This window comes from Streptomyces sp. ISL-11, from assembly GCF_018614525.1.
Taxonomy (GTDB): domain Bacteria; phylum Actinomycetota; class Actinomycetes; order Streptomycetales; family Streptomycetaceae; genus Streptomyces.
On the sequence record NZ_JAGGOL010000019.1, the window covers coordinates 1 to 47,132 of the forward strand.

The following is a 47,132-nucleotide window of genomic DNA, read 5'->3' on the forward strand; positions in this document are numbered from 1 at the left end:
GCGGCCACCGTGCGACGCCGGGCGGCGGTCACCGGGCCGGCCGTCGCGGGCGCCCCGTGAAGCGGGCCCTGGGCGCGGCCGCCGTACTGGCCGTCGTCGCGGGCGGCGTGGTCGGCGGCCTCCACTTCCTCGACGACTCCCAGGACCAGGAGGACCGGTCCGTCAAGGCCGGCGAGGAACTGCCCAGCCGGGTCAAGGCACTGGACGCCGGCCGCTCACCGCTCCCGTCGAACTCCTCCCCGTCGGCCTCCGCGAGTGCCTCCGCCGGCGCCTCGGCGAAACCGAGCGGCTCCGCGTCGGCCTCCTCCTCCGCGTCCCCCGAGGCGAGCCGCAGCAGCGACTCCCCGGCCCCCGAGACGAGCGCCACGACCGCCCGCCCCGCGTCCAAGGCACCCAAGGCCCCCGTCCGCGGCGGCTCCGGCGGCGGCTCGCTGGGCCAGCAGGTCACCTCCCTGGTCAACGCCGAACGCGCCAAGGCCGGCTGCTCCCCGGTGACCGAGAACAGCACCCTGGACAGCGCGGCCCAGGGCCACTCCGACGACATGGCCGCCCGCGGCTTCTTCAACCACACCAACCCCGACGGCGCCGGCCCCGGCGAACGCATCACCGCCGCCGGCTACCGCTGGAGCACCTACGGCGAGAACATCGCCTACGGCCAGCAGGACGCGGCCGCCGTCATGGACTCCTGGATGCACAGCGACGGCCACCGCAAGAACATCCTCAACTGCTCCTTCAAGGAAATCGGCGTAGGCGTCAACCACGCCCCGGGCGGCCCCCGCTGGACCCAGGTCTTCGGGGCGCGCTGACGTCCTCAGTCCCGCTTGCGGGCCTTGAGGGTGGCTCGGAGGTATTCGCGGTTCATCGTGGCGATGGACTGGAGGGGTATGCCCTTCGGGCAGGCGACGGCGCATTCGCCGGTGTTCGTGCAGCCGCCGAAACCCTGGTCGTCCATCGTCGTCACCATGTCCAGCACCCGGGACTCCCGCTCGGGGGCGCCCTGCGGCAGGACGTTCAGATGGACGACCTTGGCCGAGGTGAAGAGCATCGCCGAGCCGTTGGGGCAGGCGGCCACGCACGCGCCGCAGCCGATGCACTCGGCGTGCTCGAAGGCCAGGTCGGCCACCGGCTTGGGCACGGGCGTCGCGTGGGCCTCGGGCGCGGCGCCGGTGGGGACGGAGACGTAGCCGCCCGCGCCGATGATCCGGTCGAAGGCCGAGCGGTCCACGACCAGGTCCTTGACCACCGGGAACGCCGCCGCCCGCCACGGCTCGACGTCGATCGTGTCGCCGTCGGAGAAGTGCCGCATGTGCAGCTGGCAGGCCGTGGTGCGCTCGGGGCCGTGCGCCCGGCCGTTGATGACCATGCCGCACGCGCCGCAGATGCCCTCGCGGCAGTCGTGGTCGAAGGCGACCGGCTGGTCGCCGCCGAGGATCAGCTCCTCGTTGAGGTGGTCGAGCATCTCCAGGAACGACATGTCGGGGGAGATGCCGCCGACCTCGTACGTGGTCATGGAACCCGCCGCGTCGGGTCCCGGCTGGCGCCAGATGTGCAGGGTGAGGTTCACGCGTAGCTCCGCTGGGTGGGGTGGACGTACTCGAAACGCAGGTCTTCCTCGTGGAGGACGGGCGGCGCGCCCGTCCCCGTGAACTCCCAGGCGGCCGCGTACGAGAACTCCTCGTCCTTGCGGGCCGCCTCGCCCTCCGGCGTCCGGCTCTCCTCCCGGAAGTGCCCGCCGCACGACTCCGTGCGGTGCAGCGCGTCCAGGCACATCAGCTCGGCGAGCTCCAGATGGTCGACGACGCGGTTCGCCTTCTCCAGCGACTGATTGAGCTCCTCGCCCGTACCCGGCACCTTGATCCGCCGCCAGAACTCCTCCCGCAGCGACGGGATCCGCTCCAGCGCCTTGCGCAGACCCGCGTCCGTACGGGACATGCCGCACTCGTCCCACAGCAGCTCGCCCAGCTCACGGTGGAAGGAGTCGGGGGTGCGGTCGCCGTCGTTGGCCAGCAGCCGGTCGAGCCGGCCGGTCACCTCCGTGACGGCCTCGGCCACCGCCGGGTGGGAGGGGGCGACGGGGTCGTGCGGGTGCCGGGCCAGATAGTCGTTGATGGTGGCGGGCAGGACGAAATAGCCGTCGGCCAGGCCCTGCATCAGGGCGGAGGCGCCGAGCCGGTTCGCGCCGTGGTCGGAGAAGTTGGCCTCGCCGATGGCGAAGAGGCCGGGGACGGTGGTCTGGAGGTCGTAGTCCACCCACAGGCCGCCCATGGTGTAGTGGATCGCCGGATAGATCCGCATCGGCACCTCGTACGGATTCTCGGCGGTGATCCGCTCGTACATCTCGAAGAGGTTGCCGTACTTCTCCTCGACCGCCTCGCGGCCCATCCGAGCGATGGCGTCGGCGAAGTCGAGGTAGACGCCCTGTCCGCCGGGGCCGACGCCGCGCCCCTCGTCGCAGACGTTCTTCGCGGCCCGGGAGGCGATGTCGCGCGGCACGAGGTTGCCGAACGCGGGGTAGACGCGCTCCAGGTAGTAATCGCGCTCGTCCTCCGGGATCGCGGCGGGCGGCCGGCTGTCCCCCCGCGCCTTCGGCACCCAGATCCGGCCGTCGTTGCGCAGCGATTCGCTCATCAGCGTCAGCTTCGACTGGTGGTCGCCGGAGCGCGGGATACAGGTGGGGTGGATCTGGGTGAAGCAGGGATTGGCGAAGTAGGCGCCGCGACGGTGGGCCCGCCAGATGGCGGTCGCGTTGGAGTTCTTGGCGTTCGTCGACAGGTAGAAGACGTTGCCGTAGCCGCCGGAGGCGAGGACCACGGCATCGGCGAAGTGGGTGCTGACCCGCCCGGTGATCAGATCCCGCGCCACGATGCCGCGCGCCCGCCCGTCGACGACGATCAGGTCGAGCATCTCGGTGCGCGCGTGCATGGCGACACGGCCGGCGGCGATCTGCCGGGTGAGTGCCTGGTACGCGCCCAGGAGCAGCTGCTGCCCCGTCTGCCCCCGGGCGTAGAAGGTCCGCGACACCTGCACACCGCCGAAGGAACGGGTGTCGAGCAGGCCGCCGTACTCACGGGCGAAGGGCACCCCTTGGGCCACGCACTGGTCGATGATCTCGACCGAGATCTGGGCGAGACGGTGGACGTTGGACTCGCGGGCGCGGAAGTCGCCGCCCTTGACGGTGTCGTAGAAGAGACGGTGGACGGAGTCACCGTCGTTGCGGTAGTTCTTCGCGGCGTTGATGCCACCCTGCGCGGCGATCGAATGGGCCCGGCGCGGTGAGTCCTGGTAGCAGAACTGCACGACCTGGTAGCCCTGTTCGGCCAGCGTCGCCCCGGCCGCGCCGCCGGCCAGCCCCGTGCCGACGACGATGACGGTCTGCTTGCGGCGGTTGGCGGGGTTGACCAGCTTCGCCTCGAAGCGCCGACGGTCCCACCGCTCGGCGATCGGGCCGTCGGGCGCCTTGGTATCGACGACGGGCGCCCCGACGACGTAGTGCTGGTACTCGGACGGGTGGTTCATCTCAGCTCACGACTCCACTCATGACGCCCACGGGCACGGCGATGAAACCGCAGGTCAGCAGCGCGGCCAGACCATTGGCCAGCACCTTGAACACCCGGTCGAGCCGGGGTGAGTTCGCCCCCAGGGTCCGCGCGGCACTCCAGAAGCCGTGCCGGATGTGCAGGCCGAGGGCGAGCATCGCGACGATGTAGAGGGCGGTGACGGGCGGCCGGTCGAAGGACGCGACCAGGTTCTCGTACGGACGTCCCTCCTCTGCGTGGGGATTCACGGTCAGGGTGGTCAGGTCGAGGATGTGCCAGACGATGAACAGCGCGAGGATCACCCCGCCCCACCGCATCGTCCGGGTGGCGTAGCCCGCCCGCCGCCTCTTGCGCTCGTACGACCTCGGGCGGGCGGCGCGGTCGCGTCGGCTGAGCTGGTACGCCGCCACGCCGTGCAGCACCACCGCGGCCGTCAGGCCGGTCCGCGCGATCCACAGGAACCACTCGTGGTGCAGGAACGGCTCCCCGATGGTGCGGATCCAGTGCCCGTAGTGATTGAACTCCCCGGCCCCGAAGAACACCTTCAGATTGCCCAGCATGTGGGCGACCAGGTACGCCAGCATGATCAGGCCGGTGGCCGCCATGACCGCCTTCTTGCCGACGGTCGACCGCCATACCGCGCCGATGAGGGACGGAGGCCGCCCCGAGGTCCGTGACCGCTCGGCGGTCCGCGACCGCCGGGAGTTCCCGGGCCGCTCGGTGGATCGGGGCTGTTCAGGGGACGGAGGCCGCTCCGTCCGGGTCGCCGGTGCCATGACACCTGACGCTAGGACCGGTCACCTCCATCCGTCCAAGACATGGTCGAGCTCGTTTCCATAGGCACTCCCTATCTATGATGCCGACGTGCAGTTTCAGCAGCTCCGCTACTTCGCGACCCTCGCCGAGGTCCGCCACTTCACCCGCGCGGCAGAGACCCTGCACGTCGCCCAGCCATCGCTCTCCCAGCAGATCCGCGCCCTCGAACGGGAATTGGGCGCCGAGCTCTTCCACCGCGCCCGGGGCAACATCACCCTCACCGACGCGGGTGAGGCCCTGCTGCCTCTCGCCCGCCAGATCCTCGCCGACACCGAGACCGCACGCCGTGAGGTCGAGGAAGTCGTCCAGCTGCGACGCGGCCGGGTCCGCCTGGGCGCCCCGCCGAGCCTGTGCGCCAGCCTGGTCCCCGATGTGCTGCGCACCTACCACGCGCGCTACCCGGGCATCGAACTCGTCGTCGACGAAGGCGGCTCCCAGGATCTCGTCCGCACCCTCGCCGGCGGCGGCCTCGACCTCGCCCTGATCATCACCCCCCTCGCCGTCGGCGCCCCCGCCTTGTCCACCACGGAACTCCTCCGCGAGGACCTGGTCGTCGTCACCTCACCCTCCGCACCCGCGCCCACCCGGCGCCGCGCCCTGCGCGTGGCCGAGCTGGCCGGCCTGCCGATGGTGATGTTCCGGCGCGGCTACGACCTCCGCGAGATCACCACCGCGGCCTGCCGTGCCGCGGGCTTCGAACCGGTCTTCACCGTCGAGGGCGGCGAGATGGACGCCGTCCTCGGCTTCGTCCGCGCCGGCCTCGGCCTGGCCGTCGTCCCCGGCATGGTCGCCGCCCAGTCGGGCCTGCGTGTCACCCCCTTCGAGGGCACCCAAATGCGGCGCACGATCGCGGTGGCCCACCGCAAGGACGTCGCGCCCCCGCGCGCGGCACGAGAGCTGAAAGACGTCCTGCTGGAGCACTTGGGCGTGATGGAGCATCCGGACGTGTGAAGCGCCCTGGGCCCCGTCCGTTCGGCCGACGTCGTCCGCTCGGCGGGCCTTGTCTGTTCGGCAGACCTCGTCCGCTCGGCGACCCCTGTCTGTTCGGTAGACCCGTCCGTTCTGCGGACCCCGTCTGCGGACCCGTCCGTTCTGCAGACCCCATACGCTCTGCGGTCGCCGTCCGTTCGGTGGGCTCCGTCCGCTCAGCCCTCCGTCAGGTCCGCGTTGACGATCGCCCGCAGTGCGGCGAGGTGGGCGCGGTACGCCGCCCGCCCCTGCTTCGTCAGCCGCAGCCACACCCGCTGGCGGGTGTCCCGCACGGCCCGCCGCTGCTCCACATAGCCGACGTCGCACAGGACCGTCACATGTTTGCTGAGCACGGAGGGGCTCACTCCCAGCGTCTCGCGGACCGTGGAGAACTCGATCTCCTCGACGGCATCGAGCGCGGCGCAGATCCTGAGGCGGTTCGGCGCGTGGATCGTCTCGTTGAAGCCGTCTTCGGGAGCGGTCACGGTGCGGGTATGCCCTTCTTGCGGCAGCGGCGGTCGATGACCAGGATGCTTCCTCCGACCAGCAGCGCCGCCGGAGCCCATATCCACGGCATGCCGGCGTGGTCCTCCAGATACGCGGCGGTGCAGTAGGACACCAGGCCCACGGCGGCGCAGACCAGCATGCCCCATCCCATGCGCGGGGCGACCCGGTGCCGGACGCTGCTGGAGCGCGACTGGACGATGATGAAGGTGATCAAGGCCGTATAGACGACGGCCGTGGCGATGAGATCCAGCGGGTCGGGCAGCAGGTTGGACAGGTACACCCCTGCCAGGAGGCCCGACAGCACGGCCGAGTGCCAGAAGCCGGGCGTGATCGATCCGATCGCCGCCCGGGTTTCCTGTGCCATCGCCAGGGAGCGTGCGGCGCTCTCCCGCGAGGGCATGAGCGGTCCGGACGACCGCGAGTGCGCGTCTGTTTCCATGACGGAAATTCAAGCACGGAGTTTCCGGAACGGCAACAGTAGATTTTCCGTTGTGGAAAACGTCGTGAGAAGTGCCCCGATCTCAGCCTTCGCTCCCCCTCTCGTCTGCGCGCTCAGACTCCCCCCGGCGCCGTCCGCCCCGTCACCGCCGTCAGATAGGCGTCCGCGCGATCGGCGTCCATGAACCAGCCCTGGAAGCCGGCCGGGTCGGCGTAGCCGTTGACGTACCGGTGGGCCACCTCCGGGTGTTCGGCCGCCGCGGCCACCACGCGCCCCACATGCTCGGGCGGCGGGCCCAGGAGCATATTGCTGAAGGCTGTCACGTGCCGGGCGTGCTCCCAGTAGGCGGCGAACGTCCGGCGCATCCACGTGCGGTCGAACGGCCGGTCGCCGTGGTGGAGGATCGCGCGGAGGTAGCCGTCCGCGCAGCGTGCCGCGCTGTTGGCGCCCTGCCCGGCCACCGGGTCGTTGAGGACGACCGCGTCCGCCATGCCGAGCACGTACGAAGCCGCCCCGACCTGTGCCACGGGATGCCGGACCGTGGGGGTGACGGCGCCGGTGAGCGCGGCGCCCGCGTCGGTCGGCTCCACGCCCGCGCACAGCTCGTACTCCCAGGGGAGGTGGCTGCGCAGTAGTTCCAGCGAGCGTTTGACCACCTCGTCCGGGCCCGGGTCGTCCTGCCAGCAGTCCAGCGGCCCGCCGGGCAGGGCCTCCCACATCAACATCCCGCACGGCCCGCCCACGGTGGTGCCCGCCATCGTGAAGAACTCACCGCAGTCCGCCACGGGGTTGATCCGTAGCTCCGGGCCGCCCGCGCCCGGTGGCTGCGCCATGCCGTGGACGTACGCCGCGGCCAGGATCCGCTGGGGACGGTCGTACGGGCTGTGCCGCTCGTCGTGCGCGAAGATCTCCGACAGCGGCCCGCGCCCGGTGGCGACGATGGTCAGATCGTGGTCGGCGGCGATCCGTTCCAGTCGCTCCGGCTCCACCGGCCCGTACTCCACGCGGCCGCCGCGCTCCTCCAGTAGTTCCAGCCAGCGTGCCGTCTTCACCCGCTGGTCCACGGACCGTGCCGGTTCGTCGAACATCGCCGTGAAGTGCGTGGCCGCCGTGCCGGGCGGGTTCGCGGCGGTCAGTCGCATTCCTCGCAGCCGCGGCGTCTCCTCCTCCCACAGGTGCAGGCCGGCCGCGCGTTCCAGAGCGAGCGCCGGCTCGAACATCATCTGTGTGGAGAGCACGCGTCCGGTCCGGATCACCTCGGGCCGGCGGGCCGCGTACAACGTGACCTCGTGGCCCGGGCCCTCCCCTGGCCGTCCGGCGCGGAGGCCCAGGGCCAGTTGCAGCCCCGCCTGCCCCGCGCCGACAATCGCGATCCTGCGCATCGCCGCCTCCGCCGGGCCCGGAGGTCGCCCGCCGCGCGGTCCGGATCCATGGTCCGAAAAGCCGGGCCCGCACCCGTTGTAGCGGCGTCCGGTGCGCGGTGTACAGATGGCATACGAATGCCGTACGGACGGGCGTGCGGAGTCGGCCGCCGCGCGGACGGGGCCGGTCGTACGGGCGCGCGGCGCGGTGCCGGACCAGGGGCCGGGGCCGGTTCAGCCGTGCGGTTCCCCGCCGTCCAGCAGTCCCGACCGGGCCGCGTTGACCCCCGCCTGGAAGCGGCTCGTCGCCTCCAGCTCCTCCGTGATCTCCGAGATGTGGCGGCGGCAGGTGCGCACCGACATCCCCAGCCGGCGCGCTATCACCTCGTCCTTGTACCCGTTCGCCATCAGCCGCACGATCGACCGGCGCAGGTCGTCGGCCGTGGCCGGAGCCCTCGCCGACTCCGGCACGAACGGCGTCGCGCCGTCCCACAGATGCTCGAAGACGGAGCAGACGAACGCCACCAGGGTCGGCTCCCGGACCACGGCCGCGCCCGGGGGCCGCCCCGGGCCCCGGTGGGCGGGGAGGAAGACCGTCTCCCGGTCGTACACGATCATCCGGTCGATGACCTCGTCCGCCGTACGGACCTCGACGCCCGCGGCCGTCACATCGCGCACGTACGCGCGCGTGGCGAGATCGCTGCGTGCGGGGTGCTGGTAGATCGTGCGGATGCGCACGCCCCGGGAGCGGATGGCGAGCGTCGACCGGCGGGCCGCGTCCAGGACGTCACCCGGACGCGCGCCGCCCGGCTGAACGGTGAACATCTCCTGCCGGCACCGCGAGCCGAGGTGGTCGAGCATCGACTGGATGGTGTCGACGTCGTCGATGACGTCGAACGCCTCCAGCCGATTGCGCAGCCGCCGTCCCTCGAAGTACGCGGGGTTCAGGGACAGCAACCGGCCCCGCACGTCGGTGACGGCCTGCTGGAGGTCACGGATCCGCTGCTCGGCCGACCCGACCAGGTCGGCGGCGGCCACGTCGGGCCCGACGGGAACGAGCACACCCGGCTCGCCGGGCATCGGCTGGAGCAGGCGCAGCCGGGTCAGGACCTGTCGGGCACGTTCGACCTCGGCCGGGGTGAGGGACAGCCGCTCGGCGATGTCTCCGGCGTCGAAGCGGCCCAGCTCCACCGCGTGCCCGTACGCCGCCGCGCTGAGGTCGTCCAGTTCGGCGAACTCGGCAGGGGCGTCAGGCAGCACGGTCACCATGATCTCCCGGCTGGACCGGGCCGGACACACTTTTGGCCTGATGTTTACCAGAGCTATGCGTCCGGAGAGCGGCCCGCAGGAGTTGATTTCGAGGATCGCACGACTTGACGTGGGCTGGGGCGGCCCGCTGCCCGGCCGTCGTACGCCAGTGGTGCCCATCGACCTCTTCGGGCGGATGCGCAACAGCCCAATATGAGCCACATTCACGTGCGCCGAGTACGGGTCGGGCGCGTTCGGTGCCCGGCCCCTACCGGACCGCAGCGCGCCGGGCGCACCGCGAGTCCCGGCGGCGACGCCTTGCGGCGGACCGGCGGGGAGCGGCGGACGGCCCCTTCCGGTATGGCAGGAAACCGGCGCTTCCCCCGCCCCCTGCTGGGCAGTCTTCTGGCCGGTCACGCTCCGCTGACGAGAGCGGAGCATCCGCCCGACAGGGTCGGTCGCAGGCCGAAGCCGATCCAGGGAGGCACACGATGACGACGCAACCCCAGCTGCCACGAGCGGCGGCCCAGGCGATGGCGCCCCAGCTCCAGCGCGCCGGGATGCTCGACCGGGTGGAGGAGCGGCTGCGCGGTCTCCTCAACGACGAACACCGGCGGTGGCGCACCGCCGACACCCGGGGCGCCGGTCTGATCGAGTCGCTGGCCGAACTCGTCGCGGTGGGCGTCGACCGCGTGCGTCCCGTCGTCCTGGTCACCGGCTATCTCGCGGCGGGCGGCGACCCCGAGGCATCCGAGGCCGTCGACGCCGCCGCCGCTCTCGAACTCCTCGACACCTGCACCCTCATCCGCGGTGACGTCCGGGACAACGCGGCCCTGCGCCGGGGCATCCCCACCCTGCACGTCAGCCGGGCCGCCGAGCACGAGCGCAACGGCTGGGCGGGCGACGCCCAGCACTTCGGCGACTCCACCGCCACTCTCGCCGGCGACCTCGCCCTCGGCCTCGCCGAGCGGCTCGCTGCGCGGCTGCCCACCGCCGCGTGGCAGATCTGGGATGAACTGCGCGTGGACCGGGTGATCGGCACGTACGCCCACGAGGCCATGGCCGCCGAGTATCTCGACGACCCCTGGCCCGGGCGGTGCATATCGGGCTGCGACCGGGGCTGTACGGCCGGCTGGTACGCGCTGCGGCACCCCTTACGGCTGGGCGCCGCCCTCGCCGACCGCCCCGACCTCGACACCCCCTACGACGCGTACGCCCGCTCCTTGCATGCCGCGTGGCGCCTGCGCGGCTTCCTCGACGGCGGGCCGGAGTACGACTGGGACGCGGAGCTGCTGCGGGAGATCCTCCTGGAGCGGGAGGAGCGCGGCATCGCCGAACGGCTCATCCGGGAGTTGGTGGACCGGGCCTCGCGCACGGCTGCGGGCTCGCGGCTGGCCGCGGGCTGGCGGGAGGAGCTGGAAGCGTTCGCGGTCCGCATGACGGCGGAGCGGGGATGACCGACGGGCTGCCGCGTGCGGGGCGCTCCCGTCGCTGTTCCCCGCGGTAAACGGCTGCATCTGCGCGCGGGCGTGGGGCGCATCGGGCGTCAGGGCCCCGTGCACAGCGTCCTGGTGGCCCTGCGGGGGAGCCGGCTCCCGCGGCAGGGCCGGGCCACGTCCGACCTCGCCGCGTAGGCCCGCGCCGGGGTCGCGCCCGCCGTGGACAAAGTCGCGTCCCCGGCCAGGATCCGCTGGTGGAGGTGTTGCAAGGGGCGGCCCGGCTCGATCGCCAGGTCCTCCACCAGGATGCGTCGTAGGCGGCTGAAGACCTCCAACGCCTCCGCCTGGCGCCCGGCGCGGAACAGCGCGAGCATGAGGTGCCCGTGGAACTCCTCCCGCAGGGGGTGTTCCGCCGTCACCGAGCGCAGCTCCGCGATCAGCTCCCGGTGCCGGCCCAGGTGCAGGTCCGCCCGTACGCGCTGTTCCAGCGCCGCGATCCGGGCCTCGCCCAGGCGTACCGCCGTCGCCTCCAGCAGGGGGCCGTGCGGGGTGTCCGACAGCAGGGGCCCGCGCCAGAGCGCGAGCGCTTGGCGCTGCGAGTGCGCGGCGGACGCGAAATCGCCCCGTTCCAGTGCTCGCCGGCCCTTCTCGTGCAGCTCCTCGAAGCGGCTCAGGTCCAGTTGGGCGGGGTCGAGGCGAAGCTCGTAGCCCGGCTACCGGGTGAGCAGAGCGTCACGCCCGTACGCCGGGGCGGCCGCGTGCAACAGTTTGCGCACCTGGGAGACGTAAACCTGCACCGTGGTCGTCGCGGTGCGCGGCGGATCGTTTCGCCACAGCTCCTCGATGAGGCTGTCGACGGACACCACCTCACCGGCCCGTACGAGCAGCGCGGCGAGCAGTGCCCGTGGCTTCGCGGCGCGCGGGGCGCAGGAGCCCGCTCCCTCGGCCTCCGGGGCATCTATCTCCAGGGGGCCCAGAATGCGGAACTTCATCGCGCGGCCGATCTGTCATCACGTCTGCTCGGGTGGGGCCGGACAGCCTTGTGACCCAGAGTGCGTGATCACGCCGCGGCAGGGCCAGCCGGGGACGGTGGCAGCAAGCTGCACGACACGAAGTGCCGGGCGGCCGGGGGAGGAAAGCCGCACGCCCCCGACACGGTGGTCGGGGGCGTGCCGTGCGACCTTGAACGGTCAGGCGGCTGCCCGCTGGGCCGCTGCCTGCTCAGCCGCGGCCTCGGCCCGGAAGAACCGCGCCTGGGCGATCTCGGGGTAGCGGATCGTGAACACCACCGGCACCACGAAGGTGACCGTCTTGATGACGATCGCCGCCACCAGTGCCTTGGGGTCCTGGTGGATCAGCACGGTCAGCGCGACCGCGGCCACCGCGAACGACAGCGCCCAGGCCGTGGTGATCGCTACGTTGATCTTGAAGAACAGCGGGGTCTTCCACACGCTCTCCGGCGCGGCGCGCCGCGCCATGCCGAGCGTGAACGGCCGGCGGACGGCCAGTGAGCCGAACGCGGTGAGCGCCAGCCAGGCGTCGACGAGGGCCGCGCCGTACGGCATGAGGGAGGAGTGAGGAGAGAGAAAGGAGAGGAGTGTGATGCCCGTGAAGAACACGGCGGCGCTCACCTCGATCACCATCTCGTCCCACTTCTTCCCGGACCGGCGGTCGATGACGACCAGGATGACGGCGACGAGAAGCCCGGCCAGCGCGCCGTTGCGCCAGTCGTCGTTCCTGGCGAGGACCGCGTAGGCGATCCAGGGAAGGAAGCTGACGAGGTAACGGATCATGGGGCGGCTCCTTTCAGACCGTTCATTGCGCCACACGTCCCTAAAGCCGCGCTAAAGCGGTCGGCCGCACCCCCGTCCGGCCCGCTGGAGGCACCGGTCCCACTCTTCGCTCTGCCCGGCGAAATGACCGGAATACACCATTGAATTAGTGAATCACCCGTCCGCTGCGTGTACGAAACCTTTGTGACTAACGGACGTTGAGCCTCACCCCGGCCGTCACCGGTCGGGCGCCCCCAGAACGACCGAGCAAAGGTGTCTCCGCATGTCACGAATCGCCAGAACAGCCGTCCTGACCCTCACCGTCGGCGCCGCGCTCGCGGGCCTGACCGGGAGCGCCGTGGCCGACGCCGGTGCCGCCGGGGTGGCCGCCGGTTCCCCCGGCATCGTCTCGGGCAACGTCATCCAGATCCCGATTCACATCCCGATCAACCTCTGCGGCAACTCCATCGACATCGTCGGCCTGCTCAACCCGGCATCGGGCAACACCTGCGTCAACACGTGATCTCCCGGTCCGCGGGCAGCCGCCCCGCGGACCGCGTGCGAGCAGCCGGCGGTACCGGGTGTCCTCCGTCCCGGACCGTCCCGTGTGGCGCCCCCGATTCCCTTCGCGGGCGCCATGCGTGCGCCCGAGCCCGGGGTTTTCCACAGCCTCGCCCGCTCGTTGTCCACAGGCGCGGCCGAATCGGCACAAGATCGGGAGCTTCCCGATAGCGTGACCGAATCGGCGAGTGGGGGAGGACACATGGATCCGTTCACGATGGCGGCGGTGCTGTCGGCCGTCGACACGGCGACCTCGGGGGCGTTGTCGGGCGCGGCGGGTGAGATGGGCCGACGGACCACGGAGGGACTGGCGGGCCTCGTGCGGCGAATGCGGCGCCGGGACGAGGATCCCGCCGACCCCGCACCGATGGGTCCGGACGGCCCCGGCCTCCCGCCCGCGGCGCCCACCGGCGCCGACGAACGCCGCGCCCTGGCGGAACTGCTCGTCGAACAGGCCCGCCGCGAGCCCGCCTTCGCCCGCGACCTGGCCGCCTGGCTGCGCGAGACCGATCTCCTGCGCGACACCGCCCTGCCGTCGGCGGCCGTCGTGGCCCCGCGACTCCTCCCGCCCGGCACGGCCGCCTTCACCGACCGGGAGCATGTACTGGCCTCTGTCACCGCGCTGTTGGACGGTACGGACGGCGCCGCCGCGCCCGCCGACGGGTACGGACACGCCGGTGCGCCCCGCGTCGTCGCCCTCGTGGGGCCGGGCGGCGTCGGCAAGACCGCCACGGCCGTGCACTGCGCCCATGCCCTCGCCGAGCGCTTCCCCGGCGGTCACCTCTACACCGACCTGCGCGGCGAGTCCGCCGCCACCGCCGTCACCCCCTCCGGGACGCTCGTACGCTTCCTGCACAGCCTCGGCGTACCGGCCGACCGGGTGCCCGCGGACGAGGAGGCGCAGGCCGGCCTCTACCGCGAGCGCACCGCCGGCCGACGGCTGCTCGTCTTACTCGACAACGCCCACAGCGCCTCCCAGATCACCCCCTTCCTCACCGCCGCGCCCGGATCACTGGTCATCGTCACCAGCCGGCACCGGCTGCCGGAGCTCGTGCGCGACCACGGCGCCCACCCGATCCCCCTCGGTCCCCTGTCCGAGGCCGACTCCGTGCGCCTGCTCTCCCGCATCGCCGGGCCGGAGCGATTCGCCGCGCAGCGCCCGCACGCGGAGGCGGTCGCGGCACGGTGCGGGGGCATCCCGCTGGCGCTGTGCGAGACGGGCGCGCGCGTGGCGGTACGGGAACATCTGAGCTGGGAGAGCCTGGAGCGGGAGTTCGCCGCCCTGGACGCCGGCCCCGTACACGGCTCCGGCCCCGATCCGGACCGCGGGCCGGCCACAGCCGGCGACGACGCCGTCCAGCGCACCACCGACCTCTCCTACCGCGACCTCACTCCCGAGGCGGCCCGCCTCTACCGGCTGCTCGGCCTGCGCCCCTGGCCGGACATCCCCGTGGGAGCGGCGGCAGCGACCGCCGACATCACCGACGCCGAGGCCCGCGCCCTCCTCGACGACCTCGCCGCCGTCCATCTGCTGGAGGAAGTCGGCGAAGAGCGCTACCACTTCCACGACTCCGTGCGCCGGCACGCCGAACGCCGCACCGACGCCGAGGACAGCCGCGAGGCCAGGACCGCCTCCGTACGCCGCGCGCTCACCTGGTATCTGCGGTTCGCCGCGGCCGCCGACGCGCGCGTCATCCCCGGCCGCTGGCATCTGGGCCCCGCCTACGCCGAACCGCCCGGCCCGGACGACCGCACGCCCGAGTCCGCCCGAGCGGCCCTGGCCGACCTGCGCCGCGAGCGGGAGAACCTCGCCGAAGCCGTACGCGCCGCGGAGGAGTACGGGTTCGACGAGCTGGCCTGGCAGTTGTGCGAGGCCCTGTGGGGACTGCACCTGCGCCTCGGCTTCCACGAACAGTGGGTCGCGACCCACCTGCGGGGTGTCGAGGCCGCGCGCCGCTGCGCCTCCGCCTTCGGCGACCGCCGGGCGGAAGGCCGGATGCGGACCCAGCTCGCCTTCGCCTACATGGGACTCGCGCGCCCGTCCGACGCCGAGGACGAACTGACCGCCGCCGCGGCGGCCGACCAACGCGCGGGTCACCGCCGCGGCCAGGCCACCGCTGTCGAGTCCCTCGGTCTGCTGTACCTGCGGCAATGGCGGTACGAGGACGCGGAGAACCGCTTCCGGCAGGCCCAGGGAGTCCTGCGCGGCATCGCCCCGGGCGAGGACGGCGCACAGGATGTACCGCGCGCCCTGGCACTCCTGGAACACCACATAGGGCGTGCGTTGCGCGGCCAGGGGCGCACGGCCGAGTCCGTACGCCACCTCCACCAGGCCCTCGCCCGCTTTCAGGAGCTGCCCCGGCGCGACGGTTACAACGAGGCCCGCGTACGGATGAGCCTCGGCGAGACCCACCTCGCCGCCGCCGACCCGGCCGCCGCCCGTACGGCCCTCGACGAGGCCCTGGCCGTCATGGAAGCGGAAGGAGCGGTCCTCCAGCAGGCGGACGCCGCCGAACTGCGGGCACGCTGTGCCGCCGACCTGGGGGACACGGCGGACGAGGTCCGCCACCTGCGCCTGGCGCGCGTCCTCTACGAGAAATCCGGCGACAGCGGGGCGATGGCCCGGCTGGACGCCCGCTTGGCGGATCTGGACGTCACATGAGTCACCCGAGCCGTTCCACGTTCACGTTCACGTGGTGCCGTACGTCCCCCGTCACGACGGTGATACCGGCGCCGGTCGCCTCCTCCAGCGACTTGCCGCCGCCGACCCAGGCGTGCAGGGCGGAGGCGTAGGCGGCCGGATCGCACAGGTCGGCCCGCCCGTCGCGGTCGGGTGCGGCGGCCAGCCGGACGAGCTCGCCGGCACGGGTACGGACGGTGCAGTGGTCCGGGCCCGTCACGTACGCGGCGAGCCCGCAGCCGGGGTGGCCCGCGAGGATCTCGGCGGTCCAGGCGGCGGGCGGGCCGACGCGCGGGTCGTCGGCGGCCGCGTACCGCACGATCACATCGGCGATCCGCAGCCGGTCGGCGTCCCGGGTGTCCTCGTGCACGGCGGTGTGCGCGTCCCAGCCGATGCCACCGTCCTCCGGTTCGTCCCGGGCATCGGCGTACCGCACCACGGCGATCTCGGGCGGTCCAGTACCGACCAGTCGCGTCAGGACGCGGACGGGCGCGGTGCGTTCGGCCGGTTCGTACGCCGGAAGGGGCAGTCGGTCGAGCAGGGCGGGCCGGTCCTCGGGTTCGGGCAGGCCGATGAGGTCGTAGAAGGCCCGTCGGAGGAGCGCCGCCGACCGGCCGGGGGAGGAGCTGACCTGGTCGGCGAGCGCGCGGTAGCGGTCGGGTTCGTGGGTGTCGACGGCCCGGTCGAGCTGCGCGCGCAGCCCCTCGTACGGCCGCAAGTGTGGTGCGACGCGGCCCAGCGCGGCGACCGGTGAATCCGGGTCGAGCGCACCGTCGGGGAAGGCACCGAGCAGGACGGGGATGCCGATGGCGGCGGCGTAGTAGGTCACGGATCCGTGGTCACCGAGCACACAGTCGGCGGCGATCAGCGCCTGCCGCCACCCTTCCAGTGGCGGTACGAGCAGCATGCCGGCCCGGCGGGCACGGTCCAGCCAGGACCGCACCTGTCCGGGGCCGTGCCCGTGCCAGATGTTGGGGTGCAGGACGGCGGCGGTCCGGTATTCGTCGGCGGGCAGCTCGGCCGCCAGCCGGGGCAGGAGGGACGGGAGCAGGTCCCCGCCCTCATCTTCGCCGGCGTCGCCGAGGAGTGCCCCCGGCGACCAGGTCGAATTGACGACGATCAGCCGCTGCCCCGCCGTGACCCCGAGGGCGCGCCGGTACCGTTCCCGGTACGGCAGCCCGTCGAGAATGCGGTCGAAGCACGGGTCCCCGGCGAGCACGGCGGTCTCTGCCGCCTCGGGACAGGCGAGACGCAGCCGGTCCAGCTGCTCGGGGTGCGAGAGTACGGTCGCGGAGGCGAGGGGACGCCCGTGGGACAACAGCCAGTCGGGCGAGAGCCCGAAGACGGGCGCATCTGGTCTCTGATCTCCGGTGTCCGGTGTCCGGTGTCCGGTGTCCGGTGTCCGGTGTCGCCAGTTTCTTATTGTAGCCAGCACCATGCGACAGAACGGCCAATTCGCCGTCGATCAACTCCAGTTGACCACCGTAACTGGCGGATATCGCGAGGTCGACGGGCGTGGCCGTGGCCTGCTCCCACGGCAGCACCGGCAGCTCTGCCGCCGCCATCAGCTCGGGCACGCCGGCGAGGAACGGTGACGACCCGGTGCAGGTGACGAGCATCTGCACGCGCGGATCGTCGTCGAACAACGGCAGCACATCCAGCAGCCGTGAAGCGGAGGTCACGTTGTGCACGACGAACAGAACCCGCCGGCAGCGCCCCCGAGTGACCCACCGCGAAGCGTCCCGCCCCACAGGCACCCGAACCCAAGCCCCGTCCATCACACCAACCCCCCAACTCCCGTCCGCCCCACTGAAACACATCCACCCCCCGAACGGCAGCGTCCGCTGATGGTTGCTGCTGGTCGCCGGACATCCGTCGGGCATGCATCGACCATGCATCGGGACGCATAGCGCGCGGACCGTGTGCGGTGCCTGGAGGTCGCCCTCACTCCTAGAGGTCGCCCTCGCGCCTCACCGTGTCCATCCGCGCGCTCGCCGAATCGGCCGCGGCGGTCGCCTGCACGAGGTCCTTCACCGACACCATGAGGAGGTCCCCGTTCGACTGCCGCGTGGCCTGTTCGCACGTCCGGCCGGCGCTCTCCAAGCGCGTGACGAACTTCTGCCAGTGCGACTGAGCCTGCGGGTCGGGCACCCGGAAGAATTCCTCGGCGTCCCGCGCGATCCGGCCGAAGGCGGTGCAGTAGGGGCGGACGCGGGACTCGTCGATTCTGCCGTTGCCCTTGACGAGGAGCTCGGTGAAGCTCTTGGAGGAATCCAGGAAACGGTTGATCAGCTCTCCTCCGCCGTAGGAGTGCCAGGCGAGCACCTGTACCCCGCGTGTCCGGGCGGAGGTGGGCGCGGTCATCGGCGGACGGTCGGGCGCGGACGCGGTCGGTCGTGTGCGCGCGATGACGCCCTGCCCTGGGGCCCCATGTGTATCGGGCAGCACTGCCGTCACTGTGACAACCACTGCCGCCGCGCACCACACGCTTGCCCAGAGGCGTTGGGCGGCCGGCCGATTCCCTTCCCTTCCGGCCGGACGCGCTGCGGTGCCGGGCGTCATCGCGGGCCGCCGTACGCGCCGGATCGCCGACACGCCCGCGGCCGCGACGACAGCGGTGGCCGCGGCGAGCAGGAGAGCAGGTCCCAAGAGGTAATGGAGGACCTCCCACGACGAGGCCGGACGCCAGTCGCAGGACCGGACGAGTACGTTCAGCGGCTGGACGCATCCGTCGAAGGAGGCGAGTACGAACATCCCGGCGAAGGCCACCGCCGCCGCGGACTCGGCCGCGACGAGCGCGATGAGCAGCCGGTAGCGGCGCGCCCGCACGCTCGCGAGGAGGGCGGCCACTGCCGCACCCACACTGAAGGCCGCCAGCACCCACCCGAAATAGTTCACTACATAGAGCCGTGTCAGCTGCCCGGCGGCCGGTTGCCGGGTGTGGAGGTGGGCCGCCGCGCCCGCGAAGGCCGCCCAGCCCGCCGCCCCACCGAGCACCGCGGCCAACAGCACTCTTCGCAGTGGCGGCAAGGCTTCCCGCGCCATCCCCGCGTCCTCGCTTCCCCGCAGGGCGTCGCGTGCCCAGGCGGGCGTGGCGGTGTCCGGCCGGACCAGCCAGGCCAGTAGCGGCACGACGCACAGGGCCGCGACGGCCGGAAGGGCGAGAGGCCGGTCGGCCAGGCGCTGCAGGTTCACCATGATCCCGGCGGGTGTGGAGCGGTACGGGGCCGGGACGGATGCCAGTCCCGACGCCTCGTACAGCGTGGCCGGATTGAAAGGCTGCCCCATCGCGAAGGAACTGCCACTGCCCTTCCACCACACGAACCACGATGACAACGCCAGGCACATGGTCACCAGCCCCAGCAGCATCGCCGGGTGGATCGTCCGCCCCCGCCACACCCGGACCCACAGGTGGGCGCACTGTGCGGTCCACCAGACGATCACCACCCCCGCGAGCACCGCCAGCGCGAGGAACTCGGGCCGGGCGGGCAGCCATCGGAAGACCGCGACGTCGTTCACGACCAGCTCGCCGGCAGCCATCCCGGCTCCCAGCCACAGCCCCGCGCGCACGCCCGAAGGCACACGGCGCGAGGTGAGCACGGCGTGGACCACCCCCCGCCACACGGCGACCCCGACCACTCCGGTGATCAATGCGGCCGAGGCCGACGCCCGTACGTAGTCCGCCCACCGGCCGTCCCACTGCTGCGTCGTTCCGGCCAGCTGGTAGTAGATCAGTGTGGCGGCGGATCCGGTCAGGAACAGCGGCAGCGCGCGCACGCCGAACAGCGCGACAGGATCGGCGAGGGAGTCCCGGCGCAGATCCCAGCGCGGGTGCGTGCGCCAGAGCTCGACGAACGCCGCGAGCGCCCGCCGCGCCACGCCCCGCGGCGGCCCCCCTGCCGGGACGACCCAGCCACGGGGATCCGCGCCCCAGCGCACCGCGGCGCGGTCCGCGTAGATCTCCCGGTTGCGCAGCACGTCCGAGCGGGCGAGGTATACCAGTACGACCATGAACAGCATGAGCGCGAAGAACCGCGTCAGGGCCGGAACCTCGGCGGGCCGGTACATCGGCGACAGCGTGACGGCACCCCTGATGCGGAACACCACACTGGGCACGAGCGCCACGGCCACGAACGCCCGCCAGGCGGCGACGGTGACGTAGGTGAGGGTGACGTCGCCGTTGCGAATGTGGGCCAGTTCGTGCAGGAGCACCGCCCGGAAGCCGTCCGGGTCCGTGTGCCGGCGGGCGAGCAGACCTCCGTGCAGGCACACCGTCGGGCGGCGATTGCTGCCGAACACCACCGCGCCGGTCGAGGCCGCCGCCGGATCGACGACGACCCGCGGCACACGGGCCAGTCCGGCCACCGCCGCGAACTCCTTCAGTACACGCAGGATCTCGCCGTCGTTGTCGACGGCCGCCAGCGGTACGACCCGGCCGCGCCGCGCCTTCCACACGGGCAGCGCCCAGAACAACGCGCCCGCCACGGCCAGCAGCAGGACGGGCCAGGCGAGGGTCACCCACCAGGGCAGCGACGGTTCGTAGCGGGCCGTACAGCCTTCGTACGCCTTGTCCTGGCCGACCGCGGTGATCAGGTTGTCCAGGAGGGAGCCCTGGAAGGGATCGCCGCCGGAGGCGAGCAGACAGCCGAAGTAGCCGAAGCCGGACCGGTGGGAGACGGCTCGGCTGACACCGCCCATCACATAGCCACAGCTCACCAGCATCAGGGCCACCAGCAGCACGAAGCGCAGCGTTGTGCCCGCGCCCATCGCCCGCTCGTCGACCCGTACCCGGGGGAGTGTCGTGGTCATCCCGCGCTAGCCCTGGGCCGGAGTGCCGCTTCCGGACGGGCCGGCGGAGCCGGGGGGTTCTTGCGACGACTGATCCTCCGGTGCGGACAGGGCCAACCTGGCCACCACCGCGTCGGCTATCACCGCCGCGCGTCCCTCACCCAGCCCACGCTGCACGGCCGACTCCACCACGCGCCGGCGTATCTCGGCGAGCTGCTCACGGGTCAGGGCGGGGACGGCAACCGGCGTGGCCGGCCGGCGCAGGACCTTGCGCAGTACGGACTTCATCCCGCCGGACGCTCCGGTCACGGCAGCCGCCGCGAACTGCCGCGCGGCCTCGTCCACCACCAGCCACACCACGGGGGCCACCATCGTGGCGACCTCGCCCAGCCCGAACCCGAGCGGCTCACGTCGCCCGCCCCGGCGTCCGAGCCGCCGCACGACCGTGGCGTCGTCGAACCGGGCCAGCGCCTCAACGAGCGGCAGTTCCTCGGGCGCGACCTCGGCCACGACCTCTCGGACCACGTCGCGCACCCTGGCCCCTCCCACCACCGTGCGCCCGTCCGAAGAAGCTGCTCCAGAGTCCATCGTGCCCTCCCGTGGCCCGTGTTCCGCAAGACGACGCTACTGCGGAAGATCTCCCTCCGCCGCAGCTTGCGAGAGCCCGCAACCCGGCCCTGGCCCACCTGCCGACGCCCTTCCGGCCGACCTGCCCCCGACCAGCAAAAACGCCCCTCCCGAAGGGGAGGGGCGTGCGATAAAAACGGAGCGCCCCCGGCAGGACTCGAACCTGCGGCCAAGCGCTTAGAAGGCGCCTGGCGCATGACCTCTCGTTGGTCGGCTGACCTGTGGGTTTCCGTACCACGGGTGTCCACGGGCGACGTTTTCGCCGTGTATTCACCGCCCGCAGCAGCGTCGGCGGTCAACAGGTCACTTCTTGCGCGACTTCCGTACCTTCTCCTTCGCTTCCTTCGCCTTGCGGTCGGCCGTTCCTATCTTCGACCAAGGGCCTTGATGTAGTCGGCAACGCGATGTCCCGACCATGGCGAGGTTTCCGCATCGCCCGCCGGCTCGTGTCCGTGCGCCACACTTCGACTGAGTCCGAGCCATGACTGATCCCCCCACCCTGCTCCACCCGCGGCCCGGGCCTGGCGACGCGGGTGAGTCCACTGTCCTCGCGCTAGCAGCCGGAGGGGAGGGCGCGCGTTCGGTGGAACGGAGGCACGGACGCGCACACGGCTACGCAGGACCCGTGCGGCTCAACGTTTCAGCAGGTCAAGGGCCTGTGGATGACTTGAGCTCTTCCGTCAGTCCACATATAGGTCGCAACGCGAAGGAGACGGACCACCTTGACATTCCGGGATGGACAGGGGGCTCTGCGTCGTTGGTAGAACCTGAGTACTTGGGCACCTCACTCCGGTATGGTCGCCCACCGAAGCGGCACCTCTACACGCGGCCGTGAGCGCCGCCGCGGGCTCTCCTCTCACCTGCAGAACGAGTGAGACACACTGCGCAGCGGCCTTGAACGCCATATGATGGAGCGTTACTTGTCATGGCGGGAGGCTTTCATGGACTACCACTACGAGTCTCTGCTCGACGAGCGCTTCCAGATGCTCTGCCAAGCGCTCCTGCTCCGTGAGTACTCCGGCGTTCAGTGCTACCCGGTGGGCATGCCCGACGGGGGTAGAGATGCAACGGCTCCGGACGCCAACGGAAAGGTTGTCTTTCAGGTCAAGTATGCGCGCAACCCCCACGGAATCGCCGACCCTTTAAAATGGGTCATCAACGCCATTAATGGCGAAGTCGAGAAAGTGAAAAAGCTTGCCGCTCGAGGAGCTACCTCTTTTGTATTGATGACGAACCTGTCAGGTACTTCACATCTGGACTCTGGGCGCATGGATAAAGTGCAGTCCCATCTGGATTCAGTGATGCCTGTCCCCGCATCGTGCTGGTGGAGAGATGACCTCGATCGACGTCTTGATGTGAGCTATGATCTGAAACTTAAATACCCCAGCCTGCTGTCCGGCACGGATATCATCAGGATTCTCTGGGAGGCGACGGGTACTGGGCAGGACCGGCAAAGGCGCTCTAATGCACTGGCTGCCTATTTCGCAGATCAAAGCGAGCGCGACTCGAAGGTTCGTTTCAAACAGGCTGACCTATCCCCTAGCCCTCTCTTTGATCTTTTTATTGATGTGCCGGCAACCCCGCGTAGAGGCCCTGAGAAGACCTCAAAGGGCAAGCTTGTTGACTACCGGAGTGCCGTCATATCGGCTCTCAAGTCTCGCAACAGCGGGGAAGAGTCCTTGTTCTTCGAGGATTCTATGTTCGAGGATGTAGCTGAACTTATCGAGCTGGGTGTCGAATCGGGTCTGACGCCGGGACGTTCAGTTGGTGCGGCTAGTCTGATACTGAGTCACGCATTCGGCCCTTCAGTCTCACGGATTGTACTTGAGGGAGCTCCAGGCCAGGGAAAGTCTACATTTGCTCAGTACATTGCCCAGGTCCACAGATCTCGCATTCTTCATTCCGAAGCAGCAACAAGCATCCCCGCACATGATGCTACAAGCCCCTTGATGATGCCCTTTAAGATGGAACTCCGGGACCTTGCCACATGGCTTAAGGGAATCGATCCCTGGGCGCCAGGAGAAATCACGGAGCACGGGCGCCCACGTTCCCTTGAAAGTGCCCTTGCTGCCCACGTTGAACGGTATTCAGGGGGAGTGAATTTCGACGTATCGGACTTGCTCTTTGTGATCCAGGGGGCTGCCGCATTGGTGATTCTCGACGCTCTGGATGAAGTTGCAGATTTGGATGATCGGCAGCGCGTGGTCGACGAGGTTACTGCCGCCGCCACGCGTCTCGAAACTCGTAACCCAGACCTGAAGCTCGTAATTACCAGTAGGCCCACTGCTGTTGCAGGCTCACCGACATTCGATAATTCCAAATTCTATTACCTGACGCTCGCTGCCATCCGCCCGCGTCTGGCGATGCAGTACACGGAGAAATGGGCCAAGGCCCGCAATTTGGATGATTCCGACCTGAGTATGCTGCTAAACACTTTAGAGCAGAAACTTAAAGCTCCACATATGGCAGAGCTAGCCAAGAATACGATGCAGCTCTCAATTCTTCTCAGCCTTACACACCTGAGGGGCTCAACGCTTCCGGACAAGCGGACAGAGCTATACGATGCCTACATTGAGGTGTTCCTGAATAGGGAAGCCGAGAAAGATAGGACAGTTCGCGAGAACCGTGAGCTGCTAATCAACATTCACCGGTACCTGGGCTATTATCTGCATGCTCGCGCTGAGGTAGACGGTGCTACCGGCCGACTGAGCACCGAGGAGCTACGCGGAGTCCTCACTGCTTTCTTGGAGCGCGAGACTGCGAGCAGTCCCACCATGCAGCGCAAGGTTGCGGAGCTTATCGACTCTCTTCTGACGGGAGTCGTTGAGCGGGTGGTGGCACTTGTCTCGCGAGTAGAGGGCACCTATGAGTTCGAAGTGCAGCCTCTGCGCGAGTATTTTGCAGCCAAGTACCTTTATGAAACTGCGCCCTACGCTCCTGCCACAAGGAGTCAAGCAGGTACGAAGCCGGACCGCTTTGATGGGATTGCGCCGAATCCCTATTGGATGAATGTAACGAGATTCTTTGCCGGGTGCTTCTCTAAGGGGGAGCTGCTTGATCTGGCAGACCGGACAGCTCGACTGATTGAAGATAGCGAGATCACGGAAGCGCCTTACCCAAGAACTCTAGCCCTCTGCTTGCTGCAAGATTGGGTATTTACCCAGTCCGCATCGTCCATGAAGAGGATCCTGGAGGCAGTATTTGACAGGAATGGAATCCGGTGGGCGTCCTCGAAGGAATTGAGTTCGCGGAGTGCTGGATACGGGGCTGGCGTATCTGTTGAGCTCTCGCCTTCTGCTGGATACGAGAATTTGGTCGATCGCCTTTGGCCAATGTTGACATCAAGCATCCCTGCTGAGTCCCTGTCGGCAGTCTGTCTAATTCTTCAACGTCAGCCCGAGAATTCCCTGCTCTCTGACCTTTGGTACAAGGAGGCCATAGAAAAGACCCCGCAAGACCTTGTTGGCTGGTGCGCTATCGGAAACTCGCTGGGAGTATTCAAGAATCTTGACTTCGGTCGCTTTAGGGGCATCCTTCAGACCATGGATGCTACTGGCGCCGAATGGGGGCTCGCTGCATATGTGCAAGGGGGCGGGGAAATAGCGAGGCTATCCCCCGTTGAGCGACACAATGTAATTAAGGCCATTCTGAATGGTGTAGGCGCCAGGAAGTTCACCGTTGTGGTCGCCGGGAATGAGAGTGCCGTTCTCCGGGTAACTGAGCCCACGGTGTATGCATACATGATGCGGAGTCCCGAGTATCTACTTCATCTACTTAACGGCATGTTGCAGGGCTCCGTTTCTGAGATGTCCGAAGATTACCAGCCTCTCGTGAAACATGCATCTGGCCTGACTAAAGATCGCAATCTGGACTTTGCCTTCTGGCGAAACTTTCTTGAAGAGATGCGAGCGGCCTTCGGGAAGACGTGGCGTGAATGCTCGCTGGCTAATCTCGCGGTATCAACGAAAGATCCTGCCGAGAGGGGAGTCGGTTCTCGGTCTCTGTTCGATGATAGCCGTCCGCTTTTGGACAGGTTGCGAAATGCTCGCCGCCGCCCGCGCCAAACGGCTTGGTGGGAGGCGCAATACGAACAGGCAAATGACCCAATTGATCGAGGGTTGTGGGTCCTCGCAGTGTTTTCCTGGGTGCATCCAGAATCTCTAGCCGACCTCAGCAGGACCTTCAATCGTGCGGTTCGGGATCTAGATGACGCCATATACGCTTCGGTTCTTGATTCTTGCTACACCTCTCGGACTTGCGGAAAATATTCGCGTGCTTCAATTTCCCTAGACGGAGCCTCTCTCGCGGACTTGAATTGGCGTACCTTGGCGCTGTTGTATGACCGTCTATCTCAACCAAGTCGCCGTTCAGTGCTGATGAGCTTCTTGCGATCCAGGTCGAGGGATGACCTTGCGGGCGCGGTGTTCATGGACCGCCTTGTGAGTGAATCGATCTCCGGTGAGTTCGATCTTGAGGAAAATCTTCGCTCTGTCTGCTCGACCGTTCGTCGCGGAATTACGGCGGGGGCAGACCTTGGTTATCGCGAAGGGAGCATGGAACGGCTGCGTGGCGTGCGTTCTCAGATCATCAAGAATTCATGGGAACTGCCGTCAGGCTTGGTTTCGGCAGCCCACTCTGTTTCCGATACGCGTCGCCGTTTTAATCCGGTCATGGAAATCGCGGAGCAAAATAATTGGTTTGATGAGTGAGATTAGACTCTGTGGAAGTCTGAAGTGTCGTCGGACGGCCCGCCGACGGCCCGAGAGCTCTTATCTGAAGCGGCCGTTAGCCGTAGTCACCGATTGCTCGCGGTGAGCCATTGCGCAACCCTCCGGATGGTGTCCTCATCGACGTCGTCAACGAGGCGCGCAACGGCGGAGTGATCCGCAGCCTCCAGTTTGGTGTGCCCCACGGCGGCGAGCGCGGCCATCAGCACCTGATGCCGGCGGTCCCTCAGCCGCTCTTCGCGAGCACTCCGCGGCGATTCTTCCGCCACGGGAGAAGCCTGTGACGCGGCCTTCCCCGGGGGTTCGCTGATGGACTGGAGATGCCGCCAAGTGCTGCCGTCTTCGGACGGGCCCCACACTTCGACCCGGGCTTTCTCGCCCCGGGAATGGAGGGTCTGAATCATCGCGGCCACTGCGTGATCCACGGGGCTCCGCGCGCTCGATTCCGCAGCGACCTTCCAACCGGATGCCGGCCGGTAGAACATCGCCACGAATCGCGGCTCTCCGGCGGGCGGGGCTGACATCCGTATGCCCGTTCCCATCAGGTCGCTCCTTCCGGCGTACGGCCTATGTGCTGAGCGTACCGCCGAATCTGATGGACCGTCAGGACCGTGTCCGCGCTGGTTACGGTGTTGCCGGCGCGGACGATCACCTACCTGGTCTCGTCCACCTAGAAGCGCCAGCCTTCGAGGCTCGCGAGCATCTGAGCCCTGGCCTCGACCACGGCCATGCGCGCTATGCGCTCGCCTTCGTGGACGTGGGCGGCCTGGCTGGTTACCTGGCCAGGCCACTTGCGGTAGAGGAGGCCGGTATCGGCCGTGAACCAACCGCGGCTCACCGCGCTCAGCGCCAGCAGCAATCCCGTGTCTTCGGACGCTGGCAAGGCCATCCAGCCACCGAGGGCCAAGAGCAGGTCCCGGCGGACGAACAACGTCGCGGGGTGCACCTGCGCACGGAAGTCGTGCGCCTTCCAGTGCTGGAGCACGGATCCCCGGTCGAGCACCCCCTCGGGCGGGTCTTGGTCGAACCCGACGGTAGAACCGTCGGGCAGGAGGTCCAGCACCCGAGACGTTGCCCAGCTGACTCCAGGATGGTCCGTCAAGGCCCCCAGGTCCCGAGCCAGCGCGCCCGGGGTGAGCATGTCGTCGGCGTCCAGCACCTTGACGTACCGGCCCTCAGCGCGAGACAGAGCCATCGTGCGCGCGACGCCGGCGCGCCCCTGGCGCCCCTGCCCGAAGCTGACGCGCGGATCATCGGGGACGTAGGGCGTGACAGCATCGGTTTCGCCGTCTTCCTGAATGATCCATTGCCAGTCCCACCCATCGGGCATCTGCTGCTCGACCAGCGATTTATATGCGGCCGGAAGGAATTCGGCACCCGGGGCGTGCACCGCTGTTATGACCGAGACGAGATTGGTCATGCTCACCACCTAGCCAGGGGAGTCGTGAAGACCAGTTCTGTACGGTCACCAGGCAACGTCACGTCGGCTACCTCCACCACTCGCCCACCGATGTCGATCGAAGTCTTCCGGAGAATCATCACCGCGACACCCGCCGTGAGGCCGAGTTCCTCCATCTCCTCCACCGTGGGCGGTCGGGCCGTGATGCGTTCCACCACGCGGTCCAGCTCGATACCGACGGTGTGCAGCTGGCTCTGCGTACCGCCCGGCCAAGGCTCATTCGCCTGGTTGAGCAGGTCTGGGTTGGGTGAGACGAGGTCGTACACGAGGTACGAGTGCACGAGGTTGAACGGCGCGTCTTCCTCGCTGTAACGCGTCCGGTAGGCCCGCTCCAGCAGCCGCGATCCCACGGGCAAGCTGAACGCTGCTGCAAGGTCCTCATTGGCTACGGTCTCGCGATATTCGGCATGAAAGACCAGGTCAGACACCGTGAGTCCAGTGTCATGTTCAGTGGCACCGGTCGCCTGCCGCTCTGCCAGGGAGCCGCGCACTCGGTCCTTCTCCCACTGATGCCGCTCGTTGGTTCGCTTCACCACTCGCCTCGGCTCGCGGACGATGTTCCCACGCCCGTGGCGCTTCTCGATCAGCCCTTCAGCCTGGAGCACGCCGAGAGCCTGCCGCACGGTCGGCAGGCTCACCCTGTACTGCTCGGCGAGTGCTGTCTCCGCAGGGAGGCGATCCCCCGGGCTGAGCCGACCTGCGCGGATGCGCTCTCGTAGCTCGTCCGCGATCTGCTCGTATCGCTTGGCCATGTGGTGCTCACCATCCCTGGTTCTTGGGCGGACACAGCATAAGTCCTCAAGAGGTGTTGACGACTGCCGCCCGGGCCCGGCATAGTCTCCTCAACTCCTAAGGAGGAGTTGAGGAGATGACCTCTTCATGAGCGTCTCGCTCTCTCCCTTTATGCCCGTCTGCACCGACGGAGCTGATCCGCACCTGCGCCCAGAGGCCCTCGTGAAACAGGGCCGAAGGAAGCGTCTGTTCGTTGAGACCTCAATAGAGTGCCTGACCCAGCCGCATGCACACGTGTGGTCGATGGGTGCGGGTCATCCATCCCTATCGGACAGGATGACCTGCCCGGATCTGCCCTTGGGGCAGTGACTGGCATCGCCGGATCTGCCCTCTCGGGGTGGTGACTGGCACTCACTGATTTCAGACCTCAGAACCTGTCACGGACCCATGAGCCCGTGCTGAGCACCAGTGCTCACGATCCCCGGCACCTTCACCGCGCCAATTGCGGAGAGGCGGTGTCGAGGGTCGTGGCCGCTCGTGTGAACGAGATGGCAGGCAATGACGACCATGCACGCCCGGGGCGGCCGCCTCTCACCACAAGACCGCGACCGCCCCGGCTTCTCCGCCCCTACGAACTCAAGGGACACTCATGCGTACGTACATCGGCGGCCATGAGGCCGTCACCGTCGATGACTTCCTCGAACTGGCGTTAGGGACGCCGCCCGAGCTGTGGCTGGGCGTCGAGGACGAGAGCGAGGAGGAGCGGTCCGCGCGTCTGGATGCGGCTCGTGACATCCTCGCCGACAACCCGCACCTGTACGACACGGTGATCCAGGTCGCCGCGTCGCTGATCGGTACCCGCGCCGTGGCCTCGCACCGTCTCGCACCGGTGAGCCGCTCCAGGGAGAACCGGGGCGGCCAGGTGGCGCCCGGGGCGGAGGCGGCATGAACACGCTGGCTTCCGTCTCGACGGCCGCCGCCCCGCTGCTGGCTGGATGGTCGGTCCATACCTTGCTGCTGCGCCGAAGGATCGCCCGGATCCGCCTGGACCCGCTGACCGGCTTGCCCGGTCGCGCGCAGTTCACCACCTCGGCTCGGCGCGATCTGCGCATCCCCGGCGCCGTGGTGGTGCTGGTGGACCTGGACGGTTTCAAGGCCGTCAACGACGCCCACGGACATGCTGCCGGCGACGCGGTCCTGACCGCGATCGGTGGCCGGTTGCAGACGTGGGCGGCTCTGCTGGGTGGCAGCGCCGGTCGGCTGGGTGGCGATGAGTTCGCTGCCACGGTCGTCATCCCTGATCCAGGCCGCCGGCCGTTCGAGCTGCGTGAGCTCGACAACGCGCTGTGTTCCCCGGTGCCCTTCCGGGGCGCTGAGCTCACCGTAGGCGCCTCCATCGGCGCGTTCGCCGTCGCCGGCCTTCCCGCCCCGGCCTTGGATCTCGCGCTGAGGCGTGCGGATGAGGCCATGTACGCGGCGAAGCGATCGGCCGGCGGCTGGCGCATCGCGGAGGGCCCTATCCCGGAGATGACGACCACCAACGGCCGGCGGACCGGCCGTCCCGGCACCACCGCCCCGGCAGGAGGCCGCCGATGACCGCACTGCGCCACCGCCTCTACCGCTGCCTCCACCCACGCCACTACCGCGCCGGGCAACTGGCCGAGCAGCAGTACCGGGACGTCGATGCGCACCTGGTGCGCGAGGACTACACCCAGCCCGCCTCCCTCGACGACCTGCACGCCGGGCCCGTCGACGGGGGCGTCGACGCCGCTCTGACGCCCGTCGACGGGCGTCGAGCGGGTCAGGCCGCAGCCTTCCGCAACGTCCGCCCGAGCGAGGGGGACCTCGTGAAGATTCGCCGCTGGAAGCCGGGCCGCGTGCCCGGTAGCGGGAGGCGGTCGACGGGCGTCGAGGGCCCGTCGACGCCCGTCGGCGTGACGATGCCGCCGCTGGTTGAGGTGGCGATCACCTCTCTCGCGGGCGGGCTGACGATGGTCCTGACGGCCATTGCCTTCTGGCTGTCGTACGAGCATTTGCAGGAGCTCGCCGCCCGTCACGGCATGGCCGACGCTGTTGCCCGGTCGTGGGCCTGGCCCGGCACCGTCGATCTTTTCATCGTCGTCGGCGAGCTGCTGATCCTGCGCGCCTCGCTCGCCCGGCGCGTCGACTTGTGGGCAATCGGGCTGGCCACAGCAGGTTCTGGCGGATCGATCGCGCTGAACGTGGCGGGGGTCGGCACGGACGCGACCACCCTGGACTACGTGGTGGCCGCCGTGCCACCGGTCGCCGCTCTGTTGGCGTTCGGCGCGCTGATGCGGCAGGTCCACGCCTACCTCGCCCACCGAGCTCAGACGCCCGTCACCGCCCGCTCGACGCCCGTCGAGAGCTCGTCGACGGGCGTCGAGGCACCGTTGACGCCCGTCGAGACGGCACCCGTACCCGTCACGGTGACCCTCGATCGGGCCTTGGCCCGCGACCGGTACCGGAGCCTGCCGAGGGCCCGACGGCGCCGGAACTCCCGGCGCCGTCAACGCCCGTCACCCCCGCGTCGACGCCCGTCGAAGCCTCGTCGACGCGCGTGCACCTGTGCCCGCCGGTGATCTACCGCAATCGTGCCGACCAGGTGATCCGCGCACTGTTCGGCACCGACTTCGTCCAGCCGAGTACCGCCCGCATGACCGAGGCCATGGCCGCGGCCGGGCTGGGCGGCTCGGAGTCGACCGCCCGCACCGCACGCGGCCGAGTCAAGGCCCGCGAGCCCTACCTGGCCAGCCTCCCCACCGCCATCGCCAGCTGACGCGCACCTCCCGCAAAGGAGCACCGCAGATGGAACCCCAAACCATAGGTGACCAAGGCCCGGTGATCGAGGCCCTGTACCGGCTGCTCAACACCTTCCCGCACCTGCCCGCCGCTGACTTGAGGGTCGGCACCGTCATCCTGCGCTCCCGCGTCGTGGAGGGCATCAGCATCACGCTGCACAGCTCGTTCTCGGACTTCGAGACCTGGCGGGAAGCGCTGGGCATCGACGTCAACACCGTCGAGTGGAAGCCCAAGCCGGACCGGTCATACGAAGTCCTTGAAGCCTGCGGTGCGTTCGCTGACGTCGCGGTCGACCTGGCCGGCTTCATCCCGCTGGAGCCCGAACCGGTACCGGCGACTGCTGTCGCCGCACTCTGATGTCGCCGGCGTTCGGCACGTGCTACGACCCGACCGGGGCGGCCCACGGAATCCCTACCTTCCCGTGGCGTCTGGCCCCGGACGGCCTGGCCACCCGCCGCCAACTGCGCGCCCGCGGCCTGCGCCCCGGCGGCCAGGCGGTCACCGCGCAAGTGATGCGCCGCAACTGCCGCCGCGGCGGGGTCCAGGTCGCCTACCTCTACCTGGTGGCAGGGGCGAAACCGGTCCGGCCTATGACTCCGGCCAAGTGCGCGGCGCTCGACCGGGCGATGACGGCCCGCCGCACCTGTCCCGCCTGCCAGAGGGATGCCGGCTATTGCATCCCCACCTCGCTCGGGATGTGCGTGACCTGCGCCTACCCGGAAGAACAGCGCGCCGCCTGATGACCCCAACCCGCGAGGAGACCCAGCGGTGGCCACCCAGACCGCACACGGACTGGCCGCCACGGCGGCCACGACCGCGTACCACTACGTCATCACCGTCCAGACGCCGCGGGGGCTGATGAACACCCGTGGCGCCGTCGTGGACGTCCAGCCGGGCGCCACCCGGGCGCAGTGCCTGGACTACGTGATGAAGCCGCTGTTCGAGGAGTTCGGCGAGCCGATCGTGATCCTGTTCTTCGCCCTGGAGCCCAACCAGCTCTGACCCGCGCCGCCTCCCCCTGTCCGCCGAGGAAAGGACGCACGTTGAAGTTCCGCCACCTTCGTCTCCCGGCCGCCGCCCTCGTCGGCGCGGCGGTCGCCTGGTCCATCGGAATCCGGCTGCGCGCCTACGACGTCCCCATGAGCATTAACTGGGCGTGCGCGCTGGCGCTCTTCGCCAACGTCACCCTGTCGGTCAACCACCTCGCCGAGGCCGCATCGACCACCACCCATCGCTGCCGCGTGCCCGGCTGCTCCTTCCGCGTGCGGCTGTGGGACGTCGACGCGGCAGAGAGTCGCCGCTGGCAGGAAGCCGCCGCCGCGCACCCCGGCCACGCCCTGACCCAGCGCACCTGAACCACGCCCGCACCAGCAACGGCGTCCCCGGCCTGCTCCATCAGGACCTGAACGGGGCGCCCTTACTGCGGTGCACGTCGGCCCGGCGCGGCCCCTGGCCTGGGCAGCTACAGGCCGCGCCGGTTCCCCACCCCAAGCACACGCGAGATGGAGGACTTCAGCATGACGGAATTCAGTATTGAGGCGGTGAGGGAGGTACCGGTCAACTCGCCGCCTGTCCCCGCTTCCTCCCGGCTGCCGGAGCAGGGCCCGGCGGCGCTGCCAGGTGTTCCGCTGGCCGTAGCGGGAGCCAACGCCGTAGGAGCGGTCACGGCCGGCGCCTTATCCGTCGGCGGACCGGTCGGGCTGGCCGCTGTCGGTGTGGTTGCCGGGGCGACGGCCGTAGGTGGCCTGGCCCGCCGGGCCGCCCGCCGCCGGACCTCAGCACGCACTCCCGGTATGGCGGGCAGGGCCCTTCGGTCTGCCGCGAGGCACCGTGGAGCGCTCGGGCACCGTGGCCGTAGTACGTCCGCGGTCCCGGCCGCACGGGGCGGCAATCGCGCCGGCCGCGCATCCCGCCCGGCGTTCGGTTCGGGACGCGCCGCTGGTCCCGCAGCTGCTCGCGCCACCCGTTCCTCCCGGGGCGGCGCGAAGGCGGGCAGGGTTGCGGCCAGGCATACCGCTACCTCCCCAGGTGCCCGGAGCGCGGGTTCGCTGTTGGGGCGTGGTGGTGGCGGGTGGTCTGCTGACCGGCACGGTAGGGGGGCCGCCGGGAAGCCGGTGAGCTTGTCGAAGCCCCCTGCGAGCGGGGGCGGTCGCCGGGGTCGGCTCGGAGGCGCTGGCCGTACCGCGAGCCGCGCGGCCAGCGGTGCCCGTCATGCCGCTGGGCGTGCCGGTCGCGCCGCCGCGGGGGCCGTCCGCTCCGGGCGGGCCCACTGGCAGGCAGGCGCCCCTGCCCGTACCGCGAAGGCCGCCGGGCGCTCTGCCGTCCGGGGGGCGAAAGGTGAGGCCAAAGCCCGTAAGCAAGCCGGAATCACTCCTCCGGGCGGTGCCGCGAAGGCTCCGGCGAGCACCCGAGCGCAGGGGCGGGCGTTGCGACGTTCGGCGTTGCGGCACGGGGCGCGGATGGCCGGTTCGGCGGCCATAGCCGGGGGTGTGGGACTGGTGTCCGCGCTGTGGAACATTCGACAGCCCGGTCGAGCCTCGCGTCACATGCGCACGGTGTGGGCCCGACTGGCGGGGCGTGCGCGCAAGGTGCGGGCCCGGCGTGATGCTGCGATCCGCGGCACGAACGGACCGGGCACCGTGCCGGTGCCGGGCGAGCGCACCAATGACCCCCGCCGCGTCCGCAAGGCCCCGCCCGTTCCGGCCGGGGCAGGACGTGCGACGCGGCGGGTGCATCTCGGCAAGACCATTCGTGAGGGAGACCGCCAGATGTCCGAGTCCGGTACCGCCTTCGTCCGCTTGTCGGATGCCGCCGAGGTGATGCTCCAGGCAGCGTCCACGTTCGACCCCGAGCACATGGCCGAGTTCCAACACCTGATCGATGACCTGCCGGAGGCCATGACCACCGTTCAGGAAACGCTGCGGGTCCTGGCCGAACTCGCCGACGAGAAACTGCCCGTGAACCCGGCGGTGACCGAGGAGATCGGTGAGGGCTACCGGGTGATGAACAGGGTTGTCACCGCCCTGGAAGAAGTAGGCACCGTCTACCGGCGGGTCCACGCCGACGACATCGAGCGCAACGAGAACCCCCGCAACGGCATCGACGGCGAACGCCGCTGGAACGTCGGCTGACCCTGCTGCCCGCAACCCCAACGCACGTCTCCGGCCCCCGCAACCTGCGGGGGCCGCTCCTTTTCAGGAAAGGACGCGATGAGCAGCAAGAACCGCACATCACGGGTGGACTGGAGCGCCGGGCACGGCGTCTTGTCCGGCACCCTCAACGGCACAGCCGCAACCTTCGTTACCACCTCGCTCGTGCACACCGCCGGGATGTCCGCCGCGTGGGCCCTGGCTGCTGGCGTGGCCGGGGCGCTGGGCACCACCGCAACGGCACTGCGCCAGCGGCTGACCTGGGCGACCCTCGGCTTCCGCGCTTCCTGCTGGGCGACCGCGGGAGCCTGGTCCTCCTGGGCGCTGACCTCCGGCGGACCGACCACGCTCCCGGCCCTCGGCTCGCTGGCCGTCGCCGGGGTGGCCGCCGGCACGATGGCCGTCGGGTTCGCCGCGCACGAGGAGAGCGAGCAGGCCCGCCGGGCGATGCTGCTGACATTCGGGGCCCGGCGGGCGCTGGCTGTCGAGTGGATCGAGCGGATCGCCCGGGTCTGCCGCGTCGAGGACGTGGATATCGTCGCGATCGAGAACTGGCCCTCCGGCATGGGCTACACCGTCGAGCTCAAGCTCCCCGAGGGCGGCACGACCCGCAAGGCGATCGCCGACCGGGCTGACGCGCTTGCCTCGGACCTGGATCTGCCCAACGGGTGCGGGATCAGCGTCCACGACGGCATGACCCGCCGCCTGGTCCTGATCAAGGTCACCACCAAGAGCCTGGCAGGAGCCGAAATGCCCTTCCCTGACGGGGAAATGGCTCAAGTGACGTCGGTCAACAACCCGGTTCCGGTCGCGCTGCTCTCCGATGGCGGGCGGGCGGAGCTGGACATGCGCCAGGCATCCACCGTCGTCGCCGGGCCGACCGGAACAGGCAAAACCAACTGGCTCCACCACCTCATCGCCCGCCTGAACCAGACCAACGACACCTTGGTGTGGGTCATCGACCTCAACGGTGGCAGCATCGGCCTGCCCTGGCTCCACGCCTGGCGCGAAGCCCAGCAAAGGCGCCAAGGCTCCCGCTGGGCCGGGGCCGACATCCCGGTGCCCGGGGTGGACTGGGTGGCCAGTACCCCGGCCGAGGCCACGAGGATGCTCAAAGCGGCGGTGCGGATCGCCAAGCAGCGCAAGGTCGCCTACCAGGCCCACATGCGCGAGGAGGACGACGACAAGCTTCCCGTCGGCCCGGACGTGCCGGAGATCGTCATCGTCGTGGACGAGGGCGCCGAAGTCGCCGCCACCCGCGAGGCAAAAGCGGTCCTCGCTGGCGTCTCGGAGGTCATCCGCATCGCCCGCGCGATGGCGATCCGGGCGGTCGTCTCGGTCCTGCGCGTCACGCAGGATGTGCTGCCCGATCCGATGGTCCGCAAGATGGCCTCCAACCGGGTCTGCACCGGCGCAACCGAGGACAGCGAACTCGGCCACTTCTACGGCTGGCGGGCCCTGTCGGCGGAGAACTCCTTCGACGGCCCCGGATCCGTCCTGGTCGGCGTCGAGGGCAAGCAGCCCAACACCGCCCGCCACTGGCGCATGACCCCCAGCCTTATCGAAGAAGTCTGCGCGACCACCGCACACCGCCGTCCCGCCCTGGACGCCCCCTCGCTCACCGCGGCCGGCAAGGACTACGAGGAGAGGTGGACGCTGGAGCGATGCGGCCACCTCTGGGCTCCCGAGCACGTCACCGCCGGAGCCCCCGACACCACCGGCACAGCGGCCGCGGGGAGCGGGGCCCGGCAGTGGAAGGCAACCGCTGATTGGGACACCCCCCGCTCCACCGATCACCTGCCCACCCCCGGCGCGGACGAACTGGAGCAGCTCTTCCGCCTTCCCGCCGCCAACCCCCACGCCAGCACATCAACCCGGGAGGACGGTACGGACTGGTCCGACCCCTCCACCTGGACCACCGGCCGCGGGCCCGCCGAGCCCGAGCAGCCCGACGCGCGCCAGGCCGCGCTCATGCTGCTCGTGACCGCAGGACCGGAAGGCACCGGTGCCTCCGCCATGGAACGGGCCCTGAAAGACACCTTCGGCACCCGCCGCCCCGTGATCCAGCGCTGGCTCAAGGAATGGGCCGAAGCCGGTGAAATCATCCGCATCGGCGAGGGCAGCAAAGCCCGCTACGTCCACCGTCAGCACGCCCCGGACAACGGCCCGCAGGACTGACCTCCGCCCCCTGTCTGTCACCTGTCACCGCCGCCCTGCGTGCCCCTCCCACGGCGGTCACGGATGCCTGTACCCCCTTTCTGACCTGCGAGTTACAGGTGACAGACAGGTGACAGGTGACAGACAGATGACAGGCCCAGTGACAGGCGGCAGACAGGCCCGCCAGCAGCACCCACACGCCCCCGGACGGCCCCCTGACACCAGCGCGGCCGGCCCCGCTACTGGTCCCACGAACGGAGATCCGCTGTGACCCTCACCCTGTCCGCCGTCGCGATCCTCGCCGTCGCCGCCTTCTTCATCCTGCGCTCGCGCTACGTCGGCCCTGGCAGCGCGATCGTGCTGTTCCTCTTCGGCTTCTTCACCGCCGGCACCGGCGCCTCCGGCCCCATCAACCGCTTGTGCGCCGCACTCGTCCACGCCATCCCGAGCCTGACCTCCTGACAGGAGAACCCATGCGCCCCGAACCCCCGCCCAACGTCACGTTAGGCCCGATGGCCCCGCACATCCCCGCCGACATCTACCGCCAGGCCGGCGGCCGCCCCTTCGTCATCGTCCAGGCCGCCCCCACCCCCACACACTCCGCCCGCTCCTACGCCGGCCCCGTGGCGGTTGGCCTGGGAATCGCTCTGGCCCTGATGGGCTTCGTCGCTGCCGCGCTCGCGCTGTTTGAGTTCGCGCTACGCACCGCGGCCGTCGTCGGCTCCCTGACCGGCCCGATCGGCGTGGGTCTCGGTCTCAAGATCTTCCACCCCAAGTCCAAGTAACCGACCGGAGAAGGAGAACGCTCATGTCGTTCGGAGAGACCCCGATCACCGTCGTCGGCAACCTCACCGCGGATCCGGAGCTGAAGTTCACCGACTCCGGTCACGCGCTGGCGAAGTTCACCGTCGCCTCCACCCCGCGCACCTTCGACAAGGACAGCGGACAGTGGCGCGATGGCACCAGCACGTTCTTCCGCTGCGCCGCCTGGCGCACCCTGGCCGAACACATCGCTGAAAGCCTGACCAAGGGCTCCCGCGTGGTGCTGTCCGGCCGGATCCGTCAGCACGACTGGAAGACCCCGGAAGGCGAGAACCGCTCCATGCTCGCCGTCGAAGTCGACGAGATCGGCGCCTCCCTGCGCTTCACCACCGTGAGCATCGACGGCAAGCGCATGAACAAGACCGACGGCATCGACGACGCGTGGACCACGGCCGGCACACCGGCGGGCCCGAAGTTCAGCGCTGAGCCGCCGTTCTAGATACGCCCGGGGCGGCCGCCTCTCACCACAAGACCACGGCCGCCCCGGCTTCCCCGTCCCTGCAACTCGACAGGAGGGGCCAGCAGTGCTGACCTTGACCGATCTCTTTTGCGGCGCCGGCGGTTCCTCCACCGGCGCCGTCGCTGTACCGGGCGTGCGGGTACGCATGGCCGCCAACCATGCCCGGCACGCCGTCGACACCCACCAGGCGAATCATCCCGAGGCCGATCACGACTGCGCGGACCTCTCGCAGGTGGAACCCAGCCGGTACCCGACAACGGACATCCTCTGGGCGTCCCCGGAGTGCACCAACCACTCCATCGCCAAAGGGCGCCGGCGCGGTCACGGGGCTCACGGCGACGGCTTGTTCGCCGAAAGCGGCGCCGACGAAGCAGCGATCCGCTCACGGGCCACCATGCACGACGTCCCCCGGTTCGCCGAGGTCCACCGCTACCGGGCGATCATCGTCGAGAACGTGGTCGACGCCTACTGGTGGGGCCCCGAATCCGCGCGCGGCGCCGCCTTCCAGGCGTGGCTGTCCACGCTGCACGCCTGGGGGTACGAGCACCGCATCGTGTGGATGAACTCCATGCACGCCACCGCCTACGGCCCACCCGCCCCGCAGTCCCGTGACCGCATGTACGTGGTCCTGTGGCGCAAGGGCGAGAGCGCCCCGGACTTCGATAAATGGACTCGCCCCACGGCCATCTGCCCCGACCACGGGCAGGTGCGGGCGGTACAGGCGTTCAAGCGCACGGACCGCCGCTGGGGACGCTACGGTGCGCACGCTCAGTACGTGTGGCGCTGCCCGCGGGTGGAGTGCCGAAACACGGTCGTTGAGCCCGTGGTGCGAGCGGCGGCTGAGGCCATCGACTGGGACCTGCCCGCAACGGTGATCCGGGAGCGCTCCCGGCCGCTCGCGGCCGACACCATGCGGCGCATCCGTGCCGGGTTCCAAGCGTTCGCCGAACCGCTCACAGTCCCGGTCGAAGGGCGCGACGGCAAGAAGGCCGCACCCGCCACAGCGCCCCTGCGCACGGTCACCACCCGCAATGAGACCGGGCTGGCACTGCCCCCGTACATGGTCGAAATGCGCGGCGGCGGCTCCTCGCACCGCGCCGTCACCCGCCCCCTGGCAACCGTGTGCGCCTCCGGCAACCACCACGGCGTCGTCACCGCGCCCGACATGATCCTGCCCTACTACGGCACCACCGCCTCCGCACAGCCGGCCGGGCGCCCCCTGCCCATGGTTACCACCAGGGAGCGCCACGGCGCCCTCTACGGCGGAACCGTCAGCTCGGTGGAGGAGTGCCGGTTCAGGATGCTCGAACCGCACGAGTACGCGGCCGCCATGGCCTTCCCCGACGACTACCGCCTGCTTGCCAACGACAAGCGCACCCGTGTCCTGATGCTCGGCAACGCCGTCACCCCGCCCGCCGCCCGCGACCTGATCGCCATGGTCACCGAGGCCATCACCGGCACCGACCTCGAACCCGCCCGCGCTGCCTGAATACGCCCGGGGCGGCCGCCTCTCACCACAAGACCGCGACCGCCCCGGCTTCTCCGTCCCTACAGAACAGGAGAACCCCCAGCATGACGCAATCCACCTCGATCCGGCGAGCCCGCCCCCAATCACGGCTCCGCACCATGTCGGTGCTGGAGGCGGCGGCATGAACGGCGTAGGCCAGCACTTGCGGACGGCTCTGGAGTTGGCGCAGACGGGCGTGCCGGTGCTGCCTCTGCGCGCCGGGAAAGTGCCGTTCGGGAACTGCCGTGCGTGTGCAGATTGCGCGTGTGGCGGGCGGCCGCACATGAAGAGCGCGGGCACCTGCCTGTGCCCTGCTGTGTGTCACGGCTGGGCGGCCGCCACCGCCGATCCGGCCGTGATCACCTCCCCACTCTGGGCTCCGGCGTGGCGTCAGGCTGCGGCCGTCGCCTACCACCCCGCGGGGGCGGGGCTCACCGTCGTGGACCTGGACAACCCTGAGGCGGTCGCTTGGGCACGTCAGACGCTGCCGGCCACCAGGACGGTGCCCACGACGCGCGGGGAGCACTGGATCTATTTAGGGGCCATGCGATCGGCGAACGCAGTCCGATCCGGCGTGGACATCAAATCCCGCATGTCCTACGCCCGCTGGCTCGGACCCGGTCACGGCGCCATGACGGATCTGCCGCATGCCGTGCGCGCCCTCGTCGAGCAGGAAGAAACCACCCCCGCCCGCAAGGGCGTGGTCTCTTCGCCCTTCGCGCGCGCCGCCTGGGACAGGACCGTGGCCACCGGGTGCCGGCACACCGAGAGCTACGTCCGTACCGGGCTCGAAAGGGGTCTGGCCCTGGTGCGAAGCCACACCGAGTCGGGCGCCGGATCCCAGGCATTCGGCGTCGCCCAGTTCCTGGGAGCCCTGCACACCCGCTGCCCGGGGCCGTGCGGTCTGGACGCCATCGGACGGGAGATCATCGCCGCTGCCATGGCCGTCGGCGTACCCGAGGCGTACGCGGAACGCGCCGTGGCCAATGGCCTCAGCACGGGTGCAGGGAGGACGACATGACCTGCCGCGCGAGCAGCCTCACCGACTGGCCGCACCTCGCCGTCCAAGCCGGGCCCGCCAAGGCCCTGTGCGCCCCGAAGGGCGTCGCCCGTCAGGGCGTCCTTACAGTTCTTCGCCCTGACCCGCACCCGACCGGGCACAGCAACCACCGCGACGGCCACCGCCGCACCGCGGCCGGCAGCGCGGAAGGTGTCGCCCTCACCGCCGAGAGGAGGAAGAGCGCATGAGCGCGGACCAGGAGACGCCCTCTGACCTGTGGGCAGGCTTCGACCTCGCCGCCGTGGAGGAGATCACCGGACCGGTGTGGGACGAACCGGTACCGCTCACGCCCCGCCGGGACCTGCCCGCCTTCCCCGTCGACACCCTGCCCGCCTGGCTGGCCGACATGGTGGCCGCTGTCGCTGAGGAGACCCAGACCCCCACCGACCTCGCCGGGTGCCTGGCCCTGTCCGTCATCGCCACCGCCGCCGGCGGCCGGGCCATGGTCTGCGTGCGCGGCCGCTGGCGCGAGCCGGTCAACATCTACACCGCCGTCGCCCTCGACCCCGGCAACCGCAAGAGCGCGGTGTTCGCCCTGATGACCGCACCGCTGCTCGCCGTGGAGAAGACCCTGGTGGAACTCTCCATCCCGGTGCGCGCCGAGGCGGAGACCACTGCGCGCCTGGCCAAAGCCGCCGCTGACAAAGCCGCGGCGAGAGCGGCGAGCGCCGACGCCCAGATGCGCGATCAGCTCACCGCCGTCGCCGTCGCCCTCGCACAGGCCACCGAGGAAGTCGCGGTCCCGTACAAACCGCAGTTGGTCGCCGACGACGTCACCCCCGAAAACCTCGCCACCCTCCTGACCGAGCAGGACGGGCGGATCTCCGTCCTCTCGCCCGAGGGCGGCATCTTCGAGATCATCGCCGGACGCTACAGCGGCGCCCCCAACATGGAGATCTTCCTCAAAGGCCACGCGGGCGACATGGTGCGCGTCAACCGGCAGGGCCGCGACGCCCAGCACATCGAACACCCCGCCGTCACCATGGGCCTGGCCATCCAGCCGGAAGTCCTCGAATCCATCGGCCAGATCAAGGGCGCGGACGGCCGCGGGCTCCTCGCCCGCTTCCTGTACGCCCAGCCCGAATCCCTCGTCGGCCGCCGCAACCTCACCCCCGACCTGATCCCCGACCAGGTAGCCGAGACCTACACCCAACGGCTCGGCGGTCTCACCATGGCCCTGGCCGACTGGACCGACCCCGCCCTCCTCACCCTCGCCCCGGAGGCGGACGCGGTGCTGCTCGCCTACCAAAAGGTCACCGAGGCCCGCATCGGCAAAGGCGGACCGCTCGCCCCCATCGTGAAGTGGGCCAGCAAGCGCGACGGGGCCGTCGCCCGCATCGCCGGACTGCTGCACCTGGCCACCCACCCCGATCAGGGATGGACCCGTCCCATCGACGCGATGACCCTGGCCGCCGCCACCCGCCTCGGGGACTACTTCACCGCCCACGCCCACCACGTCTTCGACGCCATGGGCGCCGACCCCGCGCAGGAAGCCGCCCACCACGTCCTCACCCACATCAAGGACGCCCGGCTGACCGGCTTCACGAAACGAGAGCTCTTCCGCGGGCTGTCCCGGGGCGACTTCCCCGCCATCGCCGACCTCGACCCCGCCCTGGCGCTCCTGGAAGAACACGGTTGGCTCCGACAGCAGCCCCCGCCCCCACGCACTGGACGCGGCGGCCGGCCGCCCTCCCCCCGCTACGACACCCACCCCCGCCTCAGCCGAGGCACCTGAGGAAAACCCCGGCCGGACCGACACAACTGACAGAACCCCGGAAATAGCGCCCTGACCTGCGCAAACCCACGTCCCGGCGGCTGTGACAAAACCTCCAGGAACTCCGACAGAACTCAGACCGCTCGACGGCCGCGGATTCTGACGAAACCCCGCCCCCGGGAGTTCTGTCGGAGTTTCCAGGAGTTCTGTCACGGCTCAATCCGCCACCGAATCCCCAGATCAGCGCCCTTACAGCTGAGTTCTGTCAGTTCTGTCAGCGAATCCGGCCCTCTGCCCCCGGTACCCACCGCGCGACGGAGGAGAGAGCCACATGGCATCCGCCACGACCACACTGCGGTCCGGACCCCCAGACCGCCACCTCACCACCTGCGGCCAGCCCTTGAACCCCGCACTTCCTCAGGCGGGACACCTCACCCACCCCGCATGCACGTCTGCCGCCACCAGCGGTGAGAGGAGCACGCAGTGACCACCCTTGTCTCCAAGACCCGGACGATGCTCACCGTCCCTGAGGTCTGCGAGGAACTGGGAATCACCCGTTCCACCTTCTACGACTGGCGCCAGAAGAAGCGCGCCCCCCGCTGCATCAAGCTCCCCAACGGTGACCTGCGGGTCCGGCGGAGCGACCTGGACCACTGGCTGGACGACCACGAGGACGCTGCTTGATGCAGACCACGTACAACGTCAAGTTCTGGAAAATAGCCGTCTACAAGGGCAAGCGCGGCACGACGTACACGGTCCGCTGGACGGTCGACGGACAGGAGAGGCGCGAGTCCCTGGCGACGCGTGCATTCGCGGACGCGTTTCGCTCCGACCTGATGAGCGCCGCCCGGCGGGGCGAGCCGTTCAGCCTCGAAACCGGCCGCCCCATCTCGTTCCAGTCCCGTGCGGGCACGGTGAGCTGGTACGACTTCGCGGTCCAGTTCGCTGACCACCAGTGGCACCGCACAGCCGGCAACAGCCGGAAGAACACCGCGAAGACGCTCACCGCGGCCACGTTCTCCCTCCTGCGCGCCGCACCGAGCCGTTTCGAGCCCGTGGAGATGCGCACGGCTCTCAGAGAGTTCGCGTTCAACACCAGGCGCCGGGAGGAGGCACCGCCGGAGTTGGCGGTGATCCTCAAGTGGGTTGAGCGGAACTCCCTGCCCATGTCGGCCTGGGAAGACCCGGACAAGGTCGAAGAGGTGCTCCGTGTGCTCGCTTCGAAGCTGGACGGTACGCCGGCCGCCGCGTCCTCGGTCAAGCGCCACCGCCGCATCCTGAACGTCGCCATGGGGCACGCCGTCGCCCGCAGCGTCCTGCAATCGAACCCTCTACCCAAGGGCCGGGGGAGTTCCCCCAAGACGTCGATGACGGTCGACAAGCGATGCCTGATCGATGACGCCCGTTCCGCGCAGCTGCTGGAGTGGATCCGTCAACGGCCCCGCGGCGGTAAGAAGCTGCACGCCTTCTTCGCCACGATGTACTACTGCGGGCCGCGTCCGGAGGAAGCTGTCGCCCTTCGCGTCCAGGACGTGCGCCTGCCCGATGAGGACGCTGACGATCAGTGGTGCGAGCTGCTGTTCCACACGGCGCAGCCCGAGGTGGGCAGGCACTGGACCGATACCGGCGAGATCCACGAGGAGCGCGGGCTCAAAGGCCGGGCCGCGGACGACACACGCGTGACGCCAGGGCACCCGTCCCTGACGAAGATCCTCCGTGAGCACGTCAAGAGGGAAGGACTCAAACCGGGCGATCTGCTGTTCCAGGGGGAGAAGGGCGGCATGCTCGCGGGCTCCGTCATCCGCCGGGCCTGGCGGACGGCTCGGCGGGAAGTGCTGCCCCCGCACGAATTCGAATCACCCCTGGGCAGGCGGGTGTATGACACGCGGAACACCCGGCTCACGAAATGGCTCAACATGGGTGTCCCGCCGGCCCAGGTCGCGGAGTGGGCAGGCACCAGCGTGCCGGTCCTGCTCGCCACCTACGCCCGCTGCATCGTCGGCCACATGGCCGTCCTCAAGAGGCACATCGAAGCCGTGGAAGGCACCCCCGAGCCACCTGAGAGCTGATCCCGGCCGCGGAGAACTTCTCCGCGTATTCTCCGTGGCCACCCGCAAAACCCCGGCAACAGCCGGACACAGCCGCTGTCGCCGACCACCCCAGTCGGTGGCAGCGGCCTCCTCGGCCGGGGAGGCGTGCCGCCCTTGACCAGCAAAAACGCCCCTCCTGGCAGGAGGGGCGTGCGATAAAAACGGAGCGCCCCCGGCAGGACTCGAACCTGCGGCCAAGCGCTTAGAAGGCGCCTGCTCTATCCACTGAGCTACGGGGGCCGGTGTTGCGGCGGGCTCGGAACGGCTGGGGTCCCGGGCTCGGTGGTGCCGTGACCTTGCCGGGGACAAGGATAGGGCTCCGTTCGCCTCGTCCCGGTTGCTTCACCTCCGTGCCACGATGTGGAGGTTTGGTGAAGCGGTCCTGATAATCGCAGGCAGGTACGAATCTTGCATCGTTTTTTACGCCTCAGGTGGCGGGTGTTGTGTACTCGTTATGCCTGAGCCCCGTTCGCCACGCCTCGCGCGCATGGGCTATATGCTTCAGAATCCCACCAAAATTGGGCATTCTTCGCATGTGGCGACCTTGGATGTACAGCCCCGGCTGCTCGACGCGCTGTCCGCACTGCGTGATCGTGTGGACGCCGCACGCTTCCCGCTCCCCCTCCCCGGCGCCGCCCGCGCCCGGCGAAACCGTGCCGAACTCCTGGCGCAACTCGATGACTACTTGGTGCCCCGCCTGTGCGCCCCCGAAGCGCCGCTCCTCGCGGTGATCGGGGGATCCACCGGTGCCGGCAAGTCCACGCTGGTCAACTCCCTGGTGGGTCGGCGGGTCACTGAGGCCGGGGTCCTACGGCCGACGACCCGTACGCCAGTGCTGGTATGCCATCCGGATGATCACCAGTGGTTCGCCGGCACGCGGGTGCTGCCCGAGCTCCGCAGGATGTGGGTGCCCCTTCAGGACATCAGTCTGTCCGAGGGCCTCCTGGGGGACGACGCGCAGGACGGCGGCGAGGCCGACAGGGGCGAACCCTCCGCCTTGCGCATCGAGACCGACCGCACCCTCACGCGCGGCCTCGCCCTCCTGGACGCGCCCGACATCGACTCCCTCGTCGCCCGCAACCGCGACCTCGCGGCCGAGCTGCTCTGTGCCGCCGACATCTGGGTACTCGTCACCACCGCCACCCGCTACGCCGATGCGGTGCCCTGGCACCTGCTGCGTACGGCCAAGGAGTACGACGTCACCCTCGTCACCGTCCTGGACCGGGTGCCGCACCAGGTCGCCCAGGAGGTGTCCCGGCACTACGGTGCGCTGCTGGACGCCGCGGGCCTCGGTGACGTGCCGCGCTTCACCATCCCCGAACTCCCGGAATCCGCGGGCGGCGGGAGCGGACTGCTGCCCGCCACCGCCGTCGCCGGGCTGCGCGCCTGGCTCGACCAGCGCGCGCAGGACCCGGCGGCCCGTACCGTCGCCTCCGCGCGCACCGTGGCCGGGCTGCTGGCCTCGCTGCGGTCGCGGCTGCCGGGCCTCGCCGGGGCCGCGGCGAAGCAACACGCCGCCGCCGTACGGCTGGTCCAGCGGGTCGAGGAGGCGTACGGCAAGGCCGCGGAGCGCGTACGGCGTGAGGTCGCCGCGGGCGAGGTGCTGGCCGGCGACGCCCTCACCCACTGGCGCGGCCACCCCCACGACAGCAGTCCGGACGAGCTGCTCGGCTCGCTCACCAGCTCCCTGGCCGCCCTGCTGACCTGCGCCGTCGCCGCCGCCGACGAGGACGTCGCGACAGCCTGCGCCGACGACCCGGCCGCCGAGGGCGTCCTCGCGCCGCGCGACCCGGACGGAGCCATGGGCCGCATCGGCGTGGCCGTACGGCGCTGGCGGCGCTGCCTGGAAGAGGTGGCGGAGGAAGAGGTACGGGTGGCCGAGCGCGGCGCGGGGCTCGACACCGACCGGGCCGGCGCCCTGCTGGCCGTGTCCCTGCTGGGCGGCCGACGGGCCCGCGTCGCCGGCGAGACCCTCGCCGACACGCTGGGTGCGCAGGGCGTCCTCCGGCTGCGCGACCGGGGCGGGCAGCTGCTCACCGACTGCCTGGAGAACGTACTCGACGCGGAACGCGACCGCCGGACCGCGCCGCTCGAAGCCCTCGACGTCACCCCGGACCAGCAGGTCGAGCTCATCGCCGCCCTGTCCGTACTGCAGAGGGAGAGGTGACCGCAATGCCCCCGCCGGACAGTCGAGACGACCGCGATCGACGACAGGAGGACCGCTCCGCCGGCCACCCCCAGCCACCCGCCTCCGGCGCCCCCGGGCGGGGATGGGACGACGGGCTGATCGCGCGTCGGGCACGGCCCGAGCCGCACTCCCCGCGCACGAATCCGGCGTGCGATGAGCGGCAGCAGCGTACGAGTGCGCCCGCGCGCCCTGTGATCAGCCTCGCCGACCTTCCCGCCGAGGTACGGGTCGGCAGCGCGCTGCGGCCGCGGCTCGACGCCCTGCGCGAGCTCGTCGGGCTCTCGCGGGCCCGGCTGGACCGGCGGACGCTCGCCGAGGCGGGGCGCGTGCTGGAGGAGGCCGCCGCACGGCAGCGGCTGTCACTGGACCTCACGGTCGTGGCCCTCGCCGGGGCGACCGGCAGCGGCAAGTCGACGCTGTTCAACACCCTCGCCCGCACCCAGCTCTCGGAGGCCGGGGTGCGCCGGCCGACCACGGCCTCCCCGATCGCCTGCGTCTGGACGGACCGGGCCGACCGCGCTGACGGTCTGCTGGACCGGCTCGGAATTCCGCCCAGGGCGCGCCGGCAGCCCGTGCGCCCCTACGACCCGAATCTGAACGGACTCGTGCTGCTCGACCTGCCCGACCACGACTCGGCGTGGCCCGGCCACCGCGAGCAGGTGGATCGGCTGCTCGGGCTGGTGGACGCGGTGATCTGGGTGGTGGACCCGGAGAAATACGCGGACGCGGTGCTGCACGAGCGCTATCTGCGGCCGCTGGCCGGGTACGCCGAGGTGACGTTCGTCGTGCTCAACCAGGTGGACCGGCTGTCGACGGACGCCGCGGACCAGGTGCTGGACGACCTGCGCCGGCTGCTGGACGAGGACGGGCTGGCGCTCGGCGAACACGGTGAGCCCGGCGCCGTCGTCCTGGCGATGTCGGCTCTGACCGGCGAGGGCGTCGGTGAACTGCGCGAGACACTCACCCAGTTCACCGCCGGGCGGAATGTGGCGGAACGCCGGCTGATGGCCGACGTCGACGGCGTCGCGAAGCGGCTGCGGCCCGCGTACGTGGCCGAGGGACGGCCGGGGCTGACGGAACGGGCGCGGCACGAGTTCGACGACCGGCTGGCGGAGGCGGTGGGTGCCCAGGCGGCCGGCCTCGCGGCGGAACGGTCGTGGCTGCGGGACGCCGAGCGCGCCTGCGGGACGTCCTGGACGGTGGCGCGGCGGTGGTACGAGCGCAGGCTCGTGGCCCGGAACGGCGGTCCGGCGACGGTGACCGGAGCCGTCCCTGTCGGTGTGGGTATCGGTCTCGGTGGCGCGGGTGGGGGGCCTGGGGCGGGGGCCGCCATCACCAGTGCGCCGCCCTCCCGGCGCACGGTCTCCCGGCCGCTGGTCGAGCAGGCCGTACGGGCCCTGGCGTACGAGGCGTCCGCCGGGCTGCCCGGCCCGTGGTCGCAGGCCGTGCGCGACGCGGCGAGCCGTGGCGCGGAGGGGCTTCCGGAGGCGCTGGACTCCGCGGC

43 protein-coding genes and 2 tRNA genes are annotated in these 47,132 nt (G+C 70.0%); 27 read left to right on the plus strand and 18 right to left on the minus strand.

Going from position 1 to position 47,132, the window contains the following annotated elements; all coding sequences use genetic code 11:
- Positions 1–806: CAP domain-containing protein (locus J7E86_RS05610; protein WP_215080362.1), on the plus strand; the 806-nt coding region annotated here is incomplete at its 5' end.
- A gap of 5 nt (positions 807–811) precedes the next feature.
- On the opposite strand, the gene J7E86_RS05615 is transcribed toward J7E86_RS05610, so the two are convergent.
- Genes J7E86_RS05615 through J7E86_RS05625 form a run of 3 tightly spaced genes read right to left on the minus strand, consistent with a single transcriptional unit; the run spans position 812 to position 4,312 of the window.
- Positions 812–1,564: a succinate dehydrogenase/fumarate reductase iron-sulfur subunit gene (locus tag J7E86_RS05615; protein WP_215080363.1), complete on the minus strand. Its 753-nt coding sequence runs from the start codon at positions 1,562–1,564 to the stop codon at positions 812–814.
- Complete coding sequence (locus tag J7E86_RS05620; RefSeq protein WP_215080364.1) at positions 1,561–3,516, minus strand: fumarate reductase/succinate dehydrogenase flavoprotein subunit; 1,956 nt, start codon at positions 3,514–3,516, stop codon at positions 1,561–1,563. The genes J7E86_RS05615 and J7E86_RS05620 overlap by 4 nt, the downstream gene beginning before the upstream one ends.
- Before the next feature lies 1 nt (position 3,517).
- Positions 3,518–4,312: a succinate dehydrogenase cytochrome b subunit gene (locus J7E86_RS05625; protein ID WP_215080365.1), complete on the minus strand. Its 795-nt coding sequence runs from the start codon at positions 4,310–4,312 to the stop codon at positions 3,518–3,520.
- Positions 4,313–4,400: 88 nt separating this feature from the next.
- Here J7E86_RS05625 and J7E86_RS05630 point away from each other — a divergent pair, with 88 nt between their 5' ends.
- Positions 4,401–5,303 carry a LysR family transcriptional regulator gene (locus J7E86_RS05630; RefSeq protein ID WP_215080366.1) on the plus strand — a complete coding sequence of 301 codons (903 nt, stop codon included), beginning with the start codon at positions 4,401–4,403 and terminating at the stop codon, positions 5,301–5,303.
- A gap of 194 nt (positions 5,304–5,497) precedes the next feature.
- On the opposite strand, the gene J7E86_RS05635 is transcribed toward J7E86_RS05630, so the two are convergent.
- From J7E86_RS05635 to J7E86_RS05650, 4 genes are all read right to left on the minus strand, one after another.
- The gene (locus tag J7E86_RS05635) at positions 5,498–5,806 is read right to left on the minus strand and encodes a transcriptional regulator (RefSeq protein ID WP_308312479.1); all 309 of its coding nucleotides are present in this window, start codon (positions 5,804–5,806) and stop codon (positions 5,498–5,500) included.
- Positions 5,803–6,192: a hypothetical protein gene (locus tag J7E86_RS05640; RefSeq protein ID WP_215080368.1), complete on the minus strand. Its 390-nt coding sequence runs from the start codon at positions 6,190–6,192 to the stop codon at positions 5,803–5,805. The genes J7E86_RS05635 and J7E86_RS05640 overlap by 4 nt, the downstream gene beginning before the upstream one ends.
- Positions 6,193–6,380: 188 nt before the next feature.
- Positions 6,381–7,649, minus strand: coding sequence for a styrene monooxygenase/indole monooxygenase family protein (locus tag J7E86_RS05645; protein WP_215080369.1), 1,269 nt, complete (start codon positions 7,647–7,649; stop codon positions 6,381–6,383).
- A 213-nt stretch (positions 7,650–7,862) separates the two neighbouring features.
- Positions 7,863–8,888 carry a helix-turn-helix domain-containing protein gene (locus tag J7E86_RS05650; RefSeq protein WP_308312480.1) on the minus strand — a complete coding sequence of 342 codons (1,026 nt, stop codon included), beginning with the start codon at positions 8,886–8,888 and terminating at the stop codon, positions 7,863–7,865.
- Between the two features lie 479 nt (positions 8,889–9,367).
- Here J7E86_RS05650 and J7E86_RS05655 point away from each other — a divergent pair, with 479 nt between their 5' ends.
- Positions 9,368–10,333, plus strand: coding sequence for a polyprenyl synthetase family protein (locus J7E86_RS05655; protein ID WP_251018709.1), 966 nt, complete (start codon positions 9,368–9,370; stop codon positions 10,331–10,333).
- A gap of 89 nt (positions 10,334–10,422) precedes the next feature.
- On the opposite strand, the gene J7E86_RS30790 is transcribed toward J7E86_RS05655, so the two are convergent.
- The 3 genes from J7E86_RS30790 to J7E86_RS05665 form a co-directional block, all read right to left on the minus strand.
- The gene (locus J7E86_RS30790; RefSeq protein WP_308312482.1) at positions 10,423–10,995 is read right to left on the minus strand and encodes an AfsR/SARP family transcriptional regulator; all 573 of its coding nucleotides are present in this window, start codon (positions 10,993–10,995) and stop codon (positions 10,423–10,425) included.
- 33 nt (positions 10,996–11,028) lie between these two features.
- Positions 11,029–11,307 (minus strand): helix-turn-helix domain-containing protein, encoded by a 279-nt coding sequence (locus J7E86_RS30795; protein ID WP_251018710.1) that lies wholly within the window; start codon positions 11,305–11,307, stop codon positions 11,029–11,031.
- Between the two features lie 198 nt (positions 11,308–11,505).
- Entirely contained in the window at positions 11,506–12,108 is a 603-nt protein-coding gene (locus J7E86_RS05665) for a hypothetical protein (protein WP_215080371.1), read from the minus strand.
- 262 nt (positions 12,109–12,370) lie between these two features.
- Between J7E86_RS05665 and J7E86_RS05670 the strand changes: the two genes are divergently transcribed.
- A complete protein-coding gene (locus J7E86_RS05670; protein ID WP_215080372.1) occupies positions 12,371–12,610 on the plus strand; it encodes a chaplin in 240 nt (79 codons plus the stop codon).
- A gap of 240 nt (positions 12,611–12,850) precedes the next feature.
- Positions 12,851–15,310: a tetratricopeptide repeat protein gene (locus J7E86_RS05675; protein ID WP_251018711.1), complete on the plus strand. Its 2,460-nt coding sequence runs from the start codon at positions 12,851–12,853 to the stop codon at positions 15,308–15,310.
- A gap of 1 nt (position 15,311) precedes the next feature.
- On the opposite strand, the gene J7E86_RS05680 is transcribed toward J7E86_RS05675, so the two are convergent.
- The 4 genes from J7E86_RS05680 to J7E86_RS05695 form a co-directional block, all read right to left on the minus strand.
- The gene (locus J7E86_RS05680; RefSeq protein ID WP_251018712.1) at positions 15,312–16,646 is read right to left on the minus strand and encodes a hypothetical protein; all 1,335 of its coding nucleotides are present in this window, start codon (positions 16,644–16,646) and stop codon (positions 15,312–15,314) included.
- 632 nt (positions 16,647–17,278) lie between these two features.
- The gene (locus J7E86_RS05685; RefSeq protein WP_215080373.1) at positions 17,279–20,137 is read right to left on the minus strand and encodes a M48 family metallopeptidase; all 2,859 of its coding nucleotides are present in this window, start codon (positions 20,135–20,137) and stop codon (positions 17,279–17,281) included.
- A 6-nt stretch (positions 20,138–20,143) separates the two neighbouring features.
- Positions 20,144–20,650, minus strand: coding sequence for a hypothetical protein (locus J7E86_RS05690; protein ID WP_215080374.1), 507 nt, complete (start codon positions 20,648–20,650; stop codon positions 20,144–20,146).
- Between the two features lie 235 nt (positions 20,651–20,885).
- Positions 20,886–20,995 (minus strand) — tRNA-Arg (locus J7E86_RS05695).
- Between the two features lie 653 nt (positions 20,996–21,648).
- Between J7E86_RS05695 and J7E86_RS05700 the strand changes: the two genes are divergently transcribed.
- A complete protein-coding gene (locus J7E86_RS05700; protein ID WP_215080375.1) occupies positions 21,649–25,452 on the plus strand; it encodes an NACHT domain-containing NTPase in 3,804 nt (1,267 codons plus the stop codon).
- Positions 25,453–25,538: 86 nt separating this feature from the next.
- Here the strand turns inward: J7E86_RS05700 and J7E86_RS05705 are convergent, their stop codons facing one another.
- The 3 genes from J7E86_RS05705 to J7E86_RS05715 form a co-directional block, all read right to left on the minus strand.
- Positions 25,539–26,012 carry a hypothetical protein gene (locus J7E86_RS05705; protein ID WP_215080407.1) on the minus strand — a complete coding sequence of 158 codons (474 nt, stop codon included), beginning with the start codon at positions 26,010–26,012 and terminating at the stop codon, positions 25,539–25,541.
- Between the two features lie 128 nt (positions 26,013–26,140).
- A complete protein-coding gene (locus tag J7E86_RS05710) occupies positions 26,141–26,890 on the minus strand; it encodes a glycosyltransferase (protein ID WP_215080376.1) in 750 nt (249 codons plus the stop codon).
- Positions 26,891–26,892: 2 nt separating this feature from the next.
- Positions 26,893–27,681, minus strand: a complete 789-nt coding sequence (locus J7E86_RS05715; protein ID WP_215080377.1) for a GntR family transcriptional regulator — start codon at positions 27,679–27,681, stop codon at positions 26,893–26,895.
- Between the two features lie 629 nt (positions 27,682–28,310).
- On the opposite strand from J7E86_RS05715, the gene J7E86_RS05720 reads away from it, so the two are divergent.
- The 19 genes from J7E86_RS05720 to J7E86_RS05810 all read left to right on the plus strand — a co-directional run bounded on the left by J7E86_RS05720 (position 28,311) and on the right by J7E86_RS05810 (position 43,419).
- A complete protein-coding gene (locus J7E86_RS05720; RefSeq protein WP_251018715.1) occupies positions 28,311–28,610 on the plus strand; it encodes a hypothetical protein in 300 nt (99 codons plus the stop codon).
- Entirely contained in the window at positions 28,607–29,257 is a 651-nt protein-coding gene (locus J7E86_RS05725) for a GGDEF domain-containing protein (protein ID WP_215080378.1), read from the plus strand. Before J7E86_RS05720 ends, J7E86_RS05725 begins: the two co-directional genes overlap by 4 nt.
- Positions 29,254–30,261, plus strand: coding sequence for a DUF2637 domain-containing protein (locus J7E86_RS31770; protein WP_308312481.1), 1,008 nt, complete (start codon positions 29,254–29,256; stop codon positions 30,259–30,261). The genes J7E86_RS05725 and J7E86_RS31770 overlap by 4 nt, the downstream gene beginning before the upstream one ends.
- Complete coding sequence (locus J7E86_RS05735; RefSeq protein ID WP_215080379.1) at positions 30,258–30,458, plus strand: hypothetical protein; 201 nt, start codon at positions 30,258–30,260, stop codon at positions 30,456–30,458. Before J7E86_RS31770 ends, J7E86_RS05735 begins: the two co-directional genes overlap by 4 nt.
- A 29-nt stretch (positions 30,459–30,487) precedes the next feature.
- On the plus strand, positions 30,488–30,838 hold the full coding sequence (locus J7E86_RS05740; protein ID WP_215080380.1) for a hypothetical protein: 351 nt from the start codon (positions 30,488–30,490) through the stop codon (positions 30,836–30,838).
- Entirely contained in the window at positions 30,838–31,221 is a 384-nt protein-coding gene (locus tag J7E86_RS05745) for an RRQRL motif-containing zinc-binding protein (protein ID WP_215080381.1), read from the plus strand. Before J7E86_RS05740 ends, J7E86_RS05745 begins: the two co-directional genes overlap by 1 nt.
- Positions 31,222–31,249: 28 nt before the next feature.
- On the plus strand, positions 31,250–31,483 hold the full coding sequence (locus tag J7E86_RS05750; protein ID WP_215080382.1) for a hypothetical protein: 234 nt from the start codon (positions 31,250–31,252) through the stop codon (positions 31,481–31,483).
- A gap of 41 nt (positions 31,484–31,524) precedes the next feature.
- Positions 31,525–31,836: a hypothetical protein gene (locus tag J7E86_RS05755; protein WP_215080383.1), complete on the plus strand. Its 312-nt coding sequence runs from the start codon at positions 31,525–31,527 to the stop codon at positions 31,834–31,836.
- 1,413 nt (positions 31,837–33,249) lie between these two features.
- Positions 33,250–33,612, plus strand: coding sequence for a hypothetical protein (locus J7E86_RS05760; RefSeq protein ID WP_215080384.1), 363 nt, complete (start codon positions 33,250–33,252; stop codon positions 33,610–33,612).
- 78 nt (positions 33,613–33,690) lie between these two features.
- Positions 33,691–35,808 (plus strand): hypothetical protein, encoded by a 2,118-nt coding sequence (locus tag J7E86_RS05765; RefSeq protein WP_215080386.1) that lies wholly within the window; start codon positions 33,691–33,693, stop codon positions 35,806–35,808.
- A gap of 246 nt (positions 35,809–36,054) precedes the next feature.
- Complete coding sequence (locus J7E86_RS05770; RefSeq protein WP_215080387.1) at positions 36,055–36,249, plus strand: hypothetical protein; 195 nt, start codon at positions 36,055–36,057, stop codon at positions 36,247–36,249.
- Positions 36,250–36,260: 11 nt separating this feature from the next.
- Positions 36,261–36,572 (plus strand): hypothetical protein, encoded by a 312-nt coding sequence (locus J7E86_RS05775; protein WP_215080389.1) that lies wholly within the window; start codon positions 36,261–36,263, stop codon positions 36,570–36,572.
- A gap of 23 nt (positions 36,573–36,595) precedes the next feature.
- Positions 36,596–37,048 carry a single-stranded DNA-binding protein gene (gene ssb / locus J7E86_RS05780; RefSeq protein ID WP_215080390.1) on the plus strand — a complete coding sequence of 151 codons (453 nt, stop codon included), beginning with the start codon at positions 36,596–36,598 and terminating at the stop codon, positions 37,046–37,048.
- An 85-nt stretch (positions 37,049–37,133) separates the two neighbouring features.
- The gene (locus J7E86_RS05785; protein WP_215080391.1) at positions 37,134–38,558 is read left to right on the plus strand and encodes a DNA cytosine methyltransferase; all 1,425 of its coding nucleotides are present in this window, start codon (positions 37,134–37,136) and stop codon (positions 38,556–38,558) included.
- A gap of 160 nt (positions 38,559–38,718) precedes the next feature.
- Positions 38,719–39,597 carry a bifunctional DNA primase/polymerase gene (locus J7E86_RS05790; protein WP_215080392.1) on the plus strand — a complete coding sequence of 293 codons (879 nt, stop codon included), beginning with the start codon at positions 38,719–38,721 and terminating at the stop codon, positions 39,595–39,597.
- On the plus strand, positions 39,594–39,824 hold the full coding sequence (locus J7E86_RS05795; RefSeq protein WP_215080393.1) for a hypothetical protein: 231 nt from the start codon (positions 39,594–39,596) through the stop codon (positions 39,822–39,824). The genes J7E86_RS05790 and J7E86_RS05795 overlap by 4 nt, the downstream gene beginning before the upstream one ends.
- Positions 39,821–41,371 carry a YfjI family protein gene (locus tag J7E86_RS05800; protein WP_215080395.1) on the plus strand — a complete coding sequence of 517 codons (1,551 nt, stop codon included), beginning with the start codon at positions 39,821–39,823 and terminating at the stop codon, positions 41,369–41,371. The genes J7E86_RS05795 and J7E86_RS05800 overlap by 4 nt, the downstream gene beginning before the upstream one ends.
- A 492-nt stretch (positions 41,372–41,863) precedes the next feature.
- Positions 41,864–42,034 carry an AlpA family transcriptional regulator gene (locus J7E86_RS05805; protein WP_215080403.1) on the plus strand — a complete coding sequence of 57 codons (171 nt, stop codon included), beginning with the start codon at positions 41,864–41,866 and terminating at the stop codon, positions 42,032–42,034.
- A complete protein-coding gene (locus J7E86_RS05810) occupies positions 42,034–43,419 on the plus strand; it encodes a site-specific integrase (protein WP_215080397.1) in 1,386 nt (461 codons plus the stop codon). Before J7E86_RS05805 ends, J7E86_RS05810 begins: the two co-directional genes overlap by 1 nt.
- Positions 43,420–43,607: 188 nt before the next feature.
- On the opposite strand, the gene J7E86_RS05815 is transcribed toward J7E86_RS05810, so the two are convergent.
- Positions 43,608–43,680, minus strand: a tRNA-Arg gene (locus tag J7E86_RS05815).
- Between the two features lie 304 nt (positions 43,681–43,984).
- On the opposite strand from J7E86_RS05815, the gene J7E86_RS05820 reads away from it, so the two are divergent.
- Both J7E86_RS05820 and J7E86_RS05825 read left to right on the plus strand, forming a co-directional pair.
- Positions 43,985–45,607, plus strand: a complete 1,623-nt coding sequence (locus tag J7E86_RS05820) for a dynamin family protein (protein ID WP_215080404.1) — start codon at positions 43,985–43,987, stop codon at positions 45,605–45,607.
- 5 nt (positions 45,608–45,612) lie between these two features.
- Positions 45,613–47,132 (plus strand): GTPase (locus J7E86_RS05825; protein WP_215080406.1); only part of this gene is annotated, 1,520 nt, incomplete at its 3' end.

Coding starts and splice junctions, on each gene's coding strand:
- J7E86_RS05620 (WP_215080364.1), bottom strand. CDS start 3,516: ATGAACCACCCGTCCGAGTACCAGCACTACGTCGTCGGGGCGCCCGTC.
- J7E86_RS05670 (WP_215080372.1), top strand. CDS start 12,371: ATGTCACGAATCGCCAGAACAGCCGTCCTGACCCTCACCGTCGGCGCC.
- J7E86_RS05715 (WP_215080377.1), bottom strand. CDS start 27,681: ATGGCCAAGCGATACGAGCAGATCGCGGACGAGCTACGAGAGCGCATC.
- J7E86_RS05720 (WP_251018715.1), top strand. CDS start 28,311: ATGCGTACGTACATCGGCGGCCATGAGGCCGTCACCGTCGATGACTTC.
- J7E86_RS05675 (WP_251018711.1), top strand. CDS start 12,851: ATGGATCCGTTCACGATGGCGGCGGTGCTGTCGGCCGTCGACACGGCG.
- J7E86_RS05745 (WP_215080381.1), top strand. CDS start 30,838: ATGTCGCCGGCGTTCGGCACGTGCTACGACCCGACCGGGGCGGCCCAC.
- J7E86_RS05795 (WP_215080393.1), top strand. CDS start 39,594: ATGACCTGCCGCGCGAGCAGCCTCACCGACTGGCCGCACCTCGCCGTC.
- J7E86_RS05705 (WP_215080407.1), bottom strand. CDS start 26,012: ATGGGAACGGGCATACGGATGTCAGCCCCGCCCGCCGGAGAGCCGCGA.
- J7E86_RS05685 (WP_215080373.1), bottom strand. CDS start 20,137: ATGACCACGACACTCCCCCGGGTACGGGTCGACGAGCGGGCGATGGGC.
- J7E86_RS05775 (WP_215080389.1), top strand. CDS start 36,261: ATGCGCCCCGAACCCCCGCCCAACGTCACGTTAGGCCCGATGGCCCCG.
- J7E86_RS05790 (WP_215080392.1), top strand. CDS start 38,719: ATGAACGGCGTAGGCCAGCACTTGCGGACGGCTCTGGAGTTGGCGCAG.
- ssb (WP_215080390.1), top strand. CDS start 36,596: ATGTCGTTCGGAGAGACCCCGATCACCGTCGTCGGCAACCTCACCGCG.
- J7E86_RS05625 (WP_215080365.1), bottom strand. CDS start 4,312: ATGGCACCGGCGACCCGGACGGAGCGGCCTCCGTCCCCTGAACAGCCC.
- J7E86_RS05765 (WP_215080386.1), top strand. CDS start 33,691: ATGAGCAGCAAGAACCGCACATCACGGGTGGACTGGAGCGCCGGGCAC.
- J7E86_RS05740 (WP_215080380.1), top strand. CDS start 30,488: ATGGAACCCCAAACCATAGGTGACCAAGGCCCGGTGATCGAGGCCCTG.
- J7E86_RS05810 (WP_215080397.1), top strand. CDS start 42,034: ATGCAGACCACGTACAACGTCAAGTTCTGGAAAATAGCCGTCTACAAG.
- J7E86_RS05640 (WP_215080368.1), bottom strand. CDS start 6,192: ATGGCACAGGAAACCCGGGCGGCGATCGGATCGATCACGCCCGGCTTC.
- J7E86_RS31770 (WP_308312481.1), top strand. CDS start 29,254: ATGACCGCACTGCGCCACCGCCTCTACCGCTGCCTCCACCCACGCCAC.
- J7E86_RS05645 (WP_215080369.1), bottom strand. CDS start 7,649: ATGCGCAGGATCGCGATTGTCGGCGCGGGGCAGGCGGGGCTGCAACTG.
- J7E86_RS05700 (WP_215080375.1), top strand. CDS start 21,649: ATGATGGAGCGTTACTTGTCATGGCGGGAGGCTTTCATGGACTACCAC.
- J7E86_RS30795 (WP_251018710.1), bottom strand. CDS start 11,307: ATGAAGTTCCGCATTCTGGGCCCCCTGGAGATAGATGCCCCGGAGGCC.
- J7E86_RS05760 (WP_215080384.1), top strand. CDS start 33,250: ATGTCCGAGTCCGGTACCGCCTTCGTCCGCTTGTCGGATGCCGCCGAG.
- J7E86_RS05710 (WP_215080376.1), bottom strand. CDS start 26,890: ATGACCAATCTCGTCTCGGTCATAACAGCGGTGCACGCCCCGGGTGCC.
- J7E86_RS05665 (WP_215080371.1), bottom strand. CDS start 12,108: ATGATCCGTTACCTCGTCAGCTTCCTTCCCTGGATCGCCTACGCGGTC.
- J7E86_RS05655 (WP_251018709.1), top strand. CDS start 9,368: ATGACGACGCAACCCCAGCTGCCACGAGCGGCGGCCCAGGCGATGGCG.
- J7E86_RS05805 (WP_215080403.1), top strand. CDS start 41,864: ATGCTCACCGTCCCTGAGGTCTGCGAGGAACTGGGAATCACCCGTTCC.
- J7E86_RS05800 (WP_215080395.1), top strand. CDS start 39,821: ATGAGCGCGGACCAGGAGACGCCCTCTGACCTGTGGGCAGGCTTCGAC.
- J7E86_RS05725 (WP_215080378.1), top strand. CDS start 28,607: ATGAACACGCTGGCTTCCGTCTCGACGGCCGCCGCCCCGCTGCTGGCT.